The sequence below is a fragment of the Hydrogenophaga sp. genome, from assembly GCF_019635465.1.
Classification (GTDB): domain Bacteria; phylum Pseudomonadota; class Gammaproteobacteria; order Burkholderiales; family Burkholderiaceae_C; genus Hydrogenophaga.
Window position 1 is genome coordinate 221,300 of record NZ_JAHBZK010000001.1, and the last position, 56,432, is coordinate 277,731.

Consider the following 56,432-nt stretch of genomic DNA (forward strand, 5'->3'; position numbering starts at 1 on the left):
GGCCCGCCCCAGCGACTACCCGGCGCGCGCCCTGCGCGACCACGGCTACCGCTTTGTGGCCAGTGCCGCGCCCGAGGGGCAATGCCTCATCGTCGTGCGCAAGGACTCACCGCTGCAGAACGTGGCCGAGGCCAAAGGCAAGCGCTGGGTGCTGCCCGAGCAGGCCTCGTACATGTCCAAGTTCTGCCGGGCCGAGCTGCGCGACCGCGGCATCCTGATCGACAAGGAAAAGGTGCAGTACGTGCGCGAACAGGGCGCGGTGAAGTTCTTCCTTGAGCAGAACCTGGTGGACGTGGGCGGTGTGGCCTCGTATTCGGGCGTGGCGCGCGGCCTGGAGAAGTCCAACCTGCGGGTGCTGCACCGCTCGGTAACGCAGCCCTACTTTCCGCTCGTGGCGGGGCCGCGCCTGAGCGACGAACAACTCAAGGCGATCCAGGCCGAACTCATCGCCATGCCGCAGAGCGCGGCCGGGCGCGACGTGCTGGAGCAGATCGGCGTGCAGGGCTTCGACACCAGCACCGGCCCGCGCCTGGCGAACCTGCTGGACTGGCTCACCCGCTGAGACGCCCGCCGGGCAATCACGCAGCGCGCGCCTGCGGTGCACACCAGGCTTGCAGCGTGCCGATGTCGAGCTCGGCCAGGCTGGGCAGCACCCGCAGGGCGCCGTCAAAGCGCTGGTACGCGGTGAACGCCGTGGGCGTGACGATGGTGCGCAGACCCGCTCCGCGCGCGGCCAGCAAGCCGTTGCGCGAATCCTCGAAAGCCACACAGACCGAGGCCGGCAACCCCATCTCTCCCAGCACCTGCCGGTAGACCATCGGGTCGGGCTTTTTCACCGGCGCCGAGGAGGCATCGCCAATGGCTGCGAAGTGCGTGCGCCAATCGGGCCCGATGGTGTGGCGCAGCAAGGCCGCGATGTTCACCGGCGAGGTGGTGGTGGCGATCGAGACGGCCAGGTTGGCTTGCCGAGCCTGCTCGATGAGCCGCAGCACGCCCGGGCGCAACTGCACCCGCCCCTGGTTGACGGCGTCTTCGTACCAGGCCGTCTTGAGCTCGTGCAGGCGGTCGATGGTCTGCTGCAGGGCCACCGCGTCGAGCGCGGTGACATCGGGGTGGCGCAGTTGCCAGTAGTGGCGCATGCGCTCCTTGCCACCCGAGACCTGCAACAACTCGGTGTACAGCGCCTCGTCCCAGTGCCAGTCGAGGCCCTCCTCGGCAAAGGCATGGTTGAAGGCCTCAAGGTGGATCCGTTCGGTATCGGCCAGGGTGCCATCGACGTCAAAAATCAGGGCTTGCAGCATGGCGCTCTCCAGTGGGCAGGCGGGCACTGTAGGCGCGCCTGCGCGACAGGAGAATTCACGATTGCTGACACCATCGTTCAGCCATGCCTGAACCATGCTTGCGGCTGCCGCCGCAGCGGCAACATGGCATGCAATTTGCGAACCTTCGCACTCAAACGCGGAGACACCCGGAACCCCTCGGAGCCCCCATGTCAATGAACCCCTCGCGCCGCTGGGCCGACTGGACGGCGCGCGATTTCGCCGACCTGCAGGCCAGCGGTCGCGCCGCGCAGGCGATCGCGGTGTTGCCGATCGCCGCGATCGAGCAGCACGGCCCGCACCTGCCAGTGAGCGTGGACACCACCCTGGTCGACGGGGTCATCGACGCTTGCCTGCCGCACCTGAAACCCGATGCCACGGTGCTCTTCCTGCCCACGCAAGCCGTCGGCAAGAGCAACGAACACGCACGCTATGCGGGCACCCTCACCTTGTCGGCCGACACCTTGCACGCCATCTGGATGGAGCTGGGTGCCTGCGTCGCGCGCGCTGGCATCGGCAAGCTGGTGCTGCTCAACAGCCACGGCGGTCAGGTGGCACTGATGGAGACCGTGGCACGCGATCTGCGCGTGGCGCACAGCTTCGTGGTGGTGTCGACCAACTGGTTCACGCTGCCCATGGCACCGGCCGTGCGCGCCCTGTTCACCGACGAGGAGCACCGCTTCGGCATCCACGCCGGTGACGTCGAGACCTCGATGATGCTGGCCCTGGCGCCGCACACCGTGCACATGGATGCAGCGCGCGAATTCCCCAACGCCATGGCCGAGCGCGCGCGCGACTATCCCTTGCTGGGCAGCGGTGCTGGCAAGGTGGCCTGGCAGGCGCAAGACCTCAACACCTGGGGCGCCGCCGGTGACGCCACGGGTGCCAGCGCCGCCAAGGGGCAGGCCGTGATCGACGATGCGGCACGCCAGCTGGCGGCCCTGCTGCACGAGGTGGACCGACTACCGCCCCACACCGTGACCGAACAGACCGTGTGGCGATCCGCATGAACACCGAACTCCATGCCGTGCGCATCCCCGCCGCCTTGCGTGGCTTCGGCGGCAAGGCCGGTGCAGACGCCGTCTTCAACCTGCAATGGCACGGTGAGCACATCACCGCCATCACGCCCTGCCCCGCCGGTACGCCTGCGCAAGGCCTGCTGTTGTCGCCGCTGGTGGACCTGCACCTGCACCTGGACAAGACCTACACCGTGCAGGACACCGGTGCTGCCAACGGCGACCTGTTTCGCGCCATCGACATGATCGCGGCGCACCGCGCCGGCTGGACGCGCGAATCGCTGCGCCCACGCATGCAGCGCGCCCTGCAGGAAGCCTGGGACCACGGCGTGCGCGCGGTGCGCACCCACATCGACTGGATGACCCCAGACCGACCGCCTGCGGTGGACGTGATCGCCGAACTGCGACAGGCCTGGCGCGAGCGGCTGCAGATCCAGTGGGTGTCGCTCACCGCGGTCGATCAGTTCGACGACACCGAATGGGCGCACTGGCTGGCGCGCGCGGTGAAGGCCGGCGGTGGCGTGCTGGGCTGCTTCATCTACCGCCATCCCGGGTTGCCGCGCCGGCTGCGCACGGTGTTCGACCTGGCCGAGGCCTACGACCTGGAGCTGGACTTTCACGTCGACGAAGGCCTGCACGTCGACGCTACCGGCCTGCGCAGCATCGCCGAGATGACGCTGCAGCGGCGCTGGCAGGGACGCGTCACCTGCGGCCACGCCTGCTCGCTGTCGGTGCAGACCGCCGACGACGCACAACAAACGCTGGCCCTGGTGGCCCAGGCCGGCATCACGCTGACCGCCCTGCCCACCACCAACCTCTACCTGCAAGGCAGCTGGAGCGAGACGCCGGTGCCGCGCGGCATCACCCGCCTCAGTGAAGCCCGCACGGCCGGCGTGCGCACCTGCCTGGCCAGCGACAACGTGGCCGACCCCTTCTTCCCCTATGGCTGCTACGACCCGCTGGAGGCCTGGGCACTGGGCGTGCAGGCGGCCCACCTGGCACCGGCCGAAGACTGGCTCGACAGCGTGACCGTGGCGCCCGCACAGACCATGGGTCTGGCCTGGGACGGCCGCTTCAACAAAGGCTGCCCGGCCGACTTCATCGTGCTCGACGCGCACGACGGCCTGCAGGCCATGGCCCCTGCCGGCCGCCGACGCCGCATCTGTCGCCAGGGGCAATGGATCACCTGAGCACTGCATGACCACCTCACCACCGAACACACCTCCGGCTGCATCACAGACCACGCCGCTGCACCGCGTCATGGTCGCGCTCGATGGCATCGCCATGAGCACCGACCCTACGCAGCTCGAGCTCAAGAGCCAGGACTATCACTGGTACAGCCCCATCCTGAAGGCGCAGCTCCAGGACTGCCGTGGCGAACTCATCGTGCGGCCGGTGACCGAGGACGAGGTGATCCGCGTGGTGACGGCGTGCGCGCGCGAACGGGTCAAGCTGGTCGTTCGCGGAGGCGGTACCGGCAACTACGGGCAATGCGTGCCGCTCGAAGGCGGCGTGATTCTGGACATCACCGGGCTGGACCAGGTGCTCGAGATCGGCGACGGCTGGGTGCGCGTGCAGGCGGGCTGCAACATCATGGCGCTGGAGCGCGCGGTGCGCGCCAGCACCGTGGTGCCCGGCGGGCAGGAATTGCTCATGTACCCGAGCACGCGCGACACCGCCACCATCGGCGGCTTCATTGGCGGCGGCTATGGCGGCGCCGGCAGCGTGCGCAACGGCATCCTGAAAGACCCCGGCAATGTCTCGCGGGTGCGCATCGTGACGATCGAGGAGACACCGCGCGTGATCGAGCTCGACGACGCCGACATCCAGAAAGTGCACCACGCCTTCGGCACCAACGGCGTCATGACCGAGTTGACCCTGGCGCTCAAGCCGGCGGTGGACTGGGTGCACCACATCGCGCTGTTCCCCACCTACCGCCGCGCACTGGAGTTTGGCGTCGCGGCCACCGAGGCCTGCGCGCGCGCCAACCCCATTCGCGGCTCCGACGCGCCGCCCGTTCCACCTGGACCGGCGATCGACGCGTTCGAGATCACCGCGGTGGACCAGCGTTTCGCGCCCTTCTATGCCGACGCCTTCGGCGATCGCTTCCCGGCCGGACAGGACGCCGTGTTCGCCATGGTCAACCCGCGCGATCTTCCCGCCTGGCGAGCGCTGGTGCACCGCTTTGGCGGCACCGAGACTATGGCCATGACCGAGGACGAGCTCACGCGCGAGGGCCTGGTGCCGGCCTTCGAATGTGCCTGGAACCACACCACGCTGATGGCGCTGCGCCACGACAAGAGCTGGACCAACCTGCAGACGGTCTACGGCTGGCCGCTGGACATCGACCTGGTGGAGCGGCAGATGCAGCGCTACGGCGACGAGCTGGTGATGCACCACGAGTTCGGCCGCGATCAACACGGCTTCGTGGTGTTTGCCTTACCGCTGGTGGCGTACTTCGACCGCGAGCGGCTGTACGAAATCATTCGCGAGCACGAGGCCGATGGCTGCCTGGTGTTCGACAACCACGTGGTCACCATCGAGGGCGGCGGCATGAAGACCATCGACACCGCGCAGATCGACTTCAAGAAGCTGGCCGACCCGCACGGGCTGATGAACCCGGGCAAAGCCGAAGGGTGGTTGCCCGAGTACGCCAGACCCTGACGGCGCCACACCCATGCAGACCCTGATCGTTCACGCCCACCCCAACCCCGAGAGCTTCAGCGCCGCGCTGTTTCGCCTGGCCAAGGACACGCTGCAGGCCCAGGGCCACGTCCTCGACACCATCGACCTCTACGCCGAAGGCTTCGATCCCGTGCTGTCTCGTGACGAGCGCGCGGCCTACCTCGAGGCGCCCGACTGGCTGCTGCAGCGCTTTGAAGGCCACATCGGGCTGATACGCCGCGCCGAACATATCGTGCTGGTCTACCCCACCTGGTGGTGGGGACCACCCGCCATGCTCAAGGGTTGGCTGGAGCGCGTGTGGCTGCCCAAAGTGACCTTTGAACCTGCGCGACGCAAGGGCGAACGGCTGAGCCCGAACATGCGCCATGTGCGCCGCTTCACCGTCATCACCCACGGCGGCTCGCCCTGGTGGTGGCTCAAGTTCATGGGCGACCCGCACCGGCGCATCATGATGCGCGGCATGGCCATGCTGTTTCACCCGCGCTGCCAAAAGACCTGGCTGCAGTTGCACGACATGAACAACGTGACGACCCGCGACCGCGAGGCATTCATGGCACGGGTGACGCAGGCGCTGACGCGCTGAGCCAGCGCCCGGACACTCTCGACTCAGTACGTGTAGAACCGCCCCTTGGTCGTTCCCGTGCTGATCGGGGCGCTGGGCGCGTCGGCACCGACCACGGTGTATGTGTAGCCAATGGCATCCGAGTAGGCAATTGACCGCCCAAAGTTCTCGTTGGCGATGGGTGAGGGCGACTTCAACCGGGCCCACAGATCCCAGCCCGACGAAGACCGCCAGAACTGGTAAACCGCGCCCGCACCACCCACAGAACCACCGGCCTCGGCCGCAACCTGGTCCTTGCGTTGCACACCGGCGAATGCACTGTTGTTTTCAGGGGCACCCACCCAGAGCTTGTCGTCCAGCGCGAGAAGGGTCTTGCCAAAGCGTTCCCGCGACGTGGGTTGTGTGGCATTCAGCATCGCCGAATACTGCCATCCCGATCCGCCGTAGGCCCACACATGCACCCGTCCCGCGCTCGTTGCGAGACCAATATCCGCCTCAGGTTCGCCAATGGCGAGCGTTTGGCCAGTGCGCGATAGGGACACCACCGATCCGAATGAGGAGGTCAGCGGCTTTGCGTTCGGTGAGGTGGAGGCCGCAACCACATTGCTGACCCATTGCCCCCCGAGATGGAAGACATTGACTGAGCCGCCATACGGCGCCTCAGGGAGCCGCGACGCACCCGGCGCTCCCACTGCCAGCCGATCTCCGAAGTAAGAGCCGCCCAATGCGTAGCCAAAGTAGGCACTCTCCGTTGGCCTGTCACTCTTGATGTAGCTGGCCCACTCAAAGGCGCCTGTGGCGGAATTGCGCACCAGGGTATAGACGGCGCCGTAGTCTGCGTCCGCGGCGGCATCCCCGCCCACCGTGGCCAGGGCATCGGCCCTGAAGACACCTTGAGCCGGGCTGTCTTCAAAGGGTGCACCCACTGCAATCCCGGGCTCTCGCGTCGAAGGCGAACTCGGCGGGGTGTCGACGACAACCGCCAAAGACGTACCGAATTCGTCTCCCTGCCCCGCATTGGGCGCCGTAAACGTGGCCTTCCAAGTCCAGAGGTCGTTGTTGCCAAGCACATAGAGGGCCACCGCCCCGGCGTTCATTTTCTGGTCGGCGGTATTGACACCGATGTCGAACCCCGGAACGCCAACGAACATGCCGGTGCCCCCCGTACCGAGCGATGCGAGGCGCAGGCTGCGTCCGAAATCGTCGCCATATCGCGCACCGGGCAGCGTCAAGGTTTGCACCAGGCGCCAGCTGGATTCGCCCTTGGTTCGCGCCAGCGTCACCACAGCGCCCGCACCACCATTGGCCTCGGGAATCCCAATCGTCAATTTGGCCTCGCCCCTGAAGACGTAGGTTTCCATCGCCGACCCCACAGTGGATCGACCCGGCACGCCAGGGATCTCACCAACGACGACGGCACTCTTCAATCCTTCGGCAGCGGCCCCCACCCCCAACAGTTCACACGTGGACAAGGACACGGTCGCATCGGCCGAGGCGCAGCCGTATACGTCGTACGTGCTGTGGACGGCGTTGGCCAGGTCGAGCTCCGTGCCAATGTCGAAGCGATCCCCTTGAATGCCGGTTTGAACGGGCCCGGGTTGGGGTGCGCCCGGCCCAGTGGGGCCATCCGGATCGACCGTGGTTCGGTAAAAGGTCACGCCGTCGACGGGTCCCCATTGCAATTGAGCGCCGCGACTGGGTGTCCCAACGAGCGCGGCGGAGAAGGTGGGTGCTGGTGCTGGTGCTGGTGCGGGCGCTGGTGCGGGCGCTGGCGCTGGTGCGGGCGCTGGTGCGGGCGCTGGAGCAGGTGCCGGCGCCGTGGACACCCGGGTCGTGTGGCTGCCACTGTCGTCCGAGCCGCCACCGCCGCACGCACTCAGCAGTGCCGCGCAAGTGAACAACAACCCGATGCTCCGATCCATGCCCATATCTCCAAAGCCGACGCACATCGCGCCCAACGGAACAGTAAGCAGGCGCTGCAGCACCCACATCCCGCCATGGCCCTAGGCTGTCGGCTGGACGGCTGAGGGACACTGGCTATGCTTCGCTTTCCAATTCGTCACGAGAGCACGCATGCGCACTTCCACCGCAGCCCCCATGGCCCGCTACGCGGCGGCCCGTCGCGTGGGCGACCACCTGTACCTGAGTGGCATCGTGGCGGTGGACGCCGCCTCCGGCGGGGTGTTGCAGCGCTACGACGCCTTGCCATCCGCCGCGCGCGAGGCACTGCGTACCAAGGGTTACGACACCGGGCAGCTGTCGGTCGATGTGTTCGAGAGTCCGATCGTGGTGCAGAGCTGGGTGGTGCTCGAGCGCATCCGGCAGCTGGTCGAGGACCATGGCGGCGATCTCGCCAACGTCTGCCGGCTGGTGCAGTACTTCACCGACCTGCGCGATTACCCGGCCTACAACCGCGTGCGGGACCTCTTCTTTGCGGAGCCGGTGGTCAGCACGGTGGTGCAGGTCAGCGGCATGCTGCCGGGCGAAGGCGTGCGACTGGAGGTGGAAGCCACCGTCTGGCTGCCGCCCACCAGGTAGGGCAACGCCACGCGCCCGCACATTGGCATGGAGTTTGCGAACCGATTCCCGGCTGACCCCCTACCCCCCCGAAGGAGATGACATGGCTTCGATCCGGACCCGCAGTGCATTGACCCTGGCCGCGCTCGCCTTGTGCAGCGGGGCCTTCGCCCAGGAAAAGTTCACCTACGTCACCAACTGGTACGCCCAGGCCGAGCACGGCGGCTTCTACCAGGCGATGGCCGACGGCAGCTACAAGGCCGCCGGGCTGGACGTGACCATCCGCATGGGCGGGCCGCAGGTCAACATCATGCAGATCATGGCCGCCGGCCAGGCCGAGTGCGTGATGGGCTACGACGTGCAGACCATGAGCGTGCGGGCGCAAGGCATCAACGCCGTGACGGTGGCCGCCTCCTTCCAGAAGGACCCGCAGGTGCTGGTGGCGCACCCCGACGTGAAGAAGATCGAGGACATCAAGACCAAGACCATCCTGGTCTCCAGTGCCGGCACCACCACCTACTGGCCCTGGCTGCGCAGCAAGTACGGCCTCAGCGACAGCCAGATGAAGCCCTACACCTTCAACATCCAGCCCTTCATCGCCGACAAGAACATGGTGCAGCAGGGCTACCTGTCGTCCGAGCCCTTCGCGATCGAGAAGGAAGGCGGCTTCAAGCCCAGCGTCTTCCTGTTGTCCGACCACGGGTGGCCCCCCTACTCGACCACCATCGTCTGCATGGAAAAAACGGTCAAGGAGCGCCCGCAGGCGCTGGCCAAGTTCGTCAAGGCCTCGATGGAGGGCTGGAAGAAATATCTCACGGGTGATCCCTCGGCCGCCAACGCGCTGATCAAGAAGGACAACCCGAACATGACGGACGACAAGATTGCGCATGGCATTGCGCAACTCAAGGCCACCGGCATGGTGTTTGGCGGCGACGCAGCCACCATGGGCGTGGGCATCATCACCGACGCCCGCATGAAGGCCACCTTCGACATGCTGGTGGCCAACAAGCTGATCGACCCCAAGGTGGACTACAAGGCCACCTACACCGACCAGTTCGTCAAGGACTTGAAGATCCTGCCCTGAGTGACGGGCGACGCGGCATGAGCGAACTCCCCCCTGCGATCGAAGTCCTGTCGGCCGAGCAGACCTACCCCAACGGCACGCGCGCCTTGCTGCCGGTGGATCTGCAGGTCGCGCAGGGCGAGTTCGTCACGCTGCTGGGGCCTTCGGGCTGCGGCAAGAGCACGCTGCTCAAGATGGTCGCGGGCATGCTGGACCCCACCGAGGGTCGCATCCTGCTCTGGCGCAAGCCGGTGCGCGATTTCGAGGCCGGCGGACGGCGCCTGTCGTTCGTGTTCCAGGAGGCCACGCTGATGCCCTGGGCCAATGTGCAGACCAACGTGCGACTGCCGCTGGATCTGGCCGGGCAGGCCCGAGGCGCCAGCGACGCGCGCGTGAACGATGCGCTGGCCCTGGTGGGACTGGAATCGTTTGCCACCCACCGGCCACGCGAGCTCTCCGGCGGCATGCAGATGCGGGTGTCGATCGCGCGCGGCCTGGTGACGCAGCCGCACCTGTTGTTGATGGACGAACCCTTCGGCGCGCTCGATGAAATCACGCGCAACCGCCTGGACGACGACCTGCTGCGCCTGTGGCAGCAGCAACAGCTCACCGTCGTCTTCGTCACCCACTCGATCGCCGAGGCGGTGTACCTGTCGCAGCGCGTGGTGGTGATGGCGGCGCGCCCCGGCCGGGTGATCGAGCAGGTCGCCATTGACGAGCCCTACCCGCGCGGCCCCGACTTCCGGGTCAGCCAGCGCTTTGCCGAGCACGCACGGCGCCTGCAGGACAGCTTGCTGCGCGCCAGCGGCGAAGCCAGCTATTCCTGAGGCAAACCATGGAAGTGTCTGCCCTGCCCGCCGCCGTGGTCGACCCACCAGCAGACGCCGCACCGACTGCTGCCACGCGCCCGTGGGTGCAACGGCGCGAGCTGATGCGCTATCTGGCCCCGGTGCTGGTGGCCTTGCTGCTGCTGGTCATCTGGCAGACCTGGGTCGTGGTGGCCGAGATCCCCCCCTTCTTGGTGCCCTCGCCATGGTTGATCGCGCAGACCCTGGTCAAGGACTGGGGCCTGCTGGTGGGCGCCCTGGGCGTCACGCTGTGGATCACCCTGCTGGCCTTTGTCGCCTCGGCCGTGCTGGGCACGCTGATCGCGTTCGTGTTCGTGCAGAGCCGCTGGATCGAGACCGCCTTCTTTCCCTACGCGGTGCTGTTGCAGGTAACCCCCATCGTGGCCATTGCCCCGCTGATCATCATCTGGGTCAAGGACACCACGCTGTCGCTGGTGATCTGCGCCACCATCGTCGCGCTGTTTCCGGTGATCTCGAACACCACGCTGGGCCTTCGCAGCGTCAACCCGGGCCTGGCGGCCTTCTTCAAGCTGCACCATGCGTCGCGCTGGGCGGTGTTATGGCGCCTGCGCATACCCAGCGCGCTGCCCTACTTCTTCGGTGGCCTGCGCATCTCGGCCGGGCTGGCGCTGATCGGTGCGGTGGTGGCCGAGTTCGTGGCCGGCACCGGTGGCACGGGCACTGGGCTGGCCTACCAGATCCTGCAGTCGGGCTATCAGCTCAACATCCCGCGCATGTTCGCGGCGCTGGTGCTGATCTCGGTCACGGGCGTGGCCCTCTATCTGCTGCTGGCCGCGGTCAATCGCTGGGCCCTGGCCGGCTGGCACGACAGCGAGGTCGGGCCGCACTGAGCCAGGCGCGCGCCTCGACGGTGGCGCCGCTCACAACAAGGCCTGCACCGGGTCGTCGCCCACCACCGGCGCGGCCTGCGCGAGCGCCAGCCACACATGGTGAGGCAGTGCGGGCACGGCGCGCCGGGGCGCGTCGCGCGCCACCTGCCAGCCTTCTGCGGTGTCGAGCATGACACCGCATTCAGCGGGCACATCGTCCGCGCCACCAATGGCCCGACCGCGCGCATCGCGGCCCAGCACGTACCAGAGTGCGCCCGACATGGCCAGGTAAGCGGCCCGCTTGGCCTCCTGGCGCAGGTCGGCCAGCAGGTCGGCGCGGCTGACCTTGATCTCGTGCACCACAGGCTCGAGCCAGTCGGGGCGCGAGCTGCGGCGGATGGAGAACACGTCCGGGTTGGCGAGCACCCAGTGGTTGGCGCCATCGGCTTGCACCAGCGGCGCCCGCAAGGACAAGCCACACCAGGCCAGGCGCCCCTGCTGCAGCTGGGCCTGGGCCACGCGCGCGACCAGCGCCTCGTGCGCGTCGCGCCGCGTCCGGTGGGACCGCTGCGCGCGCGCCAGCACGGCAATGCCGGCATCGGTAACCCGCAGTTGCTCGCGGCCCTCGGCGTCGAACACGCGCTCGAGCAATGCCGCTGCCAGCAGGTCGACTTCGATCGGGTCGTGGCACGGCCAGCCCGACGAACGCAAGGTGTCGCGCAATCGCTGGTGGTGGCGTCGGGTCAGCGGTAGCTCGTCCATGGGGCCCGTATGATGCCCCGCGCTGTGAGTTCCGAAGCCGCTTCCGTCGACGCCGATGCCCTGCCCCGCGTGGGTGTTCGCACCCTGTGCGCATTTGCCGCGCGCCGCGGCGACCTGGACCACCGCTTCACGCCCGCGCCCAGTGCGCAGGCCGGCATCGAGGGCCACGGTGCCGTCACCGCCCGTCGTCCCTCGGGCTATCAGCGCGAGCGCAGCCTGGGCGCCGCCTGCGGCGGCCTGTGGCTGCAGGGCCGCGCCGACGGTGTCGATGTGGACGCCCGGCGCGTGGAAGAGATCAAGACCCACCGCGGCGACCCCGCGCTCATTCCCGACAACCAGCGCTCGCTGCACTGGGCGCAGGCCAAGGTCTACGGCTGGTTGCTGTGCGAAGCCGAGCAGTGGTCGCAGATCGACGTGGCGCTGGTGTATTTCGATATCGACAGCGGTCGCGAAACGGTGCTGTCCGAAACCCACAGCCGCGAGGCGCTGGCGGCCCACGCGCTGGCGCTGAGTGGCCGCTACCTGGACTGGGCCCTGCAGGAGCGTGCCCACAGGCGCGCTCGCAATGCGGCGCTGCAGGCGCTGCCCTTTCCGTTTGACCACTATCGCCAAGGCCAGCGCGAGCTCACCGAGGCGGTGTTTCGCTCGCAGCGGGCGGGTCGCCACCTGTTGGCGCAAGCGCCCACCGGCATCGGCAAGACGGCCGCCACCCTGTTCGGCGCCTTGCGCGCGATGCCGGTGGTCAACAGCGACCAACTGCTGGTGCTCACCCCCAAGGGCACCACCCGCACGATCGCGCTCGACGGCCTCAAGCGCCTGAACGCGCAACCGCTACGGGTGCTGGAGCGCCTGTCGCGCGACAAAAGCTGCGAGCACCCCGACCTCGCCTGCCATGGCGAGTCCTGTCCGCTGGCACGCGGCTTCTACGACCGGCTCGCCGATGCGCGCGCCGCCGCGGTACGGATCGGCTGGCTCGACCAGCACGCCGTGCGCGTTGTGGCACGCGAACACGCCATCTGCCCCTATTACCTGACGCAGGAGCTGCAGCGCTGGGCCGACGTGGTGGTGGGCGATGTGAACCACTGGTTCGACCTCAGTGCCCAGGCCTGGGCGATGGCGCGCAGCGAAGGGTGGCGGGTGCAACTGCTGCTGGACGAAGCGCACAACCTGGCCGAGCGCGCGCGCCAGATGCACAGCGCCGAGCTCGACCCCCTGCGATTTGCGGCCTGGCGGGCGCAAGCCCCGCGCAGCCTGGCCGGCAGCATGAATGCCGTGCACCGCGCATGGGGAACGCTGGCCAGCGACTGGGCTGGCGGCACCACCATCGACGACGAACTGCCCGGCGCGTTCGTGCACACGCTGCGCCAGCACCTGAGCCGCCTCACCGACTTCATGGCGCAACACCCGCAGGCCGCAGCGCCCCTGCAACCATGGTTGTTCGAGGCCCTGCAGTTCCTTCGCGTCGCCGACCAGTTCGGCGATCACAGCGTATTCGAGCGCAGTGCCGGCACCGCCCCACGCCGCGGTCGGCCACGGCCACGTCTGGCCTTGCGCTGCCTGTTGCCCGCCGAGCTGCTGCGCCCGCGCTGGGAGGCCGCGCACGCGGCCACGCTGTTCTCGGCCACGCTCACACCCATGGACCACACCCAGCGCCTGCTGGGTTTGGGCGAAGCGACCGCCCAGCTGGACGTGGCCTCCCCATTCGAACCATCGCAACTACAGGTGTTCATCGCCAAGGGCCTGTCCACGCGCTGGGCCGACCGCGCGCGCACCCTGCCCGACCTGGTGGCGGCCCTGCAAGCACACGTGCGTGGCACACCCGGCAACCACCTCGCGTTCTTCAGCAGCTTCGACTACCTGGACCAGGCCATGAACGCCTTCGTGGCCGCAGCGCCCGACGTCACCGTCTGGGCGCAATCGCGCAGCATGAGCGAGTCCGCACGCGAGGCCTTTCTGGCCCGGTTCGAAAGCGGTGGCACGGGCCTGGGCTTCGCGGTATTGGGCGGTGTGTTCGCTGAAGGCATCGACCTGCCGGGTGATCGCCTGGTGGGCGTCAGCGTGGCCACGCTGGGCCTGCCACCGCCCGAGCCGCTGAGCGAGGCCTTGCGCGAAAAGCTGCAGCGCGCGGGTGGCAACGGCTGGAACGATACCTACCTGTACCCCGGCCTGCACAAGGTGGTGCAGGCGGCAGGACGCCTCATCCGCACCCCGCAGGACCGTGGCAGCGTGCTGCTGCTGGATGCGCGCTTTGACGAGCCGGGCGTGCGGGCGCTGTTGCCCGCGTGGTGGCCCGCTGCCCGCTCAGCCGTCGATCTCTGACGCCTGGTCGGCCTCTTCCTCGGGTGGCAGGGCGGTGATGAGCACGCGGTCGATGCGCCGACCATCGAGCTCGATCACCTCGAAGCGCCAGCCGCCGACATCCACGCACTCACCGTTCTGCAGCAACGAGCCCGAGGCCGCCTGCATGAGGCCCGCCACGGTGGCGTAGCGGCCCTTGTCTTCGTCGGGCAGGGAGTCGATCTCCAGGCGCGACTTCAGCTCGGCAACCGGCATGGCGCCGTCAATCTCCCAGGCACCGTCGTCGCGCTGGCGTGCCCAGGCATCGACCGGCAGTTCGGGCGACAACTCGCCAGTGATGGCCTCGAGCATGTCGCGCGGCGTGAGCAGGCCCTGCACCACGCCGTACTCGTCGACCACGAACACCATGCGCGTGGCGCGTTCGCGGAACTGGTCGAGCAGCTCCATGCCGCTGAGGGTTTCGGGCACAAACACGGCCGGCGACACATGCGTGCCCACCGGCTGCGCGTCGCCCTCGGCCTGCAGCGCGAGCAAGCGCGGCACGCTGATGACACCCACCACGTCCTCCAGACCGCCACGGCACACCGGGTACCAGGAATGGGCGCTCTCGCGGGCCTTGACCAAGGCATCGCCCACCCCGGCGCGGGCGTCCAGCCATTCGATCTCGGAGGCCTGCACCATGATCGAGTTGAGCTGGCGGTCGTCGAGGCCGAACACATTGCGCACCATGCGGTGCTCCTGCGCCTCGATGATGCCGGCGTCCACGCCCTCGGCCAGGCTGGCGTTGATTTCTTCTTCGGTGACCTGCTGACCGCCGGCGTTGTCCACGCGCAGCAGCTTGAGCACCCATTGGGTGGTATGCGTGAGCAACCAGACAAAAGGCTTGGCGCCGGTCGCCACGGCGGCCATGGGCCGCGACACCCAGCGCGCCACCGGCTCCGGGTACAGCTGGCCGATGCGCTTGGGCACCAGCTCGCCAAAGACGATGGTGATGAAGGTGATGACCGTGACCACAATGGCCGTGGCCAGCACGCCGGCGACCGTGGCCTCCAGCCCCACCGATTGCAATCGAGCGGCGAGGTCGTCGCTGAAGGCGGCCTCGCCAACGATACCGTTGAGCATGCCGATGGAAGTGATGCCCACCTGCACCGAGGACAGGAACTGCGTCGGGTTGTCGAGCAGCTGCAGGGCGGTGACGGCGCCCTTGTCACCGTCGTCGGCCATGGCGTTGAGACGGGCCTTGCGGCTGGAGGCCAGCGCCAGCTCCGACATGGCAAAGGCGCCATTGAGCAGCGTGAGGAAGGCGATGAGGACGATATCCATAATCAGGCCCGACCCTGGCGCAAGATGTGGCCCGGGCTGCGCCCTGAGACGGCGCACGTGGGGAATCGATTTCTCTGTGGAATCAAAGGCATGTCACTGTATCTGATCGGCGATGTCCAGGGCTGCGATGAGGCACTCGGTCGCTTGCTCGACGAGGTGGGTTTTTCACCCAGCCGCGACCGCCTCATCGTGGTGGGCGACCTCGTCAACCGCGGACCGGCTTCGCTGGCGGCCATGCGTCGGCTCATTGCGCTGGAGGGCAGCGCGCAGTGCCTGCTGGGCAACCACGACCTGCACCTGCTGGCCGTTTCGCACCGCGTGCGCAAGCCGCACCGCAACGACACGCTCGACGACATCCTGCAGGCCGACGACCGCGACGCCCTGCTCGACTGGCTGCGGGCGCGGCCACTGGCCCTGATGGAACACGGCTGGTTGCTGGTGCACGCCGGCGTGCTGCCCGACTGGAGCGACACCGAAGCCCTGACCCTGGCCCACGAGGTTGAGACCGTGCTGCAAAGCCCGCAGTGGGCGGATTTTCTGCACGAGATGTACGGCAACCAGCCGACGCGCTGGCGCGAAACACTCACGGGCAGCGATCGCCTGCGGGTGATCGTCAACGCCTTCACACGGCTGCGCTTTTGCAGCGCCAGGGGCGAGATGGAGTTCGCCACCAAGAGCGCCGCCGCCACGCCACCGGCGGGCTTCATGCCCTGGTACGAAGTGCCAGGCCGGCGTACCGCGCAGGTGCCGGTGGCCTTCGGGCACTGGTCCACACTGGGACGCCTGCGCACCGACACCTTGCTGGCACTGGACACCGGATGTGTCTGGGGAGGCTGCCTCACCGCCGCCCGCCTGGACGCAGGCCAGCGCGCCTACGAATGCATCGATGTCCATTGCGCCGCGGCCCAGACGCCAGGGCTGGACTGAACAGCGCAGTGCTCAGTTGCTGTCGACCGGTGCCGATGCCTTGAACAGGGCCGGCACCTTGCGGCGCGTCTTGATGTTGGGTGACGTGCCACGGGCTGCGTTGCTGCGGGGCTGCTGCTGGGCCTCCCAGGCCGGCGGGGCTTCGCGGGTCTCGGGCGCCTCGTAGGGCTTGTCGAAGAACGGGTCGACCGGTGCGCGCGGCGCCGGCTGGGGCCGCGGCGAACGCGCTTCGCGCCCGCCTTCTTCGCGTTGCCAGGCACGCTGGCCGTCGTTGAAGCGGCCGGCAGGTCGGCGATCGGGTTCGAGCTCAAGCGCCTCGATCTCCAGCTTGCGACCCACCAGCTTTTCGATGTCGCCCACCAGGCGGGCGTCGCGGCCGCCCACGAACGACACCGCCAGACCCGAGGCGCCGGCACGGCCGGTGCGGCCGATGCGGTGCACGTAGTCTTCGGCGTTGAACGGAATGTCAAAGTTGAAGACCGCCGGCACGTCCTTGATGTCGAGGCCGCGCGCGGCCACGTCGGTGCACACCAGCAGGTCCACATTGCCTTGCTTGAAGGCATCGAGTGCCTTCAGACGCTCGTCCTGGCTCTTGTCGCCGTGCAGGGCCGCGGTGTTGAGGCCATCGCGCTCAAGTGAGCGCGCCAGGCGGGCACAGCCCAGCTTGCTGTTGACGAAGACGAAGGCCTGCTTGATGCCGCGCTCGCGAACGATCTGGCGCAGGGTCGCGCGCTTGTCGTCGTCGTCGACGCGGTAGAAGTGCTGCTCGACGGTGGACGCGGTGGCGTTGGAGCGCGCCACCTCGACGGTGATCGGGTCCTGCAGGTAGCTGTTGGCCAGGCGCTTGATCTCGGGCGAGAAGGTGGCCGAGAACAGCAGCGTGGTGCGCTGCTTGGGCAGGTAGCTCAGGATGCGCTGCAAGTCGGGCAGGAAGCCGATGTCGAGCATGCGGTCGGCCTCGTCGAGCACCACGTACTCGACCTGGTTGAGCACGCAGTTCTTGGCCTCGATGTGGTCGAGCAGACGGCCCGGCGTGGCCACCAGCACTTCCACGCCCTTCTTGAGCTCGGCCGTCTGTGGCTTCATGTCCACGCCACCGAACACCACGGTGCTGCGCAGCTGGGTGTACTGGGCGTAGAGCTTGACCTGCTCGGCCACTTGGTCGGCCAGTTCGCGCGTAGGGAGCAGCACCAGCGCGCGCACCGGATGGCGCGCCGGCGAGGTGGAAACGTTTTCGTGCTTGAGCAGGCGCTGCAGCAGCGGCAGGCTGAACGCAGCCGTCTTGCCGGTACCGGTCTGGGCCGCGCCCATCACGTCGCGGCCGGTCAGCACCTGCGGGATGGCCTGCGCCTGGATCGGCGTCATGGTTTCGTAGCCCATGCCGGCCACGGCCTTGGCCAGCGCAGGCGCGAGATTGAGTTCGGAGAAGCTTTGGGTCATATCGGGTCGTGTGACCCACCCCGAAAAATGCCCGGGCAGACCACCTGTGAAGCCGGGTATTGTCGCATCCAGCCCGATTCGGGCGCATCCGGCGCCCAAAGCCGAGCGAGATGGTGGCTAAAGCCGGGCCGCCTTGAAGGTGTCACAGGCCCGCACGTCGCCCGTCTCGAGGCCGGTGCGAAACCACCGCTGGCGCTGGTCGCTGGTGCCGTGGGTGAAGCTGTCGGGCACCACCTGCCCCTGGCTTTGGCGCTGCAGCGTGTCGTCGCCGATGGCCGCGGCTGCGTTCAGGGCTTCGTCGATGTCGCCCGGCTCCAGAATCTGGCGCGTCTGCTGGTTGCGGTGGGCCCAGATGCCGGCGAAGCAGTCGGCCTGCAGCTCCAGGCGCACCGACAGCGCGTTGTATTCGCGCTGGCCCATGCGCCCGCGGGCCTTCTCCATCTGGTCGGTGATGCCGAGCAGGTTCTGCACGTGGTGGCCGACCTCGTGGGCGATGACGTAGGCCTGGGCGAAGTCGCCTGGCGCGCCCAGCTGGCGGCGCAGCGTGTCGTAGAAGCTCAGGTCGATGTAGACCTGCCGGTCGGCCGGGCAATAGAACGGCCCCATGGCGGCCTGTCCCGTACCGCAAGCGGTGGGCGTGGCGCCACGGAACAGCACCAGCCGCGGCTTCTGGTACTGCGAGCCGGATTCCCGAAAGATTTGGTCCCAGGCGTCTTCGGTGCCACCCAGCACCGAGGCCACGAAGCGGCCCATGTCGTCGCTGGGTGCGCCGCTCTGGCCCTGGGGTGCCTCCACCTGCGTGGGCGCCTGCAGGCCACCGCCGTCGAGCGCGCCCAGGATGGTCAGCGGGTTGATGCCGAACACCCAGCCCGCAATGAGCGCGATGGCGATGGTGCCCAGTCCGATGCCACGGCCACCGCCCAGGCGTGGCGCTCGGCCCATGCCGCCGGGGCTGTTGCGTCGGTCTTCAATCTGATCGGAGGCTCGGTTGTTTTCCCATTTCATGGTGTGTCTCCTGCCCCGTCCGGTGTGGCCTGGTGTGGCCGTCAGGCCTTGGGCAGGGTGACCCCGACCTGCCCCTGGTACTTGCCGCCACGGTCCTTGTAGGACACGTCGCAGACCTCGTCGCTTTCAAAGAACAGCACCTGCGCGCAGCCCTCGCCCGCGTAGATCTTGGCCGGCAGCGGCGTGGTGTTGCTGAACTCCAGCGTCACATAGCCTTCCCATTCGGGCTCGAAGGGCGTGACGTTGACGATGATTCCGCAGCGGGCATAGGTGCTCTTGCCCAGGCAGATGGTCAGCACGTTGCGCGGGATGCGGAAGTACTCGACCGTGCGCGCCAGCGCGAAGCTGTTGGGCGGGATGATGCAGTGGTCACCGTGGAAGTCGACGAAGCTCTTTTCGTCGAAGGCCTTGGGATCGACCACGGTGCTGTGGATGTTGGTGAACACCTTGAATTCGGGCGCGCAGCGGATGTCGTAGCCATAGCTGCTGGTGCCGTAGCTGATCACACGCTTGCCATCGACCTGGCGCACCTGGCCGGGCTCGAAGGGTTCGATCAGGCCGTGTTGCTCGGCCATGCGGCGGATCCACTTGTCGCTCTTGATGCTCATGGCGCGCGATTGTAGGCAGGGCGTTCGCGCAAATCCGGGCGTTGGTCAGTGCATCGGTGAGCCGCGCATGGGGTGGGCGGATTTTTCGCTCATCAGATACGAATTGTTCGCATTTGTGTTTATACTGCGGGCCGTGAACGCTGCACCACCCCCTCCACCACCCAACGCCCCCGCGGTGACCGCCGCGGCCACCCCGCCGCGCGTGCCCTTTGCCGAACTCAGCAGCGGGCGGCGCGAGGTCTACATCGAGCACGCAGGCCAGGTCTACCGACTCAGCCTGACGGCGCAGAACAAGCTGATCCTGACCAAGTAAGGACGCCGCCCGCCGCGCCAGACCCTCTCCGCCCCCAGCCAGCCAGTTCACCGCCGCGTGCGGTGCCACGAGCCAGCCTGTGTTGTTCAACCCACACCAGGTGATCTCGTGACCGCCCGACCTACTTTCGCTTTCGCTTTCGCATTTCCGCTCCGCCCTGTGGCCCTGGCCTGCAGCCTGCTGGCCACCACCACCTGGGCCCAGACGCCCCCAAGCGCCGACACCCGCCAGGTGGCGGCGGCCACCACATTGCAGCCGGTGGTGATCTCCGGCTCTCGCAGCGAGCGCGCCCTCGACGAAGTGCCCGCCCGCATCGACGTGATCGAAGGCGACGCGCTCGATCCCACCCGTGCCCAGGACATCCGCGAGCTGGTTCGGGAACTGCCCAACGTGGAAGTCAAACGCGCGCCGCAGCGCTTTGGCGCCGTGCAGGGCAGCACCGGCCGCGACGGCAACGCCGGCTTCAACATCCGCGGCCTGCAAGGCAACCGAGTGCTGCTCACGATGGATGGCATCCGCATGCCGCGCGAGCTCAGCAACGGCGTGCTCGGTGCCGCGGCCTTCGGGCGCGATTACTACGACCTCGGCCTGATCTCGCGTGTGGAGATCCTGCGCGGTTCGGCCTCGGCCCTGTATGGCTCGGACGGCCTGGCCGGCATGGTCTCGATGTACACGACCAACCCATCCGACCTGCTCAAGCCGGGCCAGACCTTCGGCGGCCGCGTGGGCGTGCACGCCGACAGCGAAGACCACAGCATGGGCGCCGGCGTCACGCTGGCCGGCATCGCCAGCGACCGCTGGCAGTGGCTGGGCAGCCTGCAGACCGGGCGCGCCAGGGCGCTGGACAACCAGGGCACGGTCGACGCGCCGAACAGCACGCGCACCACGCCCAACCCGCAAAAAGACCGCGACGTCTCGGCCCTGGCCAAGGCCATCTTCACGCCCGGCGGCGGCCAGACCCACACCTTCACCCTCGAGCACGTGGACAAGTCGTCCGAGGTCGAGGCGTTGAGCGCGCGCACCACCACCGCCACCGGCACGCTCGACCTCGACGGCACCACCGACATGCAGCGCACCCGCGCCAGCTGGGACGGCCGCTTTGCGCTCGGCAGCGGCTGGGCCGATTCGCTGCGCGCCACACTCGGCCTGCAGCGCTCCGAATCGCGCGAGGTGACGCACGAGCTGCGCACCACCGCACCCACCGAACGCGTGCGCGACGTCACCTACAAAGAGACCTTGTGGCAAGGCGTGCTGCAGGCCGAGCGCACGCGCGCCATCGGCAAGGACTGGGCCAACACGCTGATCTACGGCGTCGACGTGTCGGTCGCCGACCTGAACAACCTGCTCACGGGCCTGGGCGCGCCTTCGGGCGAGACCTACCCGCTCAAGCGCTTTCCCGACACCCGCGAGACCACCGCCGCCCTGTTCGTGCAGAGCGAGTTCGTGAGCGATCGCTGGAGCATCGTGCCGGCCCTGCGCTACGACCGCTTCTCGCTCGACGCCAAGGCCGACAGCCTGTACCCGCAAACGCCGGCCAACCTGTCCGACAGCGCGCTCTCGCCCAAGCTCGGCCTGATCTTCCGCGCACAGCCGCAGTGGCAACTGTTCGCCAACGCGGCCGCCGGCTTCAAGGCGCCCAGTCCGCTGCAGGTCAACAACAACTTCCAGAACATCACCGGGCCGTTCTTCTACTACGAGACCATCCCCAACCCTAACCTCAAGCCCGAGACCAGCCGCTCGCTGGAGCTGGGTGCGCGCGGCGAGCACAGTGGCTTCAAGTGGCTGGCCACCGCCTTCACCGGCCGCTACAAGAACTTCATCGAAGACAACGTGCAGATCGGTGGCTCGGGCACCGCGGCCAGTCCGCTGCAGTACCAGTCGATCAACCGCAACCGCGTCACGCTCAGCGGCTTCGAGCTCGAAGGCCAATGGGCGCTCTCGCCAGCGACCACGCTCAAGCTTGCCTACGGCCAGACCCGCGGCCGCGACACCGTGCTCGACCAGCCAATCAACTCGGTCAACCCGGCGAAGCTGGTGGCCGGCATCGAACACCGCGTGGCCGACTGGACGCTGGGCGCCACCGTCACGCACAGCGCCGCCAAGGACCGCGACGACATCGACTTCAGCAACACCGCGCAGCAGTACGCCACGCCCTCGTGGACCACGCTGGACCTGCGCGCGAGCTGGCGCATCACGCCGGCCACCCGCCTGAGCGCGGCCATCCACAACGTCACCGACCGCAAGTACTGGGTGTGGGGCAACGTGCAAGGCGTGGCCAGCAACCTCACCACGTTGGACGCGTTTACCGCGCCCGGGCGCAGCTTCTCGGTGGCGCTGGTCACCGACTTCTGAACCGTTTGAACTGGAGAGCCACCCCATGAGCCCCGAACAGATCCGCCACGACTACGAAGCCGCCCGCGCGCGCGGTCTGCGCGCTCGCGACGCAGCCGCCGCCATCGGCCAGAGCGAAGGCGCCGCGCTGGCGGCCTACATCGGCGCCGACAACGACGCCCTCGTTCGCGCCACGCCGCTCAAACGCGAATGGCTGGCGCTGCTCAAGTCTCTCGAACCCTGCGGGCCCTTGCTGGCCCTCACGCGCAACGAGCACGTGGTGCACGAGAAGACCGGCGTCTACCGCCAGCTCTCGGGCGAAGGGCCCATCGGCCTGGCGCTGGGCGAGGACATCGACCTGCGTCTGTTCTTTCACCAGTGGCACGCGGGCCTGGTCATCACCGAGCGGGCACAGAACGCCAGCGCCGAGGCCCTGCCCAGCCTGCAGTTCTTCGACAAACACGGCACCGCCGTGCACAAGATCTTCGTGCGCGAGGCCACGGACCGCGCCGCGTGGGCACAGGTGCTGCGCGACTGGAGCGACGAGAGGGTGACCGTCGCCTTCGAACCCGCCGCACCCGCGGCCATCAAGGCCCCCGTGTCGGTCGACGCCGCGGCCTTCGGCGACGCCTGGTCGGCCATGACCGACACCCACCAGTTCTTCCCGCTGCTGCGCCAGTTCGGCGTCGAGCGCCGCCAGAGCTTTCGCCTGGTCGAGGGCCGCTACACGCGCCGGGTCGATCGCACCGCGCTGCGCGAGACGCTGATGGAGGCCGCCTTCGACGGCACGCCCATCATGGTGTTCGTCGGCAGCCCGGGCTGCATCCAGATCCACACCGGTGCGGTCAAGCGGGTGGAGCCGATGGAAGTGCAGGGCAAGACCTGGCTCAACGTGCTCGACCCCGGCTTCAACCTGCACCTGCGCGAGGACAGGGTCGACGAGGTCTGGGTGGTCGAAAAGCCCACCAGCGACGGCGTGGTGACCTCGCTCGAAGCCTTCGATGAACAGGGCGAACTCATGGCCATGTTCTTTGGCGCGCGCAAGCCCGGCCAGCCCGAGCTGGTCGCTTGGCGCGACATCCTGGCGCACCTGCCCACGGTCGACGCCGGTGCCACCGCCTGAAGGATTGGTCATGCTCAGTCGCCTCTCCGTCTCGCGCCGCGCACTGCTGGGCGCCGCCGCCGCCAGCGCCTGGCCCATCGCACGCGCGCAGACACCAGCGCCACGCCTGGTCACCGTCGGCGGCGGCATCACCGAAGTGGTCTACGCGCTCGGTGCGCAGGCCCAGCTCGTGGGCACCGACACCACCAGCCTGTACCCGCCCGCCGCGCTGTCCACACCCAAGGTCGGCTACATGCGACAGCTGTCGGCCGAAGGCCTGCTCAGCCTGCGGCCCGACGCCGTGGTCGCCGCGGGCGACGCCGGTCCGCCGGTGGTACTCGATCAGCTGCGCTCGGCCGGCGTGGCGGTATCGCTGATCCCGGCCAGCCACGACTGGGCCGAGGTACAGCACAAGCTGCGCGCCGTGGGCCAGGCCACCGGTCGCGTCGATGCGGCGCGCGCCTTGATGGCGCGGCTCGATGCGCAATGGGACGCCACCCAGGCCCGCGTGCGCGCGTTCAGCGGCAAGCCGCCGCGCGTGCTGTTCGTGCTGGCGCACAGCGGCAGTCCCACGGTGTCGGGTGAAGCCACCGCCGCCCACGCCATGATCAGCCTGGCCGGCGCGCACAACGCGCTCTCGGGCTTCAAGGGTTACCGGCCGATGACGGCCGAAGCCATGGCCGCCGCCGCGCCCGACGTGATCCTCACCAGCAGCCAGAGCATCGAGGCCATGGGCGGCACCGCCGTGTTCTGGCAACGCCCCGAACTCGCGCTCACCCCGGCCTGGCAGGCACGCGCCAGCGGCCGGTCGCTGGTCACCATCGACGCACTGGCACTGCTGGGCTTTGGCCCGCGACTGCCGGCGGTGGTGGGTGAGTTGCACGACAGGCTGGTGCGCGCATGACGCCCATGCCCGTGCTCACCACACCCGACCTGCGGCGCGCCATCGCCTTCTACCGCGAGCGTGTTGGCCTGCACTGTCGCCAGCACATCGACGGTGTGGTGGCCTGGCTCGGCGCCGACGGCGTGCCCGACGCGCGCTTCGCGCTCTGCCTGATGGCCAGCGCAGCGCCACCGGCCCGCTTCGAGCGCTCCACGCCCTGGGACCGCCACTTTCGCGCCAGCGCGCACCGCATTGCCGTGCACAACCTCTGGGGCCTGGTCGAAGGTCTGCGGGGCCTGAGCCTGCCGCGCTGGCAGACCTGGGGCGCGTGGACCAGCCTGCTGCACGACGCCGATGGCCACACCCTGCACTTGTGCGAGCGGCAGCCGGCATCGCACCGGCCCGCGCAGCCATCGGCCCATCGGCGCGCCGCATGAACACGCTGGTGCAACCGTGGATCGGTCGCATCGCGCGGCCCGCACAGCGCGGCCCCTGGGTACTGGCCGCACTCGGCTTCGCACTGCTGTTGAGCCTGCTGTGGGCCAGCGGCCAGGGTGCGTACGGCCTGCCGCTGCGCGACTTGCCTGCGGTGCTTGCCAGCGCCTTCAACGCCAGCACCGACCCACGCAGCGGCGCCGAACTGGTGTTCTTCAACATCCGCCTGCCGCGCCTGGTGCTGGGCGTGGCCGCCGGTGCCGGCCTGGGCCTGGCCGGCGCACTGATGCAGGGCCTGTTTCGCAACCCGCTGGCCGACCCCGGCCTGATCGGCGTGAGCAGCGGCGCGGCGCTGGCCGCGGGCGCCACCATCGTGCTCGGCGCCACCTGGTTCCCGGATCTGCCGCGCGCGCTGGGCAGCTGGCCATTGGTGGCCATGGCGTTTGCGGGCGGCCTGGGCGTGTCGGCGCTGATCTATGCGCTGTCCATCAGCGAGGGCGGCACCCGGGTGGGTCTGATGCTGCTGGCCGGCATCGCCGTCAACGCCCTGGCCGGCGCCGGGCTGGGGCTGCTGAACTTTCTGGCCACCGACGAGCAACTGCGCAACCTGCAGTTCTGGCTGCTGGGCAGCCTGGGCGGCGCGCGCTGGAGCGCGGTGCTGCTGGTGAGCGGCCTCACCGTGGCGGCCCTGCTCATCGGCCTGCGCCAGGCGCGCGCGCTCAATGCACTGGCGCTGGGTGAAGCACAAGCCGTCATGCTGGGTGTGCCGGTGGAACGGCTCAAGCGCCTGTGCGTGGGGGTGACCGCGCTCGCCGTCGGCGCCATCACCGCCACCACCGGCATCATCGGTTTCATCGGGCTGGTGGCGCCCCACATCGTGCGCCTGCTGGCCGGCCCCGATCACCGTTGGGTGCTGCCCGGCTCGGCCCTGCTGGGCGCAGCGCTGGTGCTGCTGGCCGACGCCTTTGCGCGCACGGTGCTGGCGCCGGCCGAACTGCCCCTGGGCGTGATCACCGCCCTGGTCGGCGTGCCCTTCTTCCTGGCGCTGCTGCGCGGCGCGCACGCGAGGTCGCTGTGAACGCGCGCCTGCCCGACACCGCGTTGAACGTGCAAGGTCTGAGCGCGCAGGGTCTGTGCGCCCAAGGTCTGCGCGTGCGCCACGGACGGCGCGCCGTACTCGATGGTGTGGACTTCGCACTCAACGCCGGTGAGCTGGGCGTCATCCTCGGACCCAATGGCGCCGGCAAGTCCACCCTGCTGGGCGTGCTGGGCGGCCTGCGCGCGCCCGACGACGGCGCGGTGTGGCTGCATGGCCGCGCACTCACGCCCGCCACCGCCGCCGGCTTTGCGCGCCACCGCGCCTACCTGCCACAAGACCTGGTGCCCGCCTTCGATTTCAGCGTGCAGGAGGTGGTCGAACTCGGCCGCTACCCGCACCGCCACGCACCCGAGTCCGACGAAGCAGCCATCGTGCGCGAGGCCTTGCAACAACTCTCGGTGCTGCACCTGCTGCCCCGGCGCATTCGCCAGCTCAGCGGCGGCGAACGCGCGCGTGTGCAGATCGCGCGCTGCCTGGCGCAGGTCTGGCGCGCCGGCCCCGACAGGCTGTCGCGCTGGTTGCTGCTGGACGAACCCACCGCCGCGCTCGACCTGCAACACCAGCACGCCACCCTGTCGGCGCTGCGCGACTGGGCCCACACGCAGGGCGTGGGCGTGCTGCTGGTGCTGCACGACCTCAACCTCGCGCTGCGCTACGCCGACCGCTGCTGGGTACTCGACGAAGGCCGCGTGCGCGCCAGCGGCACACCGGCCGAGGTGCTCACCAGCGAACGGGTGGAGGCGGTGTGGCGGGTGCACACGCACCGCGTGGCCGGTCCCGGTGGCGTACCGCAGTTGCTGATGGCGGCCTGAGCGACTGGCTCAGCGCTGCGCCAGGTAGCGGCTTTGCACGAAGCCGAACGGCCAGCTGCGGGTGTCGGCGTGCTGCCAGAACTGGTCCTTCGGCAGAGCGGAGAACAGTGGGCGCCCTTCGCCGATCAACACCGGCACGCGCGTGACGACAAATTCGTCCACCAAGCCCGCCGCAACGAACGCCTGGATCGTCTCGCCACCATCCAGATAGACGCGCTGGTGTCCCCTGGCCGCGAGTTGTGCGGCGACCTCTCGGGGATCGCCCGCCATCAGTGACACCGACGGCGGCAGCCCTTCCGGCAAGACCCGCAGGCTGCGGCTGAGCACCACCACCGGCTTGTCGCCATACGGCCAGTCGGCAAAGCCGCGCACGGTGTCGAAGGTTTTGCGGCCCATCAGCAGCGCGTCGACCGACCCCATGAACGCTGCGTAGCCGCAGTCTTCGCCCGCCGGCACCGAGGCGTTGGCCGCCTCGAGCCAGTCGATGCGCCCATCGGCGCGTGCGATGAACCCGTCCAGGCTGGTGGCAATGAAGACCGCGAAGGCGGGACGCCCCGCTGCCCCGCTCACCGCCCACCCGCTGCGGGCGCAGCCAATCGCTTGCTCAAACGGGCGGCCCGCTGACCGCCCCGCGCGCGCACGGCGCGCACCTGCGCAACCAGCGCCTCGTCCTGCGCGGCGTACTCGGTCTGCTTGATGGCTTCGATCTCGGCGCGGATGCGCTTGATCTCCTGCAGGGTCGCGTCGTCGCGACCGGACGCAGGCAGCGTGCGCTCGGCCAGGTCCACCAACAGGTCGGTGAGCAGCCCGAGCTGGCGCCCGTAGGACGCCACGTCCATGGCCTTGGCCTCGATGCGGCCATTGCCGGCCTCGGGCTTGATGCCCTTGAAGAACGCATTGAACACCGGCTCGATGTCCTGCGCCACGTCGCCACTGAGGGGCAGCCGCCACTGCGGCGCCCAGATCCACAACCAAGGAAACATGCCCAACCCCCTGTTGATCGACAAACCAGGGCGCATTGTGTGACCGTCCTGGTGCCAGGCTGCTGACCAGGCGACCACCGATGGGGGGTGAATAACCCCTACATCCTCCTGGAATTTCAGAAATTACTGAAAATTCAGGCCGTCGCGACACCATCCTCTCCACGCCATGACCTTGCAGGACGAACTTCCGCCCCTCAACCGCGAGTTCATCGCCCACTTCGGCGAAATGGGCAGCCGCTGGGGCATCAACCGCACCGTGGGGCAGATCTATGCCCTGCTCTACCTGTCGCCCGAGCCGCTGTGCGCCGACCAGATCGCCGAGGCCCTGGCCTTCTCGCGTTCCAACGTGAGCATGGGTCTGAAGGAGCTGCAAGCCTGGCGCCTGGTGCGGCTGCGCCATTTCAGCGGCGACCGGCGCGAGTTCTTCGAAGCCCCGCAGGACGTGTGGGAGATCTTTCGCGTGCTGGCCGAGGAGCGGCGCCGCCGCGAGATCGAACCCACGCTGAGCATGTTGCGCACCGCGCTGCTGCAGTCCCCCGGCACCGACGCCGAACGCCACGCGCAGCAACGCATGAAGGAAATGCACGACCTCATCGACCGGCTCATGACCTGGTTCGACGACGTGCAAAAGCTCGCCCCCGAGACGGCCTTGCAACTCATGGGAATGGGTGCGAAGGTCACGCGTGTGCTCGAACTCAAGGACCGGCTCACCGGCAAGTCGCCCGCCGCGCGCGCCGACAAGGCCGCCTGAACGTCACTGGCTTTCCCATCAGGACATTTCCCATGGACCTCGACACCCTGTTGCTCTCGCGCTTGCAGTTCGCCGCCAACGTGAGCTTTCACATCCTGTTCCCCACCATCACCATCGCGCTGTGCTGGTTCCTGCTGTTCTTTCGCATCCGCTATGTGAAGACGCGCGACCCGGCCTGGGAAGAGGCCTATTACTTCTGGACCAAGGTGTTCGCACTGACCTTCGCGCTGGGGGTGGTGTCGGGCATCGTGATGAGCTTTCAGTTCGGGACCAACTGGCCCGGCTTCATGGAGAAGACCGGCAACATCTCGGGCCCGCTGCTGGGCTACGAAGTGCTCACTGCGTTCTTTCTGGAGGCGAGCTTCCTCGGCATCATGCTGTTCGGGCGCGGGCGGGTGAGCGAGCGCGTGCACCTGATTGCCACCTCGCTGGTGGCGCTGGGCACCACCCTGTCGGCGTTCTGGATCCTGAGTCTCAACTCCTGGATGCAGACGCCCGCCGGCTTCGAGATCGTCAACGGCGAGTTCATGCCGGTGGACTGGCTGGCCATCGTCTTCAACCCCTCGTTCCCGTACCGGCTGGCGCACAAGCTGCTGGCCTCGACGCTCACGGCCTCGTTCCTGATCGCGGGCCTGAGCGCCTGGCAACTCCTCAAGGGCACGGCCACCGCCGGCACCCACCGCGCCATGCGCGCCGCCGTGTTCGCCGCGGTGATCGCCGCGCCGGTGCAGATCTTCGTGGGCGACCTGCACGGCCTGAACACCTTGCACCACCAGCCCGCCAAGATCGCCGCCATCGAGGGCATCTGGGAGACAGAGAAGGGCGCGCCGCTCACGCTGTTCGGCTTCCCCGACGAAGCGGCCGGCACCACGCACATGGCGGTCAAGGTGCCCAAGCTGGGCAGCCTCATCCTCACGCACGAATGGGACGGTGAGCTCAAGGGCATCGCCGACTTCCCCAACGCGCACCCGCCGGTGGCCCCGGTGTTCTGGGCCTTTCGGGTGATGGTGGGCGTGGGCTCGCTGATGCTGCTGGTGGCCCTGTGGAGCGCCTGGAAGCTGTGGCCACAGCGACGCGACTCCACCACCCGGCTGCCGCGTCCCACGCTGTGGGCGCTCACCGCCATGGCCTTCTCGGGCTGGGTGGCCACGCTCTCGGGCTGGTACGTGACTGAGATCGGCCGTCAGCCCTACATCGTCTATGGGCAACTGCACACGGCCGATGTGGCGACCACGCTGGCACCGCCCTACGTGGCCATCACGCTCATGGCCTACCTCATCGTCTACGGCCTGCTGCTGATCACCTACGTGGGTGTGCTCAAGCACATGGCCGAGCACCCGATCAAGCCCGCACCCGAAGCGCCTTCGGGCGAACTCGGCAAGGCCGGCGTCTGACCACAGGAGAAGCACATGACCTGGGCCGAATTCCTCCCCCTGCTCTTCATGGCCGTGATGGGCCTGGCCTTGCTGGCTTACGTGGTGCTCGATGGCTACGACCTGGGCGTCGGCCTGTTGCTGCCCCTGGGCACCGACGAGCAGAAAGACACCATGATCAGCAGCATCGGGCCCTTCTGGGACGCCAACGAAACCTGGCTGGTGCTGGGTGTGGGCGTGCTGCTGGTGGCGTTCCCCAAGGCGCACGGCATGGTGCTGCAGGCGCTGTACCTGCCGGTGGCCGTCATGCTGATCGGCCTGATCCTGCGCGGTGTGGCCTTCGACTTCCGCGTCAAGGCGCCCCTGCCCTACAAGCCGTTCTGGAACGGAGCGTTCTTTGGCGGTTCGCTGGTGGCCACCATGGCGCAGGGGTGGATGCTGGGCAGCTACATCACCGGTTTCGACAACGGCGGCCTGGGCCTGCTCTTCAGCCTGGGCATTGCGCTCACGCTGCCTGCGGCCTACGTGCTGCTGGGCGCGGGCTGGCTCATCATGAAAACCGACGGCGAGTTGCAGGCGCGTGCGGTGCACTGGGCGCGACGGGTGTGGTGGCCTATGGGCGTCGGGCTGGCTGCCATCTCGCTGGCCACCCCGCTCGTCAACGCCGAGGTGTTTGAGAAGTGGTTCGGCGTGCCGCAGCTGTTTGCCCTGCTGCCGGTGCCGCTGGTGTGCGCCGCCGCGTTCTTCGCGGTGCGCTGGGTGGTCACCCGCCCGACCGTGGTGGCCGCCGGCTACGGCTGGCTGGTATTCGTGAACACGGTGCTGATCTTCGTGCTTGCCTTCTTCGGCCTGGCCTACAGCATCTTCCCGAACATCGTGATCGGCCGCCTGACGGTGTGGCAGGCCGCTGCCGCCACGTCTTCACTCAACGTGATCCTGATCGGCGTGGCCATCACCTTGCCGGTGATCGTGATCTACACGATCTACATGTACCGCGTGTTCTGGGGCAAGGCGCGGGCGCTGACCTACAACTGAGCCACTGGCACAGGAGTGTCAGCGACCGTCCACCACGGTGCGAATCACCGCGCGATCATCGCCCAGCACGATCAGCGCGAAGAGAAACTCCTCCAGCGTCTCGGCCTGCGCGGTGCGGCGCGCCAGCAGCGGCGTGGCCGCGGGGTCAAGCACCACGAAGTCGGCCTCGTGCCCCGGCGTGAGGTTGCCCACCACGCCACCCAGGCCCATGGCCTGTGCCGCGCCGGCCGTGTGCTGCCACCACAGGTTGGACGGCTGCAGCGTGAGCCCAGGCTTGGTCGCACCCTCGCGCGCCACACCATAGGCCGCCAGCATGGTGGCAAACGGCGAGAAGCTGGTGCCGCCGCCGACGTCACTGGCCAGGCCATGGCGCAGACCGGTGCGGCGCGCGCCGTCGTAGTCGAAAAAGCCGCTGCCCAGAAACAGGTTGCTGGTCGGGCTGATTGCGGCGGCCGCACCGCGCTCGGCCATCAGCAGGCGATCGGTGTCGTCAAGGTGGATGCAATGCGCGTACACCGCGCGCTCGCGCAGCAGGCCGAAGTCCTCGTACACGCCCAGGTAGCTGCGGCTGTCGGGAAACAGCTCGGCCACCCAACGCACCTCGTCGCGGTTTTCGGCCACGTGCGACTGGATCCACACATCGGGAAAGCGCGCCGCCAGCTCACCCGCACCGCGCAGCTGGGCCGGCGTGCTGGTGGGCGCAAAGCGCGGCGTGATGGCATATCCCAGGCGATCGACGCCGTGCCAGCGCCGGATCAGTGCCTCGGTGTCGGCCAGACTCTGCCCGGTCTCATCGCGAACGCCGTCGGGGCTGTGGCGGTCCTGCAGCACCTTGCCGGTGACGAAGCGCAGGCGGCGCTCGCGGGCGGCCTCGAAGGCGGCATCCACCGAGGCCGGGTGCGAGGTGGCAAAGGTGAGCGCCGTCGTCACGCCGTGGCGCATCAGTTCGTCGAAGAACACCTCGGCCACCTGGCGCGCGTGCGCGGGGTCGGCAAAGCGCGTCTCCTGTGGAAAGGTGTAGTGCTCGAGCCAGGGGAGCAAACCGTCGGCGGGCGAGCCGATCATCTCGGTTTGCGGGTAGTGCACGTGCAGGTCGATGAAGCCGGGCGCGATCAGGCGGCCCGGCAGATGCTCGATGGCCACGCCCGCGAAGCGCTCGGCGAGCGCGCCATAGGCACCGACTGCGCGCACCACCGCGCGCCCGTTGGCATCCGGCCCGACCACCAGCAGGCCATCTTCGTCGTAGAGGGGAGCGCCGGTGTTGTCGTCAAACCGCAGCAGGCGCGCGCGATAGGCTTTCATGGGCCGGGAGCTTAAGGCCCCGGGACCCGTTCTTCATACGGCGGGCGAAATGTCCGCCATCCCACTCAGCGGTTGACGGACCCCAGCACGCCGTCGACGAACCAGTCCATGCCGAGAATCTGCGCATCGCTCAGGCGCTGGCCGGCAGCAATCGCCACCTTGCCTTCGTTGTCGCGCACTGGTTGGTCGGCCGCGGCCGCAAACACCGGCAGACGCCCGGCGGCCATGTCGGCCTGGCGCGCCTCGACCTCCTGCTGCACGCTGCGCGGCACCTTGCTGCCAAAGCCTTCGACGCGGATGAAGCCATCGGCCACACCGCCCCACACGCTCTGGCTGCGCCAGCTGCCGTCGAGCACGGCCTGCACGCGTCTGGTGTAGTAGTCGCCCCAGCGGTGCGTGACCGCCACCACCTGCGCATCGGGCGCGACGCTGCGCATGTCGGAGTGGTAAGCCACCGCCAGCTTGCCGCGCTCCTGGGCCGCCACCATCACCGCCGTGCTGCCGGTGTGAAACGCCAGCACCTCGGCGCCCTGGTTCATCAGCGTCATGGCCGCATCGCGCTCGCGTGGCGGGTTGAACCACTCGCCCAGAAACACCACCTTGACCGTGGCGCGCGGGTTGACCGAGCGCATGCCCAGCGTGAAGGCATTGATGCCCTGCACCACCTCGGGAATGGGAAAGCCCGCGACATAGCCCGCCTGCGTGGCCAGGCGGCCGGCCGCCACACCGGCCAGGTAGCGCCCCTCGTAGTAGCGCGCGTTGGCGGCCGACACGTTGGGCGCCGTCTTGTAGCCGGTGATGGACTCGAACTTCACGTTCGGGAACTCACGCGCCACCTTGAGCGTGGGTTCCATGTAGCCGAAGCTGGGCGTGAAGATGATGTGTGCGCCCTGCTGGGCCAGGTCGCGGATCACCCGCTCGGCGTCCGCCCCCTCGGGCACGTTCTCGACGAATTGCGTCTGTACCTTGTCGCCCAGCGCGGCCTGCACCGCCTGGCGGCCCGATTCGTGCTGGCGCACCCAGCCTGCGGGCGTGAGCGGCGCCACATAGACAAACGCGGCCCTGACCGGTGGCTGCACCGCCTGGGCGCGGGCGACAAGGGGGGAGAAAAACACAGCGGCCAGAGCCGGCGCAATGACGCGCCAGGCCGCGAGGTTTTTGTACATGGTGTTCCTCGACATGGCTTCCGGTGAATGAAAAACGCGAGCCGGGGAAGCACCGGCTCGCGTCAGGGACCGGATTCTACCGGGTCAGCCGATCGCTGCGTCGAGGCGAGCCATCAGGCGGGAGCGCGTGGGCGGGTCAACGAAGCTGGCCTCGAAACTGTTGCGCGCCAGGGTGATCACGTCGTCGCGCGACAGGTCCAGCGCCTGCACCGTCTGCACGAAGTTGGCGTTGAGGTAGCCGCCGAAGTAGGCCGGGTCGTCGCTGTTGACCGTGGCGCACAGGCCGGCGTCCAGCAGCTTCTTCATCGGGTGATCGCGCAGATCGTTCACCACGCAGAGCTTGAGGTTTGACAGCGGGCACACCGTCAGCGGTGTGCGACGCCGCGCCAGTTCGGCCACCAGCGATGCGTCTTCCAGGCTGCGCACGCCGTGGTCGATGCGCTCGGCCTGCAAGTCGTTCAGCGCGCTCCAGATGTAGGGGGGCGGCCCCTCTTCGCCCGCGTGGGCCACGATGTGCAGGCCCAGTTCGCGACAGCGCGCAAACACGCGCGAGAACTTCTCGGGCGGGTGGCCGACTTCGCTCGAGTCCAGGCCGACGCCGATGAAGTGCTCACGGTGCGGCAACGCAGCCGACAGCGTGGCAAACGCGTCTTCTTCGCTGAGGTGGCGCAGAAAGCACAGGATGAGCGCACTGCTCAGGCCGAACTCGGCCTGCGCCCGAACGCAGGCGCGCTTGAGGCCCGCGATGACCACGCCGATGTCCACGCCACGCGCGGTGTGCGTTTGCGGGTCAAAGAAGATTTCGGTATGGATGACGTTGTCGGCGTGGGCGCGTTGCAGGTAGGCCCAGGCCATGTCGAAGAAATCGGCCTCATGCAACAGCACGCTGGCACCGGCGTAATAGATGTCGAGAAAGCTTTGCAGATCGGTGAAGGCATAGGCCTCGCGCAGCGCCTCGACGCTGGCGTAAGGCAGCTTGACGCCATTGCGCTGCGCCAGGACAAAGATGAGCTCGGGTTCGAGCGAGCCTTCGATGTGGATGTGCAGTTCGGCCTTGGGCAGGGCGGCGGCGAGTTCGGCAGGTGTCATGTTCGAAGCAAGGGTTCAGCAAGTGCCCAGGGTGATGCCCAGGCGGTGCAGGTAGCGACGGTAGGCGCTGCTCACGCGATCGGCCGGGCCGTGCACTTCGCGGACCGGCCCCATGCGCCCGATCGGCAGGACCTTGGGCTGCTGCGATTCAACCACCGGGCGGTCCTGGGCGAACACCGTGTCCTGAAACTCGACCACCGACGCCGAGCTGGCCGGGTCATTGTGGGTCGCCATCACGAACCAGGCGGTGCAGGCTTCATCGCCATCAGGCCGGATGAACAACGCGATGGCGTTGCGCACCGGGTCGCCCTCGCTTGCGTCCTTGCGCAGTACGGCGGCGTAGGGGTGCGGCACGGTGTAGCCGTAGTCGATCCAGGCGCCGCCGTCGGCGTTGGCGTAGGCGCGGGGTTGCCAGGCACGCGCAGCGCTCACGCGCACGCCCAGCGGCCCTTCGCTCACCTCGCCGGTCTGCACCTGCGCGTGGCCGCGCTCGCCCAGCCAGCCTTCGTGCACGAAGCCGAAGTGGCTGAGGTCCAGAAAGTTCTCCACCAGCCTCGGTGCGCTGGTGGCCACGCTGTAGGGGCCACAGATCACGCGCCGCCAGGCGGGGTCATCGGCTTCGGCAAACGCCGGTGGCGCATCCAGCGGCACCCCGGGTGGCAGGCCGGCCCAGGGCTGCAGCCGAACCCAGATCAGGCCATGCAGTTCGATCGCTTCCACCACCGTCGCCGCGTGGCCCGACGGTGGGTGAAAGTCGGGCGAGGCCGGCACATGCTGGCAGCGCCCACCGCCTTCGAACTGCCAGCCGTGGTACGGGCATTCCAGGCGCAAACCGTGCGTGGTGGTGAGCACCCGCCCAAGCGACAGGCGCGCACCGCGGTGCGGACAGCGGTCCACCCAGGCGTGCACGCTGGCATGGTCGCGCCACAACACCAGCGGCTCGCCCATCAGGTGAATGGCCATCGGCGCGTCACGCAGGGCATGCGCATCGGCCACGGGGTGCCAGAGTTGTCGTTCGATCATGTGTGTGAAAAACAAAAGCCGCCCAAGGGCGGCTTGTTTGTACGCCAAACGCTGGAGGCGTAGCGAGCGGGTGTCAGGCTAGGCGGACGGAGCGCAGGAACCGGAACGTACTTCCTGTACGTGAGGATTCCGAGCACCGCCCAACGACGCATGACGCCCGCGCAGTAGCCGATCTCACTGCGGCACTTTGCCTTCGACGCCCTTGACATAAAACTTGATGCCACCCAGGAAGGCGTCGTCGGCCTTGGCGTCCTTGGCCAGCACTTCCTTGCCGGCCTGGTCGACGATGGGGCCGGTCCAGGGGTGGAAGCTGCCGTCCTTGAGGCCGGCTTTGATGGTGTCGATCTTGGCCTTGACTTCGGCGGGCACGTCTTCGGCGATCGAGACGATGTCGATCGATCCTTCCTTCACACCCCACCACGAGCCGCTGTTGCCCGTCCAGGTGCCGTCCAGCATGTCTTTGGTGGCCTTGATGTAGTACGGACCCCAGTTGATGATGGACGACGCCAGGTGGGCCTTGGGGCCGTAGGCGGTCAAATCCGAATCCCAGCCGAAGGCGCGCTTGCCCATCTTCTCGGCGGTCTGCAGCACGGCCGACGAATCGGTGTTCTGGAACAGGATGTCGGCGCCGCCGTTGATCAGCGAGGTGGCGGCCTCGGTTTCTTTTGGCGGATCGAACCAGCCGTTGACCCACACCACCTTGGTCTTGACCTTGGGGTTCATGGACTGCGCACCCAGCGTGAAGCTGTTGATGTTGCGGATCACCTCGGGGATTGGGATCGAGGCCACCACGCCCAGCGTGTTGCTCTTGGTCATGGCACCGGCAATCACACCCGCCATGTACGCGCCTTCGTAGGTGCGACTGTCGTAGGTGCGCATGTTCTCGGCCTGCTTGTAGCCGGTGGCGTGCTCGAACTTCACGTCCTTGAAGTCGGCGGCGACCTTGAGCATGGGCTCCATGTAGCCGAAGGTGGTGCCGAAGATCAGCTTGTTGCCGTTGGACGCCATGTCGCGGATCACGCGCTCGGCGTCGGCGCTCTCGGGCACGCTCTCCACGAAGCTGGTGACGACCTTGTCACCGAACTCCTTTTCGATCGCCTTGCGACCGTTGTCGTGCGCGAAGGTCCAGCCGCCGTCGCCCACCGGGCCGACGTAGGCAAAGGCGATCTTCAGCGGCTCGGCCTTGGGCGCCTCGGCGGCGGCCGGTGCCGGTGCGGGCGCTGCGGCGGGCGCGGCGGCCTCTTCCTTCTTGCCGCAGCCAATCAGCGCGGCGGCGGCCAGCGCGCTCAGCGCGGCGGCCTTCATCAGGGAACGTTTGTTCAGGTCGGTCATGGGAATCCTCGGGTCTTGAGGTGGTGGAGAAAGCGGTACAGGTAGGGGGTATCTGGACGGACCAAATTATGAACCCGGGTAGAACGGTTTCCCGATCGACGAGGGCATGTTCACGCGGATCCAGGTCGGGTTGCGCGAGATCAGCACCAGCACCACCACCGTGGCCACGTAGGGCAGCATGGTGAGGAACTGGCTGGGCACCTGCACGCCGATGGCCTGCAGGTGGAACTGCAGCATGGTGACGCCGCCGAACAGGTAAGCACCCAGCAGCACGCGGGCCGGGCGCCAGGTGGCAAAGGTGGTGAGGGCCAGCGCGATCCAGCCCTTGCCGGCGATCATGCCCTCCACCCACAGCGGGGTGTAGACGGTAGACACGTAGGCGCCCGCCAGGCCGCACAGGGCGCCACCGGCCATCACCGCGACGAGGCGGATGCGGCGCACCGGGTAGCCCAGCGCGTGCGCCGACTCGGGGCTTTCGCCCACGCTGCGCAATACCAGGCCGGCGCGCGTGCGGTAGAGGAACCAGATCAGCCCCAGCGCCAGCGCCACGCACACATAGACCATGGGGTGGTGCCGGAACAGCGCCGGCCCCAGCAGCGGTATGTCGGCCAGGCCCGGGATGGCCCAGCGCACCTGCTCGGGCAGGGTTTCCTGCACGTAGCCGGTACCGGCAAAGGCCGAGAAACCGGCGCCGAACAGGCTCAAGGCCAGGCCGGTGGCGTACTGGTTGGTGTTGAGCCAGATCACCAGCACGCCAAAGATGGCCGCCAGCAACGCGCCGGCGCCCATGCCGGCGGCAAAGCCCAGCCAGGTGCTGCCGGTGTGCACCACGGTGGCAAAGCCGGCCAGCGCGGCGCACAGCATCATGCCCTCGGCGCCCAGGTTGACGATGCCGGCCTTCTCGTTGATGAGCAGGCCCAGCGAGGCGATGGCCAGCACGGTGCCCGCGTTGAGCGTGGCGGCCAGGAGCAATGCGTAGGATTCCATGGCTCAGCCTTTCTTCCAGCGCACGCGGTACGCAATCAAGGTGTCGCAGGCCAGCAGCGCGAACAGCAGCAGCCCCTGGAATACCCCGGTGATCGATTTGGGCAGGCCCAGGCGCGACTGCGCCAGCTCGCCACCGATGTAGAACATGCTCATCAGCAGCGCTGAGAACACGATGCCCACCGGGTGCAGCCGGCCCACGAAGGCCACGATGATGGCGGCGAAGCCATAGCCGGCCGGCACATACGGCGTGAGCTGACCAATCGGGCCCGCCACCTCGAAAGCCCCGGCCAGACCGGCCGCGCCACCCGAGGTCAGCAACGCCACCCACAGCGCCTTGCGCGAGGAGAAGCCCGCATAGCGCGCCGCCATCGGCGCCAGGCCGCCCACGATCTGCGCATAGCCCGAGACGGTGCGGAACAGGAACAACCACACCCCACCCACACCCAGCAGCGCAAACAGCAGACCGATGTTCACGCGCGAGCCGTCCATCAGGCGCGGCATCTGCGCCACGCGCTCGAAGGTCTTGGTCTGCGGGAAGTTGTAGCCACCCGGGTCTTTCCAGGGGCCGTAAACGAGGTAGTTGAGCACCTGCACCGCCACGTACACCAGCATCAGGCTGACCAGGATCTCGTTGGCGTTGAAGCGGTCGCGCAGCAAGGCGGTGATGCCCGCCCAGAGCATGCCGCCCAGCATGCCGGCCAGGATGACCGCCGGCACGATCCACACACCCGTGGTCTTGTCGGCCAGCAGCGCCACGCCACCCGCAAAGATGGCGCCGATGATGTACTGCCCCTCGGCGCCGATGTTCCACACGTTGGAGCGAAAGCACACCGCCAGACCGAGCGCGATGATCAGCAACGGCGTGGCCTTGACCAGCAGCTCCGACACCGCATAGCCATTCTTGATCGGCTCCCAGAAGAACACCTGCAGGCCGCGCACCGGGTCTTTGCCCAGGGCCTCGAACAGCAGCACGCCGACGATGATGGTGATGAGCAGCGCCAGCAGCGGCGAGGCGTAGCCCCACCAGCGCGAGGGCTGGGGGCGGACTTCAAGCCGCAGCATGCGCGGTCTCCTTGTTCTGGTGATCTGTCGTCCACAGGCCCGACATCCATTCGCCGATGCGCTCCACGGTGGCATCGGCCCGGTCCATGCTGGGTGACAGGCGCCCCTTGGCGATCACGTGCAGCCGGTCGCTGATCTCGAACAACTCCTCGAGCTCTTCGCTCACCACCAGCACGGCGCAGCCGGCGTCGCGCAGCGCCAGGATCTCGCCCCGGATCTGCGCTGCCGCGCCCACGTCCACGCCCCAGGTGGGCTGGCTCACGATCAGCAGCGTCGGCTTGGCCTCGATCTCGCGGCCGACGATGAACTTCTGCAGGTTGCCACCCGAGAGCGAACGCGCCGCCGCGTCGGGCCCGTTGGCCTTGACCTGGTAGCGCGCAATGATGTCCCTGGCCTGCGCCTTGAGGGCGCCCACACGCACCCAGCCACCCACCCCCACCGCGTCGCGGCGCGAGAGCAACAGGTTCTGCGCCAATGACATCGTGGGCACGGCGCCACGCCCCAGCCGCTCCTCGGGCACGAAGTGCAGGCCCAGGCCGCGGCGCTTGCCCGGGCTCAGCCGTGCCACGTCCCTGGCGCCCATCGCGATGCTGCCGGCCGGTGCGCGCATGTCCTCGCCCGACAGGCAGCGCAGCAACTCGCCCTGCCCGTTGCCCGACACGCCCGCGATGCCCACCACCTCGCCCGCGCGCACGGTGAGCGCGATGTCGGCCAGCGCGGTGCCGAAGGGATCGTCGCTGTCCAGCGTGAGGCCCTTGACCTGCAACACCGGCTCGCCGGCGTGCAGCGGGCGGTGCTCCAGTTCGGGCGGTTCGGCGCCGATCATCAGGCGAGAGAGCGAGGCGTTGGTCTCTTCGCGCGGGTCGCACACACCGGTGACCTGGCCGCCACGCAGCACGGTGCAAGCCGTGCACAGGGCGCGGATCTCGTGCAGCTTGTGGCTGATGTAGAGGATGCTGCAGCCCTCGCTGGCCAGCTGCTGCAGCGTGACGAAGAGCCGCTCCACCGCCTGAGGCGTGAGCACCGACGTCGGTTCATCGAGGATCAGCAATTGCGGGTTGGTGAGCAGGGCCCGGATGATCTCCACCCGTTGCATCTCGCCCACCGACAGGGTGTGCACCGGGCGCGCGGGGTCGATCGGCAAACCGTATTCGTCGCCCTTGGCGCGGATGCTCGCGGCCACCTCGGGCAGCGACAGGGATTTGTCCAGACCGAGCCACACGTTCTCGGCCACAGTGAGCGTGTCGAACAGGCTGAAGTGCTGGAACACCATGCTGATGCCCAGCGCGCGCGCGGCCTGCGGGTTGCGCACATGCACCGGCTGGCCGTTGAACAACACGGCACCCTCGTCGGGCTTGACCGCGCCGTAGATGATCTTCATCAGCGTGGATTTGCCAGCGCCGTTCTCGCCCAGCACGGCGTGGATCTCGCCAGGCTGCACGGTCAGCGACACGTCGCGGTTGGCCACCACGCCGGGGTAGCGTTTGGTGATGCCGGTGAGTTGCAGGCGGTGGGCGGTGTGGGGTGTGCTCATCGGCAGGGTCGGCATCGGGCGACGTCAGGCGGCGGCGCGTTGGGTTTCGGGCGCGCGCAGCGAGGCGGCGACGGACTTGATCTGCTCGCGCAGCCAGCGCGCCGCGTTGGCGCTGTGGGTGCGCTCGTGCCAGAGCTGGTAATACATCATGCGGGGGAACTTCACCGGCGGCGTCAGGATGGTCACGGGCAGGCCGCCCACGTAGCGTTCGCAGTACTGGCGCCCGGTGGTGAGCACAAGCAAGCTGCCTGCCACCATGGCCGGAATCAGGCCGAAATGCGGGCAGCGCGCGCTGATGCGCCGCGTCAGGCCCTGGCCCGCCAACAGCTCGTCGATGATGCCGCGCGCGCCGGGGTGCGTGGGCGTGGGCGCGATGTGCTCGGCCGCCAGCCAGGCTTCCTGATCCCAGCCGCGGCGCACCGCCGGGTGGTGGTTGGCGACCAGGCTCACCACCTCGTCACCGAACAGGCGGCCCAGGTGCAGGTCTTCCGGTGGCCGCATCCAGTTGCCGATCACCACGTCCACCGTGCCCTGCGCCAGCCGCGTCCGGTAGTCGGCGTCGCGAGACAGCGGGTGGATGTCGATGGCGCATTGCGGCGCCGCCGCCTTGATCTGGGTGACCAGCTGCGGCAGGAAGAACGGGTCGAGGTAATCACTGGCCGCCAGGCTGAAGGTGTGGGTGGCCGTGGCTGGGTCGAAGGCGCGCGCGTCCGAGAACAGCACCTCGGCACTGCGCAGGATGTCGGCCGCGGGCTCGATCATGCGCAGCCCCGCCTCGGTGGGCACCATGCCCGAGCCCGAGCGCACCAGCAGCGGGTCGCCCGCCAGCTCGCGCAGCTTCTTGAGCGCCGCACTGACCGCCGGCTGGTACATGCCGAGCTTGATCGCCGAGCGCGACACGCTGCGTTCGGTGAGCACGGTGTGCAACACACGAATCAGGTGCAGGTCGATGCGATCGAACATGGGGCCGTATTTCATGCCGGTCTCGTACCAAGTGGAATCGCCGCAAAGGCATTGGCGACATATGCAAACCCATATGATGCCCTGAACCCCTGCCGGTATGCTGGTGCGCATGAGTCACGACCTGCCCAGTCAGCCCCTGAGCTTCTGGCGCCGCGGCGCGCCGGTCACCCTGCCCGCCGTGCCCGCGGACCGCACCCTGCTGCAGGTGCTGCGCGACGACCTGCACTGCACCGGCACCAAGGAAGGCTGTGGCGAAGGCGACTGCGGTGCCTGCACCGTGGTGCTCGGCGAGGCCGTGGACGGCCAGCTCGAACTCAAGGCGGTCAACGCCTGCATCAAGATGGCCCATTCGGTGCACGGCCAGGCGGTGTTCACCGTCGAGGACCTGGTCGCCCCCGATGGCGCTCTGCACCCGGTGCAGGAGGCCATGCACCAGTGCCACGGCAGCCAGTGCGGCTTCTGCACGCCGGGCTTCGTGATGAGTCTGTACGCCCTCTACGAGAACAGTGGCGCCGGCCAGGGCGTCACCCGCGAGGCCGCCCAGGCCGCGCTGTCGGGCAACTTGTGCCGGTGCACCGGCTACCGCCCGATCCTGGACGCCGCCGAGCGCATGGGCCAGCTGCCCTGCCCCAGCGCTACCCGGCTTGACCCGGCCGCAGTGCTGCGCGGCCTGCGCACCCTGGGCCCGGCCGCCGACACCGTGTACCAACGCCCGACCTCGCTGCAGGCCCTGTTGCAGGCGCGCGCCGCGCACCCCAAGGCCCAGGTGATCGCCGGCACCACCGACGTGGGGCTGTGGGTCACCAAGCTGTTCAGGCAGTACCCGCAGATCCTGGACGTGACCGGCGCCGCCGAGCTGCGCCACGTGGAGGACTACCCGCACCACATCGCCATCGGCGCGGCGGTCTCGCTGACCGACGCCTACGCCGCGCTGGTGGCCGAGCGCCCGCAGCTGGCCAGCTTTGCCCACCGCTTTGCCGGCCTGCCGGTGCGCAACGCGGGCACGCTGGGCGGCAACGTGGCCAACGGTTCACCGATCGGCGACAGCATGCCCTTGCTGATTGCGCTGGGGGCCAGCGTGGTGCTGATGCGCTGGGACAGCAAGCGACGCGCCATCGCCCACCGCGAGCTGCGACTGGAAGACCTGTACACCGGCTACCGGCAGAACGTGATGCGGCCCGACGAGCTGCTGTGCTGGATCAAGGTGCCGCGGCCGACCGCCGACGAATTCATGCGCGCCGACAAGATCAGCAAGCGCTTCGAGGACGACATCTCGGCCGTGTGCCTGGCGGTGAACCTGCGCCTGCGCGACGGTGTGGTGGCCGATGCCTCCATCGGCGTGGGCGGTGTGGCCGCGACGCCGGTGCGCGCGCGCCAGACCGAGGCCGCCCTGCGCGGCCAGCCCTGGAACGCCGACACCGTGATGACCGCCGCCGCCGTGCTGCGCGCCGAGTTCAACCCCATCAGCGACATGCGCGCCAGCGCCGACTACCGCCGCGCGGTGCTGGGCAACCTGTTGCGCCGGCTCTGGCTCGACCACCAGGGCGTCAAGGGCCTGCGGCTCGAAGCGGCGGACCACCTGGAGGTGCCCGCATGAACGCCCCCGAACCCGCACTGATTCAATCGGCCACCGCCGCTGGCGTCTCGCGCCCACACGAAAGCGCGCGCGCCCAGGTGGCGGGCTTGGCCACCTACATCGACGACATCCCCGAGGTGCGTGGCACCTTGCACGCCGCGCCGGTCTGCTCGCCCGTGGCACATGGCCGCCTGCTCGGCATCGACACCAGCGCCGCGCTGGCATTGCCGGGCGTGCGCGGCTTCATCGGCGCCGATCAGGTGCCGGGCGACAAGACGCTCGCCGCCTTCTCGCACGACGAGCCGGTGTTTGCGCAGGACACGGTGCAGTTCATCGGCCAGGTCATCGGCCTGATCGTGGCCGATGACGTGATGACTGCGCGGCGCGCGGCGCGCCTGGTCAAACCGCGCATCGAGGCGCTGCCACCGGTGCTCAGCGTGCACGAGGCGCACGAACAGCAGAGCTATGTGCTGCCGCCGGTGCACGTGGCGCGCGGTGACGCGCTGGCCGCGCTCAAGCGCGCAGCGCACGTGATCGAAGGCGAGTTCGAGGTCGGCGGGCAGGAGCACTTCTACCTGGAAGGCCAGGTGGCCTACGTGCTGCCGCTGGAGCAGAACCAGTGGTGGGTCTACAGCAGCACCCAGCACCCGGGCGAGGTGCAGCACTGGGTCTCGCACGCGCTGGGCATTCACAACCACTCAGTCACCGTGGAATGCCGCCGCATGGGCGGTGGCTTCGGCGGCAAGGAAACCCAGGCCGGGCACCTGGCGGTGTGGGCCGCCGTGGCGGCCAACCACCTGGGCCGCCCGGTCAAGCTGCGGCTCGACCGCGACGACGACTTCATGGTCACTGGCAAGCGCCACCCGTTTGCCTACCGCTACCGCGTCGGCTTCGGTGCCGACGGCCGCCTGAGCGGCCTGCAACTGCAGATGCTGGTCAACTGCGGCTTCAGCGCCGACCTGTCGGGCCCGGTGGCCGACCGCGCCATCTTCCATTGCGACAACGCCTACTTCCTGGAAGACGTGGCGGTCGATTCCTTCCGCTGCAAGACCAACACCCAGAGCCACACCGCGTTTCGCGGCTTCGGCGGTCCGCAGGGGGTGATCGCGATCGAGCGCATCCTGGGCGACATTGCGCGCCACCTGAACATCGACCCGCTGCAGGTGCGCCTGCGCAACCTGTACGGCATCGGCGAGCGCGACGTGACGCACTACGACATGGCGGTCGAGGACAACATCCTCGAGCCCTTGCTCACCACGCTGGCCACCAGCAGCCGCTATGCCGAGCGGCGCGCCGCCATCGACGCCTTCAACGCCACAAGCCCGGTCATCAAGAAGGGCATTGCCCTCACCCCGGTGAAGTTCGGCATCAGCTTCACCGCCACGCTGTTCAACCAGGCCGGCGCGCTGGTGCACGTGTACACCGACGGCAGCGTGATGGTGAACCACGGCGGCACCGAGATGGGCCAGGGCCTGAACACCAAGGTGGCGCAGATCGTGGCCGACGAACTGGGCGTGCCCTTCGAGCGCGTGCTCGCCACCGCGGCCGACACCAGCAAGGTGCCCAACGCCAGCGCCACCGCGGCCAGCAGCGGCACCGACCTCAACGGCCGAGCGGCCCAGTTCGCCGCGCGCCACGTGCGCGACAACCTGGCCGCCTTTGTGGCCGGGCTGGATGCATGCGGCGCGGGCGCGGTGCGCTTCGAAGGCGGGCAGGTGATCACGCCCAGGTCCACCCGCCGCTTCGACGAGGTGGTGGGCGCGGCCTACGCCAACCGCATCCAGCTCTGGAGCGACGGCTTCTACCGCACGCCCAAGATCCACTACGACAAGGTGAGCATGAAGGGCCGGCCCTTCTATTACTTTGCCTACGGCGCGGCGTGCAGCGAGGTCGCCATCGACACGCTCACCGGCGAGAGCCGGGTGCTGGCGGTGGACATCCTCCACGACGTGGGTCACAGCATCAACCCGGCCATCGACATCGGCCAGATCGAGGGCGGCTTCATCCAGGGCATGGGCTGGCTCACCACCGAAGAGCTGGTGTGGAATGACAAGGGCTACCTGCAGACCCACGCCCCCAGCACCTACAAGATCCCCACCGCCGGCGACCTGCCGCCGCGCTGGAAGGTCGACCTCTGGCCCGAGGCCAACCGTGAGGACAACGTGCACGGCAGCAAGGCCGTGGGCGAGCCACCCTTCATGCTGGCCATCAGCGTGTACGAAGCGCTGCGCGACGCGGTGGCGCGGGCCGAAGGCGATCCGCTGGCGATGGACGCGCCGGCCACCGCCGAGACGGTGCTCAAGGCGCTGGGCGGCTGATCACCGCTGCGTTACGCAACCGCATCGCCATCGCGCTGCCCGGTAAAGCCCGTCGGCAAACTGTTTCAGCCGCGCCGGGTTCGACACGACCGGTTACATGCGCCCCAGCGAGAGCGCCCAGACTGGCGGCTCGAAAGGAGTGCCTCATGGACAAGTCGATGATCAAAGGCATCGCCCTCGGGGGCGTGGCAATGGTGGTGCTGGGCGCGGGCGCGGTTGGCGGCTATCAGACCCTGGCCAAACCGCAGAGCGCCAACGTGGTGAGCGTCAAGGAAGTGATGACCACCGTCAGCACGCCGCGCGAGGTGTGCGAGAACGTGGCGGTGCAACACCAGGCGCCCGTGAAAGACGAGCACCGCGTGGCCGGTACCGTGGTGGGTGGTCTGGCCGGTGGCCTGCTCGGCAGCACCATCGGCAAGGGCAGCGGCAAGACCGTGGCCACGGTGGCCGGCGCGGTGGCCGGTGGCTACGCGGGCAACCAGGTGCAGAAGAAGATGCAGCAAAGCGACACGGTCACCAGCACCGAGCGCCGCTGCCGCACCGTGCAGGACAAATCTCAGAAGCTGCTCGGCTACGACGTGACCTACACGCTCGACGGCCAGAGCGGCAAGGTGCGCACCAGCTACAAACCTGGCGCCACGCTGCCGGTGAAGAACGGCCAGATCGACACCACGCCGCCGTCGGACGCACCGGCCAAGGCGCAATCCTGACGACGGTGAACTGAGGGACGGCCGCCGCCGCGGCGCCGGGGTGGTGCCTACAATCGCGCCACCCCCGCATCGCCCCTGCACACCCCGGTCGCAGGGGCCAGCCACGCAGGCGCGCGCCGCCGGTGGCGCATCGAACCACAGGTCGCCATGCCCCTCAGCGACGATCCCGACGTCATCGTTTTCAACCTCAAGAAGCGCTACACCGGCGTGTCGGCCACGGTCAACGCCTTGGTGCCGGTGCAACTCACGCAGTGGTCGCTCAACTACTGCGGCACGCCACTGCCACACGGCGTTCCCGGCCTCAGCCTGCGCGAGGCCAGGGCCATGTCGCGCCGCCCACCCAAGGGCCGTGCGTTTCGCATCTGGCATGTGCGGCGCGACCACGAAATGATGGCCGGGCTGTGGGCGCGCGACGTGCTGCGCCTGCCCATCAAGCTGGTCTTCACCTCGGCGGCGCAACACCGCCACGGCGCCTTTCCGCGCTGGCTGATCTCGCGCATGGACGCGGTGATCGCCACCACGCCGCTGGCAGCGAGCTTCGTGCCCAACACCACCGCGGTCGTGCCACACGGTATCGACCTGCGGCGCTTTTCACCCCCACCCGACAAGCGCACTGCGTGGGCGGACAGTGGCCTGCCCGGGCAATACGGCATCGGCGTGTTCGGGCGTGTTCGGCCCGACAAGGGCAGCGACGTGTTCGTCGACGCCATGATCGAGGCCCTGCCCAAACTGCCCGGCTTCACCGCGGTGATCGCGGGCCTGGCGCAGCCGCAGCACCAGGCCTTCGAGCGCGAACTGCGTGAGCGGGTGGCCCGCGCGGGCCTGAGCGATCGCATCGTCTTCCTGGGTGAGGTACCGGCCGACCAGGTGCACCGCTGGTATCAGCGCTGCCTGCTGTGCGTGGCCTGCCCGCGCTACGAACCCTTCGGCCTCACGCCCTTCGAGGCCGCGGCCACCGGCTGCGCCCTGGTGTGCTCGCGCACCGGCGCCTTTGCACAACTGGTGACGCCCGGCGTGCACGGCGAGCTGGTGGACACCGGTGATGCGCCCGGTCTGGCGGCCGCGGTGCGCGCCGTGCTGGCCGACCCCGAACGCACACTCGCCATGGGCGAGGCCGCGCGCCAGCGCGTGACCACCGAGTTCTCGATCGAGCGCGAGGCCGAGGGCATCGGCCGCGTCTACCAGCAACTGTTCGACCGCGGCTGAATGGCCCAGACACTGCGCCAGCGCCTCGCCCTCGGCCTCTACGCGCTGATCACAGCCGCTGCCCGGCCACTGCTGGTGCGCAAGCTACGCCGCCGCGGCCGCCAGGAGCCGCTGTACCTGCACGCCATCGACGAACGCTTCGGCCTCTACAGCGATGCCACCGACGCGCCGTCGTCAAGCTGGTTCTGGGTGCACGCCGTGTCACTGGGCGAAACTCGCGCCGCTGCGGCCCTGATCGCGCGCCTGCGCGCAATGCAACCTGATCTGCGCCTGCTGCTCACGCACGGCACCGCCACCGGCCGCGAGGCCGGCGCCGCGCTGCTGCGCCCGGGCGACCGCCAGGTGTGGCTGCCGTGGGACGCGCGCGGCCCGGTGCGGCGTTTTCTGCGGCACTTCCGCCCGGTGGTGGGCGTGCTCATGGAGACCGAGGTCTGGCCGGTGCTGGTCGACGAGTGCGCGCGCGCCGGCGTGCCCTTGCGGCTGGTCAACGCGCGCTTGAGCGACAAGAGCCTGCGCCAGGCGCAGCGCCTGATGGCCCTGTCGGCGCCGGCGTATGGCGGGCTGGCGGCGGTCTACGCGCAGACCGGGGACGACGCGCAGCGCCTGCGCGCGCTCGGGGCGCCGGTGCAAGGCGTGTTCGGCAATCTCAAGTTCGACATCACGCCCGACGCGGCCCTGATCGCGCGCGGCCAGGCATGGAAACAGGCGCTGGGCGGGCGGCGTGTGGTGTTGCTGGCCAGTTCACGCGAAGGCGAAGAACAGGCGTGGCTGCAAGCCTGGCGCGGTGGCACCCGATCCGAACTCGCACTGCTGGTGCCGCGCCATCCCCAGCGCTTCGATGAGGTCGCCGCCCTGCTGCAGGCCAGCGGGCTGCGTGTGGCACGCCGATCCGCCTGGGGCGATAACCAACCCACGCCAGACGACCTGCAGGCGGACGTCTGGCTGGGCGATTCGCTGGGCGAAATGCCCGCGTACTACGCGCTCGCCGACATCGGTCTGCTCGGAGGCAGCTTCGAACCCCTGGGTGGGCAAAACCTCATCGAAGCCGCGGCCTGCGGCTGCCCCATGGTGGTGGGCCCGCACACATTCAACTTCGCCGAGGCCACCGAGCGTGCACTGGCGCTGGGTGCCGCTCGCCAGGCCGGGGACATGGCCAGTGGCCTGGCCATGGCGTTGGGCTGGCTGCACGACGAGGTGGCCATGGCCAGCGCCCGCAAGGCCGCTGCCGCCCTGCCGCAACAAGGGGCCGGCGCGCTCGAACGCACCGCCAGAGGCTTGCTCGGCATCGCCTGACGGCGCCCGGGCGCTGGCCCATCGCAGCCTTCACTGGCATGCTTGCTGCTTCCCGGTGTCACCGACATGAGCAGCTACCAACACACCATCGGCGGCCAGGTCTGGCGCTTCGCCGACCTGCGCGACCTCATGGCCAAGGCCACGCCGCTGCGCTCGGGCGATGCGCTGGCCGGGCTGGCCGCCACCTCGTCGGTGCAGCGCATGGCGGCGCGCCTGGCGCTGGCCGACCTGCCGCTGCGCACCTTCCTCAATGAAGCGCTGATCCCCTACGAGAGCGACGAGGTCACGCGCCTCATCGTCGACTCGCACGACGCAGCGGCCTTTGCGCCAATTGCGCACCTCACCGTGGGCGCGCTGCGCGACTGGCTGCTCGACGAGCACACCACCCCCGAGGTGCTGGCCGGCGTGCGCAACGGCCTCACGCCCGAGATGGTGGCCGCGGTGAGCAAGCTCATGCGCAACCAGGACCTGATCGCAGTGGCGCGCAAGTGCCGCGTGGTCACGGCGTTTCGCGACACCATCGGCCTGCCCGGTCGACTGGCCGTGCGCCTGCAACCCAACCACCCGACCGACGATGCGCGCGGCATTGCGGCCAGCATGATCGACGGCCTGCTCTATGGCTGCGGCGACGCGGTCATCGGCATCAACCCGGCCAGCGACAACATCGGCGTGCTCACCCAACTGGTGCACCGCTTGGGCGAGGTGGTCGAACGGCTGGCGATCCCCACCCAGACCTGCGTGCTCACGCACGTGACCAACACGCTGCAGATGATCGAGCAAGGCGCGCCGGTGGACCTGGTGTTCCAGTCCATCGCCGGCACCGAGGCGGCCAACGCCGGCTTCGGCGTCAACCTGGCGATACTCAAAGAAGCGCGCGAAGCCGCGCTGTCGCTCAAGCGCGGCACGGTGGGCGACAACGTCATGTACTTCGAGACCGGCCAGGGCAGCGCGCTGTCGGCCAATGCGCACCACGGCGTGGACCAGCAGACCTGCGAGGTGCGCGCCTACGCGGTGGCCCGCGCCTTCGGCCCGCTGCTCACCAACACCGTGGTCGGCTTCATCGGCCCCGAGTACCTCTACGACGGCAAGCAGATCGTGCGCGCCGGACTGGAGGACCACTTCTGCGGCAAGCTGCTGGGCGCACCATTGGGCGTGGACGTCTGCTACACCAACCACGCCGAGGCCGACCAGGACGACATGGACAACCTGCTCACGCTGCTGGGTGCGGCGGGCGTCAACTTCGTGATGGGCGTGCCGGGGGCGGACGACATCATGCTCAACTACCAGAGCACCTCGTTTCACGACGCGCTCTACCTGCGCCAGACGCTGGGCCTGCGGCACGCGCCCGAGTTCGAGGCCTGGCTGCAACAGATGCACATCCTCGACGACAGCGGGCGCCTGCTGCCCGGCGGGGCGCAACAGGCCGCACTGGCGCGCCTGCAGCAGCTGGGGCTGCCGGCATGAGCGACAACGGTTCGACAGGCCCCGACCCCTGGCACCACCTGCGCGCGCACACCGCGGCCCGCATCGCACTCGGCCGTGCGGGCGCCGGGCTGCCCACCCAGGAACTGCTGCGCTTCGGCGTGGCCCATGCGCAGGCGCGCGATGCGGTGCACATGGCGTTGGATGTGCCCGCGCTCGCCACCAAGCTGCAGGCATTGGGCCTGCCCACGCTGAGCGTTCGCAGCGCCGCCGCCGACCGCGCCACCTACCTGCTGCGACCCGACCTGGGGCGCCGCCTGCACCCCGACGATGCGTCTCGCCTGCGTGCGGCCGCACCGGCCGACGGCTGCGACCTGCTGCTGGTCATCGGCGACGGACTCTCGTCGCAAGCCATCGAACACCAGGCCGTGCCGCTGGTGCAGGCCATCGTGGCGCAGGCGCCCGCCAGCTGGTCCCTGGGCCCGGTGGTGATCGCCACCCAGGCGCGCGTGGCCCTGGGCGACGAGGTGGGTGCGGCGTTCAAGGCGCGGCTGGTGGCCATGCTGATCGGCGAGCGCCCGGGGCTGTCGTCGCCCGACAGTCTGGGCATCTACCTCACCTGGGCACCGCAGCCGGGGCGCAGCGACGCGCAGCGCAACTGCATCTCCAACGTGCGCCCCGAAGGCCTGCCGCCGGCAGCGGCCGCCGCCCGGCTGTGGTGGCTGTGCCGCGAGGCGCGGCTCTTGCAGCTCACGGGCGTGCAGCTCAAGGACCGCAGCGACGACGCCTTGCCGGCGCCACCTGCAGACACCGCGTTGCCACGCTGATCGCTGGTGCCACTTGCGCACCGCGTGGCCGGTCCACGCCACCAAAGTGAGCGCGCAGAGCGCGCTGGGCACGCTCTCTGCTTTGACAGGGTTCCTCAACCGATTCAGTGGAGCCCACCCATGACCCAGCCCCTGCCCGAGTCTGTCGAACCCACGCAAGGCACCGAAGCGGTGCCTTCGCGGCGCCTGGCGCTCAAGAGCGCCGCCGTCGGCGCCGCGGCACTGAGCGCTGCGCCCTTCGTGCACGCACAGAAGAAGACCGGTATCAAATGGCGCATGCAGACCTACGCGGGCGCCGCGCTGGGCGCGCACGTCATCAAGCCCGCCATCGACGCCTTCAACAAGGCCGCCAACGGCGAGATGACCATCGAGCTGTTCTACGCCGACCAGCTGGTGCCCACCGGCGAGCTGGTGCGCGCCATGCAGAAGGGCACGCTCGACGCCGTGCAGAGCGACGACGACTCCATGGCATCGCCCGCCGACGTGCGCGCCTTCGGCGGCTACTTCCCCTTCGCCACCCGCTACAGCCTGGACGTGCCGGTGCTGTTCAACCAGTTCGGCCTCGACAAGATCTGGCAGGAGTCGTACTCGAAGGTCGAGAACGTGACCTGGCTCAGCGCCGGCGCCTGGGACCCGTGCCATTTCGCCACCCGCACCCCCATCAACAAGCTGGCCGACCTCAAGGGCAAGAAGGTCTACACCTTCCCCACCGCGGGCCAGTTCCTCTCGCGCTTCGGTGTGGTGCCGGTGGACATCCCCTACGAAGACGCGGCCATGGCGCTCAAGACCGGCGAGATCGACGGCGTGGCCTGGAGCGGCATCACCGAGGACTACACCGTGGGCTGGGCCGACGGCACCAAGTACTTCCTCACCAACAACATCTCGGGCGCCTGGATCGGCCACTTCTTTGCCAACACGCAGTCGTGGGAGAAGGTGCCGGCCCACCTGCAGACCCTGTTCAAACTGGCCATGGACAGCTCGCACTACTACCGTCAGCACTGGTACTGGGGCGGTGAGGCCGAGCTGCGCGTGAACGGTCCGAAGCTCAAACTCACCACCATTCCCGACGCCGAGTGGGCCACGGTCGAAGCCGAGGCGGTGAAGTTCTGGGACGAGATGGCCAAGAAGAGCCCGACCGCCGCCAAGGTGGTGGCCGTCTTCCGCAAGTACAACGCGATGATGGCCAAGGCCGGCAAGCCCTACCGCTACGGTTGATGTCGCACCGGCCAGGTCCGCTCTGGCGCGCCGTGCGCGGTTTCGTGCACGGCGTCGACGCCATCAATGCCTTCGTCGGCCGCATTGCCATGTGGCTGTTCGTGCTGATGCTGGCGGTGCTGATCTGGGGCATCGTCACCCAGGCCGTGCATGTGCGCGCCTACTGGGTCATCGAGATGGCCCAGTTCACCATGGCGGCCTACTACCTGCTGGGCGCGGGCTGGACCATGCAGCGCGGCGCGCACGTGCGCATGGATGTCTTCTACGCCCGCTGGCCCACGCGCACACGCAGTACGGTCGACAGCCTCACCTCGGTCTTCGTCATCGTCTACCTGGTGATGCTCATCGTGGGCGGCTGGGAAAGCTCGGCCTACGCGCTGGAAACCGGTCAACGCAGCCGCACCCTGTGGCGACCCTACATGGCCCCCATCAAGATCATCATGACCACCGGCATGGCGCTCATGCTGCTGCAATGCCTGTCCGAGCTGTGCAAGGACATCGCCCGCGCGCTGGGCAAGCCGTTCGATGAACGAGCGACCGGTGAGGGTGCCGCGCCATGAGTGTGAGTCTGTCGCCCGAGCTCATCATCCTGATGATGTTCTCGTGCCTGATGCTGCTGATGGCCACCGGCCAACGCGTCTTCGGCGTCATGGGGTTCGTGGGCGTGGTAGCGGCCATGTGGTTGTGGGGCGGCGACGGCGGAGCCACCGACATGGGCTTCAACGCGGCGATCAAGCTCTACAGCTGGTACCCGATGCTCACGCTGCCCATGTTCATCTTCATGGGCTACATGCTGGCCGAGTCGGGCATCGCCGACGACCTGTACCACATGCTGCACGTGTGGATGGGCTCGCTGCGCGGTGGTCTGGGCGTCGGCACGCTGTTGCTGATGGTGTTGATCTCGTGCATGAACGGCCTGTCGGTCGCCGGCATGGCCATCGGCTGCAGCGTGGCCCTGCCCGAGCTGGCCAAGCGCCACTACGACAAGCAGATGATCAGCGGCGTCATCCAGGCGGGCAGCTCGCTGGGCATCCTCATGCCGCCCAGCGTGGTGATGGTGCTCTACGCCATGATCGCGCGCCAACCCATCGACGCGCTCTGGCTCGCCGGCATCGTGCCCGGCCTGCTGCTGGCCGGCATGTTCCTGGTCTACATCGTGGTGCGCTGCTGGCTGCAGCCCGAGCTCGGCCCGGCCATTCCGGCGGAGCAGAACAAGCACACCCTCGGCGAGCGGCTCAGAGTGCTCAGCGCCGGCGTGCTGCCGGTGCTGCTGATGGTGGGCGTGGTGGGCAGCTTCTTCCTGGGCTACGCCAGCCTGGTCGAGAGTTCGGCCATCGGCGCGCTGGCCTCGATCTTCATCGCCCTGTTCCGGCGCCGGCTCACGCGCACCGTGTTCGTCAATGCGCTGCGCCAGACGCTCAACGCCAGCGCCATGTTCATGTGGATCATGATGGCCGCGCTGGCCTTTGCCGCGGTGTTCGACGGCCTGGGCGCGGTCAAGGCGGTGGAGGCGATCTTCCTGGAGGACTGGGGCCTGTCGCCGTGGCAGGTATTGGGGCTGATGATCCTGTCCTTCCTGGTGATGGGCATCTTCCTGGACGACACGGCCATGCTCATCATCGTCGCGCCGCTGTACATCCCCATCATCGACGGCCTGGGCTTCTCGCCCATCTGGTTTGGCGTGCTGTATGTGCTCACCTGCCAGATCGCCTACCTCACGCCACCCTTTGGCTACAACCTGTTCCTCATGCGCGCCATGTCGCCGCCCGAGTTCACGATCAGGGACATCTACCTGTCCATCGTGCCCTTCGTGCTGCTGATGGCCCTGGGCATCGTGCTCATCATGGTGTTCCCGCAGATCGCGCTCTGGCTGCCTGAGCGGTTCGCCGGCTGAGCGCTGATGGCGCTACACTGCGCGCCTGCTCCGGGGTGCACAGACGCGAGTCTGGCGCTGAGATGGTCGAAAGACCGAACCCGTGAACTTGATCCGGCTAGTACCGGCGAAAGAAGAGCGCATGCCCTGAGGGCGTGCTGAGGTCCACCCCACCCGTGTCGGGTCGGTGCGTCCTTGGCCGTTCCCCGTGGCGGTCCTCCGGAGCAAACCACCGCTGTGTGTTTGCCCCGCCATCAGGAGACCGCCATGAACGCCCCCGACAAGTTCGCCCCGCTGCTCACGCTCACGCGCGAGCCCTTTCCCTCGTCCACCAAGGTTCGCGTGCCGGGCACGCAAGCCGGTGTGCAGGTGCCGATGCGCGAGATCGCGCTCACCAACGGCGAGCGGGTCACGGTGTACGACACCTCGGGCCCCTACACCGATCCGGCGGTGGCGATCGATGTTCGGCAAGGCCTGGCGCCGGTGCGCACCGGCTGGATCGACGCCCGCAACGACACCGAAACCTACGACGGCCGCCTGCGCCAGGCGCTCGATGACGGCGTGAAGCACGAAGCCCGCGAAGCGGAACGCATCGAGGCCCTGCGCGCCGAGGCCGCGGCCCTGCAGCGCCAGCCTCGCCGCGCCAAAGGCGGCATTGGCGGTGGCGCCAACGTCACGCAGATGCACTACGCACGCCGCGGCATCGTCACGCCCGAGATGGAATACATCGCCATCCGCGAGAACGGCCAGCGCGAATGGATGCGCGAGTACCTGGGCGACGCCGAGCGCGAGGCGCGCCTGCGCGGCAACCCCATGGGCGCCAGCATTCCGGAGGTCATCACACCCGAGTTCGTGCGCGACGAGGTTGCGCGCGGGCGCGCGGTGATCCCGGCCAACATCAACCACCCGGAGCTGGAGCCGATGATCATCGGCCGCAACTTCAAGGTGAAGATCAACGCCAACATCGGCAACTCGGCGGTCACCTCCAGCATCGAGGAAGAGGTGGAGAAACTGGTGTGGTCGATCCGCTGGGGTGGTGACACCGTGATGGACCTGTCCACCGGCCGCAACATCCACACCACACGCGACTGGATCGTGCGCAATTCACCGGTGCCCATCGGCACGGTGCCGATCTACCAGGCGCTGGAGAAGGTCGGTGGCGTGGCCGAAGACCTCACCTGGGCCATCTTTCGCGACACGCTGATCGAGCAGGCCGAACAGGGCGTGGACTACTTCACCATCCACGCCGGCCTGCGCCTGCCCTTCATCCACCTCACCACCAAGCGGCGCACCGGCATCGTCTCGCGCGGCGGCTCCATCCTGGCCAAGTGGTGCATCACCCACCACAAGGAGAACTTCCTCTACACGCACTTCGACGAGATCTGCGACATCATGAAGGCCTACGACGTGACCTTCTCGCTCGGCGATGGCCTGCGCCCCGGCAGTGGCGCAGACGCCAACGACGAAGCACAGTTCGCCGAGCTGCGCACTCTGGGCGAGCTCACGCAGGTGGCCTGGAAGCACGATGTGCAGACCATGATCGAAGGCCCGGGCCATGTGCCGATGCACCTGATCCAGCCCAACATGGTCGAGCAGCTCAAGCACTGCCACGAGGCACCGTTCTACACACTGGGCCCGCTCACCATCGACATTGCACCCGGCTACGACCACATCGCCAGCGCCATCGGCGCGGCCATGATCGGCTGGATGGGCACCGCCATGCTGTGCTACGTCACGCCCAAGGAACACCTGGGTCTGCCCGATCGCGACGACGTCAAGCAGGGCATCATCGCCTACCGCATCGCGGCCCACGCCGCCGATGTCGCCAAAGGCCATCCGGGTGCGCGCGCCCACGACGACGCCATGAGCAAGGCGCGCTTCGAGTTCCGCTGGCGCGATCAGTTCGCGCTCGGGCTCGACCCCGATACCGCCCAGGCCTACCACGACGAGACCCTGCCCAAGGACAGCAGCAAGGAGGCGCATTTCTGCTCCATGTGCGGGCCCAAGTTCTGCTCCATGAAGATCACGCAGGACGTGCGCGACTACGCGGCCCAACAGGGTCTGAGCGAGGACGACGCGCTGCAGCAAGGCATGGCCGCCAAGTCGGCCGAGTTCAAGGCCGTGGGGGGTGAGTTCTACGTGCCGATCGACAGCCTGAAGAAAGGTTGAGCCATGGCACGCATTGCCATCGCCGGCGCCGGCGTGCTGGGGCGGTTGCTGGCTTGGCGGCTGTCGCGCGACGGGCACGCGGTGTCGGTGTTCGACCCGGCACCCGGTCCGCAGCCACCCGCCATCGGACAGCTTGTCCCTGGCGCGCCACACGCCGCCGGCTTCACCGCCGCGGGCATGCTCAGCCCGCTGGCCGAGCTTGACAACGCCGATGCGTCGATCGCCCGCCTGGGCTGGCGATCACTGGCGCTGTGGCGCCGGCTGGCCGCCACGCTGAACCGCCACACCGCCACGCCGCTGCTGCGGCTCAACGACAGCCTGCTGCTGGCGCATGGCACTGATCGCGGGGCGGCCCAACGCGTGTTGTCGCGTCTGGACGCGCTGCCCGAAGCGCCCCGCGCCGAGGCACTCAACACCGCTCAGCTGAACGCGCTGGAGCCTGCCCTGGCGTCGGGCCTGCTGGGCTGGCGCCTGCCCGGCGAGGGCCAGGTATTGCCGCGCGAGCTGCTGCACACACTGGCCACGTTCGCGCCCGGCGTGAAGTGGCATTGGGGCCAGCATGTAGCGAGCGTGGCACCCGGGCAGCTGGTCGACGAGCGTGGCGGTACCCACCGCGTGGATCTGGCCATCGACGCCCGGGGCCTGGGCGCACGCAGCGAGCTGGCTCTGCGTGGCGTGCGCGGTGAGGTGGTGTGGTTGCACGCGCCGGGCGTGCCCCTGGCCCGACCGATCCGGCTGCTGCACCCAAGACACCGCGTCTACCTGGTACCGCGCCCGGGCGGGCGCATCGTCGTCGGCGCCAGCGAGATCGAAAGCGAAGACCGCTCACCGCCGAGCCTGCGCAGCGTGGTCGAGCTGCTGAGCGCCGCGCACAGCGTGCTGCCCGAGCTGGCCGAGGCGCGCATCGAGCACATGGAAAGCAACCTGCGCCCGGCGCGCATGGACAACGCGCCGGTCATTGCGTACGAGCCGGGTCTGCTGCGCGTCAACGGGCTGTTCCGCCACGGCTGGCTCATCGCGCCCGCGCTGGTCGACGACGCCATGG

Annotated in this window: 52 protein-coding genes and 1 riboswitch (2 of these 53 running past the window's edge); of the genes, 34 read left to right on the top strand and 18 right to left on the bottom strand. The window is 68.5% G+C overall.

The genetic code is table 11. The features are described 5' to 3' along the window. A protein-coding gene (locus KF871_RS01150; RefSeq protein WP_291137062.1) for a PhnD/SsuA/transferrin family substrate-binding protein crosses the window boundary here: on the top strand, window positions 1–562 show its 3' portion. It extends 260 nt beyond the left edge of the window; the window shows 562 of its 822 coding nt (coding positions 261–822); its start codon lies beyond the left edge, outside the window; it ends in the stop codon at window positions 560–562. A 16-nt stretch (window positions 563–578) separates the two neighbouring features. Here KF871_RS01150 and KF871_RS01155 read toward each other — a convergent pair whose 3' ends face one another. Then, window positions 579–1,301 carry an HAD-IA family hydrolase gene (locus KF871_RS01155; RefSeq protein ID WP_291137065.1) on the bottom strand — a complete coding sequence of 241 codons (723 nt, stop codon included), beginning with the start codon at window positions 1,299–1,301 and terminating at the stop codon, window positions 579–581. Between the two features lie 188 nt (window positions 1,302–1,489). Here KF871_RS01155 and KF871_RS01160 point away from each other — a divergent pair, with 188 nt between their 5' ends. The 4 genes from KF871_RS01160 to KF871_RS01175 are packed head-to-tail and all read left to right on the top strand — an operon-like array spanning window position 1,490 to window position 5,603. Continuing rightward, on the top strand, window positions 1,490–2,329 hold the full coding sequence (locus KF871_RS01160; protein ID WP_291137068.1) for a creatininase family protein: 840 nt from the start codon (window positions 1,490–1,492) through the stop codon (window positions 2,327–2,329). After that, the gene (locus KF871_RS01165) at window positions 2,326–3,525 is read left to right on the top strand and encodes an amidohydrolase family protein (RefSeq protein WP_291137071.1); all 1,200 of its coding nucleotides are present in this window, start codon (window positions 2,326–2,328) and stop codon (window positions 3,523–3,525) included. The genes KF871_RS01160 and KF871_RS01165 overlap by 4 nt, the downstream gene beginning before the upstream one ends. 7 nt (window positions 3,526–3,532) lie before the next feature. Next, a complete protein-coding gene (locus KF871_RS01170; RefSeq protein ID WP_291137073.1) occupies window positions 3,533–4,999 on the top strand; it encodes an FAD-binding oxidoreductase in 1,467 nt (488 codons plus the stop codon). A gap of 13 nt (window positions 5,000–5,012) precedes the next feature. Beyond that, window positions 5,013–5,603, top strand: coding sequence for an NAD(P)H-dependent oxidoreductase (locus KF871_RS01175; RefSeq protein WP_291137075.1), 591 nt, complete (start codon window positions 5,013–5,015; stop codon window positions 5,601–5,603). 23 nt (window positions 5,604–5,626) lie between these two features. Here the strand turns inward: KF871_RS01175 and KF871_RS01180 are convergent, their stop codons facing one another. Continuing rightward, window positions 5,627–6,943 (bottom strand): hypothetical protein, encoded by a 1,317-nt coding sequence (locus tag KF871_RS01180; RefSeq protein WP_291137078.1) that lies wholly within the window; start codon window positions 6,941–6,943, stop codon window positions 5,627–5,629. Between the two features lie 338 nt (window positions 6,944–7,281). Between KF871_RS01180 and KF871_RS01185 the strand changes: the two genes are divergently transcribed. The 5 genes from KF871_RS01185 (at window position 7,282) to KF871_RS01205 (ending at window position 10,861) form a co-directional block, all read left to right on the top strand. Continuing rightward, window positions 7,282–7,479 (top strand): hypothetical protein, encoded by a 198-nt coding sequence (locus KF871_RS01185; protein WP_291137081.1) that lies wholly within the window; start codon window positions 7,282–7,284, stop codon window positions 7,477–7,479. A gap of 176 nt (window positions 7,480–7,655) precedes the next feature. Next, window positions 7,656–8,120: a Rid family hydrolase gene (locus tag KF871_RS01190; protein WP_291137084.1), complete on the top strand. Its 465-nt coding sequence runs from the start codon at window positions 7,656–7,658 to the stop codon at window positions 8,118–8,120. Window positions 8,121–8,202: 82 nt separating this feature from the next. Further along, a complete protein-coding gene (locus KF871_RS01195; protein ID WP_291137087.1) occupies window positions 8,203–9,183 on the top strand; it encodes an ABC transporter substrate-binding protein in 981 nt (326 codons plus the stop codon). 17 nt (window positions 9,184–9,200) lie between these two features. Next, window positions 9,201–9,989, top strand: coding sequence for an ABC transporter ATP-binding protein (locus KF871_RS01200; protein WP_291137090.1), 789 nt, complete (start codon window positions 9,201–9,203; stop codon window positions 9,987–9,989). 104 nt (window positions 9,990–10,093) lie between these two features. Next, on the top strand, window positions 10,094–10,861 hold the full coding sequence (locus KF871_RS01205; protein ID WP_291137395.1) for an ABC transporter permease: 768 nt from the start codon (window positions 10,094–10,096) through the stop codon (window positions 10,859–10,861). 30 nt (window positions 10,862–10,891) lie between these two features. Here the strand turns inward: KF871_RS01205 and KF871_RS01210 are convergent, their stop codons facing one another. Beyond that, window positions 10,892–11,602: a hypothetical protein gene (locus KF871_RS01210; RefSeq protein ID WP_291137093.1), complete on the bottom strand. Its 711-nt coding sequence runs from the start codon at window positions 11,600–11,602 to the stop codon at window positions 10,892–10,894. Between the two features lie 24 nt (window positions 11,603–11,626). Between KF871_RS01210 and KF871_RS01215 the strand changes: the two genes are divergently transcribed. Further along, entirely contained in the window at window positions 11,627–13,921 is a 2,295-nt protein-coding gene (locus KF871_RS01215) for an ATP-dependent DNA helicase (protein ID WP_291137096.1), read from the top strand. Here KF871_RS01215 and KF871_RS01220 read toward each other — a convergent pair. Further along, window positions 13,904–15,223 (bottom strand): hemolysin family protein, encoded by a 1,320-nt coding sequence (locus KF871_RS01220; RefSeq protein WP_291137099.1) that lies wholly within the window; start codon window positions 15,221–15,223, stop codon window positions 13,904–13,906. The genes KF871_RS01215 and KF871_RS01220 overlap by 18 nt on opposite strands. A 90-nt stretch (window positions 15,224–15,313) precedes the next feature. On the opposite strand from KF871_RS01220, the gene KF871_RS01225 reads away from it, so the two are divergent. Then, the gene (locus KF871_RS01225; protein ID WP_291137102.1) at window positions 15,314–16,150 is read left to right on the top strand and encodes a symmetrical bis(5'-nucleosyl)-tetraphosphatase; all 837 of its coding nucleotides are present in this window, start codon (window positions 15,314–15,316) and stop codon (window positions 16,148–16,150) included. Between the two features lie 12 nt (window positions 16,151–16,162). On the opposite strand, the gene KF871_RS01230 is transcribed toward KF871_RS01225, so the two are convergent. The 3 genes from KF871_RS01230 to dcd form a co-directional block, all read right to left on the bottom strand. Then, complete coding sequence (locus KF871_RS01230) at window positions 16,163–17,590, bottom strand: DEAD/DEAH box helicase (RefSeq protein WP_291137105.1); 1,428 nt, start codon at window positions 17,588–17,590, stop codon at window positions 16,163–16,165. Window positions 17,591–17,707: 117 nt separating this feature from the next. Continuing rightward, entirely contained in the window at window positions 17,708–18,595 is an 888-nt protein-coding gene (locus tag KF871_RS01235; RefSeq protein WP_291137108.1) for a neutral zinc metallopeptidase, read from the bottom strand. A 41-nt stretch (window positions 18,596–18,636) separates the two neighbouring features. Further along, window positions 18,637–19,203 carry a dCTP deaminase gene (dcd, locus tag KF871_RS01240; protein ID WP_291137112.1) on the bottom strand — a complete coding sequence of 189 codons (567 nt, stop codon included), beginning with the start codon at window positions 19,201–19,203 and terminating at the stop codon, window positions 18,637–18,639. 175 nt (window positions 19,204–19,378) lie between these two features. Between dcd and hemP the strand changes: the two genes are divergently transcribed. The 7 genes from hemP (at window position 19,379) to KF871_RS01275 (ending at window position 26,178) form a co-directional block, all read left to right on the top strand. Next, a complete protein-coding gene (hemP, locus tag KF871_RS01245; RefSeq protein WP_291137115.1) occupies window positions 19,379–19,516 on the top strand; it encodes a hemin uptake protein HemP in 138 nt (45 codons plus the stop codon). A gap of 159 nt (window positions 19,517–19,675) precedes the next feature. Next, window positions 19,676–21,868 (top strand): TonB-dependent hemoglobin/transferrin/lactoferrin family receptor, encoded by a 2,193-nt coding sequence (locus KF871_RS01250; protein WP_291137118.1) that lies wholly within the window; start codon window positions 19,676–19,678, stop codon window positions 21,866–21,868. Window positions 21,869–21,893: 25 nt separating this feature from the next. Continuing rightward, complete coding sequence (locus tag KF871_RS01255) at window positions 21,894–22,970, top strand: ChuX/HutX family heme-like substrate-binding protein (protein ID WP_291137121.1); 1,077 nt, start codon at window positions 21,894–21,896, stop codon at window positions 22,968–22,970. A gap of 10 nt (window positions 22,971–22,980) precedes the next feature. Further along, a complete protein-coding gene (locus KF871_RS01260; RefSeq protein ID WP_291137124.1) occupies window positions 22,981–23,853 on the top strand; it encodes a hemin ABC transporter substrate-binding protein in 873 nt (290 codons plus the stop codon). After that, window positions 23,850–24,269, top strand: coding sequence for a hypothetical protein (locus KF871_RS01265; RefSeq protein ID WP_291137126.1), 420 nt, complete (start codon window positions 23,850–23,852; stop codon window positions 24,267–24,269). Before KF871_RS01260 ends, KF871_RS01265 begins: the two co-directional genes overlap by 4 nt. Then, entirely contained in the window at window positions 24,266–25,345 is a 1,080-nt protein-coding gene (locus KF871_RS01270; protein ID WP_291137128.1) for an iron ABC transporter permease, read from the top strand. The genes KF871_RS01265 and KF871_RS01270 overlap by 4 nt, the downstream gene beginning before the upstream one ends. Next, on the top strand, window positions 25,342–26,178 hold the full coding sequence (locus KF871_RS01275; protein ID WP_291137131.1) for a heme ABC transporter ATP-binding protein: 837 nt from the start codon (window positions 25,342–25,344) through the stop codon (window positions 26,176–26,178). Before KF871_RS01270 ends, KF871_RS01275 begins: the two co-directional genes overlap by 4 nt. Before the next feature lie 9 nt (window positions 26,179–26,187). On the opposite strand, the gene KF871_RS01280 is transcribed toward KF871_RS01275, so the two are convergent. Together KF871_RS01280 and KF871_RS01285 are read right to left on the bottom strand one after the other, a co-directional pair. Further along, a complete protein-coding gene (locus KF871_RS01280) occupies window positions 26,188–26,748 on the bottom strand; it encodes a dihydrofolate reductase family protein (RefSeq protein ID WP_291137134.1) in 561 nt (186 codons plus the stop codon). Then, on the bottom strand, window positions 26,745–27,161 hold the full coding sequence (locus tag KF871_RS01285; RefSeq protein WP_291137137.1) for a hypothetical protein: 417 nt from the start codon (window positions 27,159–27,161) through the stop codon (window positions 26,745–26,747). Before KF871_RS01285 ends, KF871_RS01280 begins: the two co-directional genes overlap by 4 nt. A gap of 166 nt (window positions 27,162–27,327) precedes the next feature. Between KF871_RS01285 and KF871_RS01290 the strand changes: the two genes are divergently transcribed. The 3 genes from KF871_RS01290 to KF871_RS01300 are packed head-to-tail and all read left to right on the top strand — an operon-like array spanning window position 27,328 to window position 30,320. Next, a complete protein-coding gene (locus KF871_RS01290; RefSeq protein ID WP_291137140.1) occupies window positions 27,328–27,912 on the top strand; it encodes a GbsR/MarR family transcriptional regulator in 585 nt (194 codons plus the stop codon). A gap of 32 nt (window positions 27,913–27,944) precedes the next feature. Beyond that, window positions 27,945–29,306: a cytochrome ubiquinol oxidase subunit I gene (locus KF871_RS01295; protein WP_291137143.1), complete on the top strand. Its 1,362-nt coding sequence runs from the start codon at window positions 27,945–27,947 to the stop codon at window positions 29,304–29,306. 15 nt (window positions 29,307–29,321) lie between these two features. Continuing rightward, on the top strand, window positions 29,322–30,320 hold the full coding sequence (locus KF871_RS01300; protein WP_291137146.1) for a cytochrome d ubiquinol oxidase subunit II: 999 nt from the start codon (window positions 29,322–29,324) through the stop codon (window positions 30,318–30,320). A gap of 18 nt (window positions 30,321–30,338) precedes the next feature. Here the strand turns inward: KF871_RS01300 and guaD are convergent, their stop codons facing one another. The 9 genes from guaD to KF871_RS01345 form a co-directional block, all read right to left on the bottom strand. Next, entirely contained in the window at window positions 30,339–31,622 is a 1,284-nt protein-coding gene (gene guaD, locus KF871_RS01305) for a guanine deaminase (protein ID WP_291137149.1), read from the bottom strand. Between the two features lie 65 nt (window positions 31,623–31,687). Continuing rightward, window positions 31,688–32,788, bottom strand: a complete 1,101-nt coding sequence (locus tag KF871_RS01310; protein WP_291137152.1) for a BMP family ABC transporter substrate-binding protein — start codon at window positions 32,786–32,788, stop codon at window positions 31,688–31,690. 84 nt (window positions 32,789–32,872) lie between these two features. Beyond that, the gene (locus tag KF871_RS01315; RefSeq protein WP_291137154.1) at window positions 32,873–33,877 is read right to left on the bottom strand and encodes an adenosine deaminase; all 1,005 of its coding nucleotides are present in this window, start codon (window positions 33,875–33,877) and stop codon (window positions 32,873–32,875) included. Window positions 33,878–33,892: 15 nt separating this feature from the next. Further along, window positions 33,893–34,900, bottom strand: coding sequence for an aromatic ring-hydroxylating dioxygenase subunit alpha (locus KF871_RS01320; protein ID WP_291137157.1), 1,008 nt, complete (start codon window positions 34,898–34,900; stop codon window positions 33,893–33,895). Between the two features lie 174 nt (window positions 34,901–35,074). Then, on the bottom strand, window positions 35,075–36,232 hold the full coding sequence (locus KF871_RS01325) for a BMP family ABC transporter substrate-binding protein (protein ID WP_291137160.1): 1,158 nt from the start codon (window positions 36,230–36,232) through the stop codon (window positions 35,075–35,077). A gap of 66 nt (window positions 36,233–36,298) precedes the next feature. Next, window positions 36,299–37,219, bottom strand: a complete 921-nt coding sequence (locus KF871_RS01330) for an ABC transporter permease (RefSeq protein ID WP_291137163.1) — start codon at window positions 37,217–37,219, stop codon at window positions 36,299–36,301. Window positions 37,220–37,222: 3 nt separating this feature from the next. Beyond that, window positions 37,223–38,281, bottom strand: a complete 1,059-nt coding sequence (locus KF871_RS01335; RefSeq protein WP_291137166.1) for an ABC transporter permease — start codon at window positions 38,279–38,281, stop codon at window positions 37,223–37,225. Then, window positions 38,268–39,815, bottom strand: coding sequence for an ABC transporter ATP-binding protein (locus KF871_RS01340; protein ID WP_291137169.1), 1,548 nt, complete (start codon window positions 39,813–39,815; stop codon window positions 38,268–38,270). Before KF871_RS01340 ends, KF871_RS01335 begins: the two co-directional genes overlap by 14 nt. Window positions 39,816–39,839: 24 nt before the next feature. Next, entirely contained in the window at window positions 39,840–40,793 is a 954-nt protein-coding gene (locus KF871_RS01345; protein ID WP_291137172.1) for a LysR family transcriptional regulator, read from the bottom strand. 94 nt (window positions 40,794–40,887) lie between these two features. On the opposite strand from KF871_RS01345, the gene xdhA reads away from it, so the two are divergent. From xdhA to KF871_RS01405, 12 genes are all read left to right on the top strand, one after another. Further along, window positions 40,888–42,375: a xanthine dehydrogenase small subunit gene (xdhA, locus tag KF871_RS01350; RefSeq protein WP_291137175.1), complete on the top strand. Its 1,488-nt coding sequence runs from the start codon at window positions 40,888–40,890 to the stop codon at window positions 42,373–42,375. Beyond that, on the top strand, window positions 42,372–44,672 hold the full coding sequence (gene xdhB / locus KF871_RS01355; protein ID WP_291137178.1) for a xanthine dehydrogenase molybdopterin binding subunit: 2,301 nt from the start codon (window positions 42,372–42,374) through the stop codon (window positions 44,670–44,672). Before xdhA ends, xdhB begins: the two co-directional genes overlap by 4 nt. A gap of 146 nt (window positions 44,673–44,818) precedes the next feature. After that, the gene (locus KF871_RS01360; RefSeq protein ID WP_291137181.1) at window positions 44,819–45,382 is read left to right on the top strand and encodes a glycine zipper 2TM domain-containing protein; all 564 of its coding nucleotides are present in this window, start codon (window positions 44,819–44,821) and stop codon (window positions 45,380–45,382) included. A gap of 147 nt (window positions 45,383–45,529) precedes the next feature. Then, entirely contained in the window at window positions 45,530–46,588 is a 1,059-nt protein-coding gene (locus KF871_RS01365; protein WP_291137184.1) for a glycosyltransferase family 4 protein, read from the top strand. After that, on the top strand, window positions 46,589–47,881 hold the full coding sequence (locus KF871_RS01370; protein WP_291137187.1) for a 3-deoxy-D-manno-octulosonic acid transferase: 1,293 nt from the start codon (window positions 46,589–46,591) through the stop codon (window positions 47,879–47,881). A gap of 66 nt (window positions 47,882–47,947) precedes the next feature. Beyond that, a complete protein-coding gene (locus KF871_RS01375) occupies window positions 47,948–49,345 on the top strand; it encodes an ethanolamine ammonia-lyase subunit EutB (RefSeq protein WP_291137191.1) in 1,398 nt (465 codons plus the stop codon). After that, window positions 49,342–50,130, top strand: a complete 789-nt coding sequence (eutC, locus tag KF871_RS01380) for an ethanolamine ammonia-lyase subunit EutC (RefSeq protein WP_291137194.1) — start codon at window positions 49,342–49,344, stop codon at window positions 50,128–50,130. The genes KF871_RS01375 and eutC overlap by 4 nt, the downstream gene beginning before the upstream one ends. 120 nt (window positions 50,131–50,250) lie before the next feature. Further along, window positions 50,251–51,345: a TRAP transporter substrate-binding protein gene (locus KF871_RS01385; RefSeq protein WP_291137198.1), complete on the top strand. Its 1,095-nt coding sequence runs from the start codon at window positions 50,251–50,253 to the stop codon at window positions 51,343–51,345. Next, the gene (locus KF871_RS01390) at window positions 51,345–51,905 is read left to right on the top strand and encodes a TRAP transporter small permease subunit (RefSeq protein ID WP_291137201.1); all 561 of its coding nucleotides are present in this window, start codon (window positions 51,345–51,347) and stop codon (window positions 51,903–51,905) included. Before KF871_RS01385 ends, KF871_RS01390 begins: the two co-directional genes overlap by 1 nt. Then, complete coding sequence (locus tag KF871_RS01395; RefSeq protein WP_291137205.1) at window positions 51,902–53,239, top strand: TRAP transporter large permease subunit; 1,338 nt, start codon at window positions 51,902–51,904, stop codon at window positions 53,237–53,239. The genes KF871_RS01390 and KF871_RS01395 overlap by 4 nt, the downstream gene beginning before the upstream one ends. Window positions 53,240–53,260: 21 nt before the next feature. Then, window positions 53,261–53,371, top strand: a riboswitch (TPP riboswitch). A gap of 114 nt (window positions 53,372–53,485) precedes the next feature. After that, on the top strand, window positions 53,486–55,387 hold the full coding sequence (gene thiC, locus KF871_RS01400) for a phosphomethylpyrimidine synthase ThiC (RefSeq protein ID WP_291137208.1): 1,902 nt from the start codon (window positions 53,486–53,488) through the stop codon (window positions 55,385–55,387). Between the two features lie 3 nt (window positions 55,388–55,390). Next, window positions 55,391–56,432 carry the 5' portion of an FAD-dependent oxidoreductase gene (locus KF871_RS01405; protein ID WP_291137211.1) on the top strand. Its footprint extends 44 nt past the window's final position, so only the first 1,042 of its 1,086 coding nucleotides appear in the window; the start codon lies at window positions 55,391–55,393; the stop codon falls past the right edge of the window.

What these genes read in the sequence shown, in the direction of transcription:
- KF871_RS01155 (WP_291137065.1), bottom strand. Translation starts at nt 1,301, where the DNA reads ATGCTGCAAGCCCTGATTTTTGACGTCGATGGCACCCTGGCCGATACC.
- KF871_RS01160 (WP_291137068.1), top strand. Translation starts at nt 1,490, where the DNA reads ATGTCAATGAACCCCTCGCGCCGCTGGGCCGACTGGACGGCGCGCGAT.
- KF871_RS01165 (WP_291137071.1), top strand. Translation starts at nt 2,326, where the DNA reads ATGAACACCGAACTCCATGCCGTGCGCATCCCCGCCGCCTTGCGTGGC.
- KF871_RS01170 (WP_291137073.1), top strand. Translation starts at nt 3,533, where the DNA reads ATGACCACCTCACCACCGAACACACCTCCGGCTGCATCACAGACCACG.
- KF871_RS01175 (WP_291137075.1), top strand. Translation starts at nt 5,013, where the DNA reads ATGCAGACCCTGATCGTTCACGCCCACCCCAACCCCGAGAGCTTCAGC.
- KF871_RS01180 (WP_291137078.1), bottom strand. Translation starts at nt 6,943, where the DNA reads ATGGAAACCTACGTCTTCAGGGGCGAGGCCAAATTGACGATTGGGATT.
- KF871_RS01190 (WP_291137084.1), top strand. Translation starts at nt 7,656, where the DNA reads ATGCGCACTTCCACCGCAGCCCCCATGGCCCGCTACGCGGCGGCCCGT.
- KF871_RS01195 (WP_291137087.1), top strand. Translation starts at nt 8,203, where the DNA reads ATGGCTTCGATCCGGACCCGCAGTGCATTGACCCTGGCCGCGCTCGCC.
- KF871_RS01200 (WP_291137090.1), top strand. Translation starts at nt 9,201, where the DNA reads ATGAGCGAACTCCCCCCTGCGATCGAAGTCCTGTCGGCCGAGCAGACC.
- KF871_RS01205 (WP_291137395.1), top strand. Translation starts at nt 10,094, where the DNA reads ATGCGCTATCTGGCCCCGGTGCTGGTGGCCTTGCTGCTGCTGGTCATC.
- KF871_RS01210 (WP_291137093.1), bottom strand. Translation starts at nt 11,602, where the DNA reads ATGGACGAGCTACCGCTGACCCGACGCCACCACCAGCGATTGCGCGAC.
- KF871_RS01220 (WP_291137099.1), bottom strand. Translation starts at nt 15,223, where the DNA reads ATGGATATCGTCCTCATCGCCTTCCTCACGCTGCTCAATGGCGCCTTT.
- KF871_RS01225 (WP_291137102.1), top strand. Translation starts at nt 15,314, where the DNA reads ATGTCACTGTATCTGATCGGCGATGTCCAGGGCTGCGATGAGGCACTC.
- KF871_RS01230 (WP_291137105.1), bottom strand. Translation starts at nt 17,590, where the DNA reads ATGACCCAAAGCTTCTCCGAACTCAATCTCGCGCCTGCGCTGGCCAAG.
- KF871_RS01235 (WP_291137108.1), bottom strand. Translation starts at nt 18,595, where the DNA reads ATGAAATGGGAAAACAACCGAGCCTCCGATCAGATTGAAGACCGACGC.
- dcd (WP_291137112.1), bottom strand. Translation starts at nt 19,203, where the DNA reads ATGAGCATCAAGAGCGACAAGTGGATCCGCCGCATGGCCGAGCAACAC.
- KF871_RS01255 (WP_291137121.1), top strand. Translation starts at nt 21,894, where the DNA reads ATGAGCCCCGAACAGATCCGCCACGACTACGAAGCCGCCCGCGCGCGC.
- KF871_RS01260 (WP_291137124.1), top strand. Translation starts at nt 22,981, where the DNA reads ATGCTCAGTCGCCTCTCCGTCTCGCGCCGCGCACTGCTGGGCGCCGCC.
- KF871_RS01265 (WP_291137126.1), top strand. Translation starts at nt 23,850, where the DNA reads ATGACGCCCATGCCCGTGCTCACCACACCCGACCTGCGGCGCGCCATC.
- KF871_RS01270 (WP_291137128.1), top strand. Translation starts at nt 24,266, where the DNA reads ATGAACACGCTGGTGCAACCGTGGATCGGTCGCATCGCGCGGCCCGCA.
- KF871_RS01285 (WP_291137137.1), bottom strand. Translation starts at nt 27,161, where the DNA reads ATGTTTCCTTGGTTGTGGATCTGGGCGCCGCAGTGGCGGCTGCCCCTC.
- KF871_RS01290 (WP_291137140.1), top strand. Translation starts at nt 27,328, where the DNA reads ATGACCTTGCAGGACGAACTTCCGCCCCTCAACCGCGAGTTCATCGCC.
- KF871_RS01295 (WP_291137143.1), top strand. Translation starts at nt 27,945, where the DNA reads ATGGACCTCGACACCCTGTTGCTCTCGCGCTTGCAGTTCGCCGCCAAC.
- KF871_RS01300 (WP_291137146.1), top strand. Translation starts at nt 29,322, where the DNA reads ATGACCTGGGCCGAATTCCTCCCCCTGCTCTTCATGGCCGTGATGGGC.
- guaD (WP_291137149.1), bottom strand. Translation starts at nt 31,622, where the DNA reads ATGAAAGCCTATCGCGCGCGCCTGCTGCGGTTTGACGACAACACCGGC.
- KF871_RS01310 (WP_291137152.1), bottom strand. Translation starts at nt 32,788, where the DNA reads ATGTACAAAAACCTCGCGGCCTGGCGCGTCATTGCGCCGGCTCTGGCC.
- KF871_RS01315 (WP_291137154.1), bottom strand. Translation starts at nt 33,877, where the DNA reads ATGACACCTGCCGAACTCGCCGCCGCCCTGCCCAAGGCCGAACTGCAC.
- KF871_RS01320 (WP_291137157.1), bottom strand. Translation starts at nt 34,900, where the DNA reads ATGATCGAACGACAACTCTGGCACCCCGTGGCCGATGCGCATGCCCTG.
- KF871_RS01325 (WP_291137160.1), bottom strand. Translation starts at nt 36,232, where the DNA reads ATGACCGACCTGAACAAACGTTCCCTGATGAAGGCCGCCGCGCTGAGC.
- KF871_RS01330 (WP_291137163.1), bottom strand. Translation starts at nt 37,219, where the DNA reads ATGGAATCCTACGCATTGCTCCTGGCCGCCACGCTCAACGCGGGCACC.
- KF871_RS01335 (WP_291137166.1), bottom strand. Translation starts at nt 38,281, where the DNA reads ATGCTGCGGCTTGAAGTCCGCCCCCAGCCCTCGCGCTGGTGGGGCTAC.
- KF871_RS01340 (WP_291137169.1), bottom strand. Translation starts at nt 39,815, where the DNA reads ATGAGCACACCCCACACCGCCCACCGCCTGCAACTCACCGGCATCACC.
- KF871_RS01345 (WP_291137172.1), bottom strand. Translation starts at nt 40,793, where the DNA reads ATGAAATACGGCCCCATGTTCGATCGCATCGACCTGCACCTGATTCGT.
- xdhA (WP_291137175.1), top strand. Translation starts at nt 40,888, where the DNA reads ATGAGTCACGACCTGCCCAGTCAGCCCCTGAGCTTCTGGCGCCGCGGC.
- xdhB (WP_291137178.1), top strand. Translation starts at nt 42,372, where the DNA reads ATGAACGCCCCCGAACCCGCACTGATTCAATCGGCCACCGCCGCTGGC.
- KF871_RS01360 (WP_291137181.1), top strand. Translation starts at nt 44,819, where the DNA reads ATGGACAAGTCGATGATCAAAGGCATCGCCCTCGGGGGCGTGGCAATG.
- KF871_RS01365 (WP_291137184.1), top strand. Translation starts at nt 45,530, where the DNA reads ATGCCCCTCAGCGACGATCCCGACGTCATCGTTTTCAACCTCAAGAAG.
- KF871_RS01370 (WP_291137187.1), top strand. Translation starts at nt 46,589, where the DNA reads ATGGCCCAGACACTGCGCCAGCGCCTCGCCCTCGGCCTCTACGCGCTG.
- KF871_RS01375 (WP_291137191.1), top strand. Translation starts at nt 47,948, where the DNA reads ATGAGCAGCTACCAACACACCATCGGCGGCCAGGTCTGGCGCTTCGCC.
- eutC (WP_291137194.1), top strand. Translation starts at nt 49,342, where the DNA reads ATGAGCGACAACGGTTCGACAGGCCCCGACCCCTGGCACCACCTGCGC.
- KF871_RS01385 (WP_291137198.1), top strand. Translation starts at nt 50,251, where the DNA reads ATGACCCAGCCCCTGCCCGAGTCTGTCGAACCCACGCAAGGCACCGAA.
- KF871_RS01390 (WP_291137201.1), top strand. Translation starts at nt 51,345, where the DNA reads ATGTCGCACCGGCCAGGTCCGCTCTGGCGCGCCGTGCGCGGTTTCGTG.
- KF871_RS01395 (WP_291137205.1), top strand. Translation starts at nt 51,902, where the DNA reads ATGAGTGTGAGTCTGTCGCCCGAGCTCATCATCCTGATGATGTTCTCG.
- thiC (WP_291137208.1), top strand. Translation starts at nt 53,486, where the DNA reads ATGAACGCCCCCGACAAGTTCGCCCCGCTGCTCACGCTCACGCGCGAG.